Annotated in this window: 52 protein-coding genes, 1 pseudogene and 1 riboswitch (2 of these 54 cut by a window edge); of the genes and pseudogenes, 15 read left to right on the top strand and 38 right to left on the bottom strand. The window is 64.1% G+C overall.

Annotation, left to right across the window (positions count from 1 at the left end; genetic code table 11):
• Positions 1–716 carry the 3' portion of an MATE family efflux transporter gene (locus AC1IN8_RS08805; RefSeq protein WP_479758641.1) on the top strand. The gene continues 664 nt to the left of window position 1, outside the view, so 716 of the gene's 1380 nt are visible here — the last part of the coding sequence; its start codon lies off the left edge, out of view; it ends in the stop codon at positions 714–716.
• 121 nt (positions 717–837) lie between these two features.
• Entirely contained in the window at positions 838–1086 is a 249-nt protein-coding gene (locus tag AC1IN8_RS08800; protein WP_479758639.1) for a YciN family protein, read from the top strand.
• Positions 1087–1111: 25 nt separating this feature from the next.
• Here AC1IN8_RS08800 and AC1IN8_RS08795 read toward each other — a convergent pair whose 3' ends face one another.
• Positions 1112–2251 (bottom strand): GGDEF domain-containing protein, encoded by a 1140-nt coding sequence (locus AC1IN8_RS08795; protein WP_139438202.1) that lies wholly within the window; start codon positions 2249–2251, stop codon positions 1112–1114.
• A gap of 243 nt (positions 2252–2494) precedes the next feature.
• On the opposite strand from AC1IN8_RS08795, the gene AC1IN8_RS08790 reads away from it, so the two are divergent.
• Positions 2495–3892, top strand: a complete 1398-nt coding sequence (locus AC1IN8_RS08790) for a nucleobase:cation symporter-2 family protein (protein WP_139438201.1) — start codon at positions 2495–2497, stop codon at positions 3890–3892.
• A 98-nt stretch (positions 3893–3990) separates the two neighbouring features.
• Entirely contained in the window at positions 3991–4707 is a 717-nt protein-coding gene (locus AC1IN8_RS08785) for a lipoyl protein ligase domain-containing protein (protein WP_479758638.1), read from the top strand.
• A 98-nt stretch (positions 4708–4805) separates the two neighbouring features.
• Here the strand turns inward: AC1IN8_RS08785 and AC1IN8_RS08780 are convergent, their stop codons facing one another.
• Positions 4806–6188: an alanine/glycine:cation symporter family protein gene (locus AC1IN8_RS08780; RefSeq protein ID WP_139438197.1), complete on the bottom strand. Its 1383-nt coding sequence runs from the start codon at positions 6186–6188 to the stop codon at positions 4806–4808.
• Between the two features lie 251 nt (positions 6189–6439).
• A riboswitch (glycine riboswitch) is annotated at positions 6440–6555 on the bottom strand.
• A gap of 506 nt (positions 6556–7061) precedes the next feature.
• Here AC1IN8_RS08780 and AC1IN8_RS08775 point away from each other — a divergent pair.
• Positions 7062–8210, top strand: a complete 1149-nt coding sequence (locus tag AC1IN8_RS08775) for a type III PLP-dependent enzyme (RefSeq protein ID WP_202046888.1) — start codon at positions 7062–7064, stop codon at positions 8208–8210.
• Between the two features lie 75 nt (positions 8211–8285).
• Here AC1IN8_RS08775 and AC1IN8_RS08770 read toward each other — a convergent pair whose 3' ends face one another.
• The 3 genes from AC1IN8_RS08770 to yfcD all read right to left on the bottom strand — a co-directional run bounded on the left by AC1IN8_RS08770 (position 8286) and on the right by yfcD (position 10492).
• Positions 8286–9251, bottom strand: coding sequence for a calcium/sodium antiporter (locus AC1IN8_RS08770; RefSeq protein ID WP_202046889.1), 966 nt, complete (start codon positions 9249–9251; stop codon positions 8286–8288).
• 124 nt (positions 9252–9375) lie between these two features.
• Positions 9376–9849: a peroxiredoxin gene (locus AC1IN8_RS08765; RefSeq protein ID WP_139438192.1), complete on the bottom strand. Its 474-nt coding sequence runs from the start codon at positions 9847–9849 to the stop codon at positions 9376–9378.
• 112 nt (positions 9850–9961) lie between these two features.
• Positions 9962–10492, bottom strand: a complete 531-nt coding sequence (yfcD, locus tag AC1IN8_RS08760; RefSeq protein ID WP_319917206.1) for an NUDIX hydrolase YfcD — start codon at positions 10490–10492, stop codon at positions 9962–9964.
• A 177-nt stretch (positions 10493–10669) separates the two neighbouring features.
• Between yfcD and AC1IN8_RS08755 the strand changes: the two genes are divergently transcribed.
• The gene (locus AC1IN8_RS08755; protein ID WP_139438188.1) at positions 10670–10885 is read left to right on the top strand and encodes a DUF1107 family protein; all 216 of its coding nucleotides are present in this window, start codon (positions 10670–10672) and stop codon (positions 10883–10885) included.
• A 102-nt stretch (positions 10886–10987) separates the two neighbouring features.
• Here the strand turns inward: AC1IN8_RS08755 and AC1IN8_RS08750 are convergent, their stop codons facing one another.
• The 19 genes and pseudogenes from AC1IN8_RS08750 to AC1IN8_RS08660 all read right to left on the bottom strand — a co-directional run bounded on the left by AC1IN8_RS08750 (position 10988) and on the right by AC1IN8_RS08660 (position 29381).
• Positions 10988–11731, bottom strand: a complete 744-nt coding sequence (locus AC1IN8_RS08750) for an amino acid ABC transporter ATP-binding protein (protein WP_005328952.1) — start codon at positions 11729–11731, stop codon at positions 10988–10990.
• Positions 11732–11744: 13 nt separating this feature from the next.
• Positions 11745–12839 (bottom strand): amino acid ABC transporter permease, encoded by a 1095-nt coding sequence (locus AC1IN8_RS08745; protein WP_479758637.1) that lies wholly within the window; start codon positions 12837–12839, stop codon positions 11745–11747.
• A gap of 9 nt (positions 12840–12848) precedes the next feature.
• Positions 12849–14036: an amino acid ABC transporter permease gene (locus AC1IN8_RS08740; protein WP_241672805.1), complete on the bottom strand. Its 1188-nt coding sequence runs from the start codon at positions 14034–14036 to the stop codon at positions 12849–12851.
• A 67-nt stretch (positions 14037–14103) separates the two neighbouring features.
• Positions 14104–15123 (bottom strand): amino acid ABC transporter substrate-binding protein, encoded by a 1020-nt coding sequence (locus AC1IN8_RS08735; RefSeq protein ID WP_202046893.1) that lies wholly within the window; start codon positions 15121–15123, stop codon positions 14104–14106.
• 484 nt (positions 15124–15607) lie between these two features.
• Complete coding sequence (locus AC1IN8_RS08730) at positions 15608–15907, bottom strand: DUF2845 domain-containing protein (RefSeq protein ID WP_139438182.1); 300 nt, start codon at positions 15905–15907, stop codon at positions 15608–15610.
• On the bottom strand, positions 15904–16917 hold the full coding sequence (locus AC1IN8_RS08725) for an ABC transporter permease (RefSeq protein ID WP_479758636.1): 1014 nt from the start codon (positions 16915–16917) through the stop codon (positions 15904–15906). Before AC1IN8_RS08725 ends, AC1IN8_RS08730 begins: the two co-directional genes overlap by 4 nt.
• Positions 16918–16993: 76 nt before the next feature.
• The gene (locus tag AC1IN8_RS08720) at positions 16994–17875 is read right to left on the bottom strand and encodes an ABC transporter ATP-binding protein (protein ID WP_479758635.1); all 882 of its coding nucleotides are present in this window, start codon (positions 17873–17875) and stop codon (positions 16994–16996) included.
• A 145-nt stretch (positions 17876–18020) separates the two neighbouring features.
• Positions 18021–18632 carry a BamJ family beta-barrel-assembly machinery protein gene (bamJ, locus tag AC1IN8_RS08715; protein WP_005324672.1) on the bottom strand — a complete coding sequence of 204 codons (612 nt, stop codon included), beginning with the start codon at positions 18630–18632 and terminating at the stop codon, positions 18021–18023.
• Positions 18633–18813: 181 nt separating this feature from the next.
• Positions 18814–18930: pseudogene (locus AC1IN8_RS08710) on the bottom strand (copper homeostasis protein CutC); the annotation flags it as partial.
• Positions 18931–18969: 39 nt separating this feature from the next.
• Positions 18970–19695, bottom strand: a complete 726-nt coding sequence (locus tag AC1IN8_RS08705) for a copper homeostasis protein CutC (RefSeq protein ID WP_479758634.1) — start codon at positions 19693–19695, stop codon at positions 18970–18972.
• A gap of 41 nt (positions 19696–19736) precedes the next feature.
• Positions 19737–20639 (bottom strand): ROK family protein, encoded by a 903-nt coding sequence (locus AC1IN8_RS08700; protein ID WP_479758633.1) that lies wholly within the window; start codon positions 20637–20639, stop codon positions 19737–19739.
• Positions 20640–20749: 110 nt separating this feature from the next.
• The gene (locus AC1IN8_RS08695) at positions 20750–21256 is read right to left on the bottom strand and encodes a GNAT family N-acetyltransferase (RefSeq protein WP_319913194.1); all 507 of its coding nucleotides are present in this window, start codon (positions 21254–21256) and stop codon (positions 20750–20752) included.
• A complete protein-coding gene (locus AC1IN8_RS08690; protein ID WP_043131085.1) occupies positions 21244–22053 on the bottom strand; it encodes a M48 family metallopeptidase in 810 nt (269 codons plus the stop codon). The genes AC1IN8_RS08695 and AC1IN8_RS08690 overlap by 13 nt, the downstream gene beginning before the upstream one ends.
• 152 nt (positions 22054–22205) lie before the next feature.
• Positions 22206–23180: a PstS family phosphate ABC transporter substrate-binding protein gene (locus AC1IN8_RS08685; RefSeq protein ID WP_139438166.1), complete on the bottom strand. Its 975-nt coding sequence runs from the start codon at positions 23178–23180 to the stop codon at positions 22206–22208.
• A gap of 290 nt (positions 23181–23470) precedes the next feature.
• Positions 23471–24766, bottom strand: coding sequence for a phosphate regulon sensor histidine kinase PhoR (phoR, locus tag AC1IN8_RS08680; RefSeq protein WP_139438164.1), 1296 nt, complete (start codon positions 24764–24766; stop codon positions 23471–23473).
• Between the two features lie 8 nt (positions 24767–24774).
• Complete coding sequence (gene phoB, locus AC1IN8_RS08675) at positions 24775–25464, bottom strand: phosphate regulon transcriptional regulator PhoB (protein ID WP_041206225.1); 690 nt, start codon at positions 25462–25464, stop codon at positions 24775–24777.
• A gap of 102 nt (positions 25465–25566) precedes the next feature.
• Positions 25567–25977 carry a VOC family protein gene (locus AC1IN8_RS08670; RefSeq protein ID WP_479758632.1) on the bottom strand — a complete coding sequence of 137 codons (411 nt, stop codon included), beginning with the start codon at positions 25975–25977 and terminating at the stop codon, positions 25567–25569.
• Between the two features lie 134 nt (positions 25978–26111).
• Positions 26112–27392, bottom strand: coding sequence for a GGDEF domain-containing protein (locus AC1IN8_RS08665; RefSeq protein ID WP_479758631.1), 1281 nt, complete (start codon positions 27390–27392; stop codon positions 26112–26114).
• A 318-nt stretch (positions 27393–27710) separates the two neighbouring features.
• Positions 27711–29381 carry a sigma-54-dependent Fis family transcriptional regulator gene (locus AC1IN8_RS08660; RefSeq protein ID WP_479758630.1) on the bottom strand — a complete coding sequence of 557 codons (1671 nt, stop codon included), beginning with the start codon at positions 29379–29381 and terminating at the stop codon, positions 27711–27713.
• A gap of 298 nt (positions 29382–29679) precedes the next feature.
• Here AC1IN8_RS08660 and exaC point away from each other — a divergent pair, with 298 nt between their 5' ends.
• The gene (gene exaC, locus AC1IN8_RS08655) at positions 29680–31197 is read left to right on the top strand and encodes an acetaldehyde dehydrogenase ExaC (RefSeq protein WP_479758629.1); all 1518 of its coding nucleotides are present in this window, start codon (positions 29680–29682) and stop codon (positions 31195–31197) included.
• Positions 31198–31248: 51 nt separating this feature from the next.
• Here exaC and AC1IN8_RS08650 read toward each other — a convergent pair whose 3' ends face one another.
• Complete coding sequence (locus tag AC1IN8_RS08650) at positions 31249–32043, bottom strand: AraC family transcriptional regulator (RefSeq protein WP_479758628.1); 795 nt, start codon at positions 32041–32043, stop codon at positions 31249–31251.
• A gap of 96 nt (positions 32044–32139) precedes the next feature.
• Between AC1IN8_RS08650 and AC1IN8_RS08645 the strand changes: the two genes are divergently transcribed.
• Complete coding sequence (locus tag AC1IN8_RS08645) at positions 32140–33027, top strand: DMT family transporter (protein WP_479758627.1); 888 nt, start codon at positions 32140–32142, stop codon at positions 33025–33027.
• A 111-nt stretch (positions 33028–33138) separates the two neighbouring features.
• On the opposite strand, the gene AC1IN8_RS08640 is transcribed toward AC1IN8_RS08645, so the two are convergent.
• Genes AC1IN8_RS08640 through AC1IN8_RS08625 form a run of 4 tightly spaced genes read right to left on the bottom strand, consistent with a single transcriptional unit; the run spans position 33139 to position 38301 of the window.
• Positions 33139–33831, bottom strand: a complete 693-nt coding sequence (locus tag AC1IN8_RS08640) for a response regulator (protein ID WP_005324712.1) — start codon at positions 33829–33831, stop codon at positions 33139–33141.
• Positions 33832–33834: 3 nt separating this feature from the next.
• The gene (locus AC1IN8_RS08635) at positions 33835–35400 is read right to left on the bottom strand and encodes a sensor histidine kinase (RefSeq protein WP_319913188.1); all 1566 of its coding nucleotides are present in this window, start codon (positions 35398–35400) and stop codon (positions 33835–33837) included.
• Positions 35401–35417: 17 nt separating this feature from the next.
• Positions 35418–36968, bottom strand: coding sequence for an NAD-dependent malic enzyme (locus tag AC1IN8_RS08630; protein ID WP_479758625.1), 1551 nt, complete (start codon positions 36966–36968; stop codon positions 35418–35420).
• Positions 36969–36990: 22 nt separating this feature from the next.
• Positions 36991–38301, bottom strand: coding sequence for a 2-hydroxycarboxylate transporter family protein (locus AC1IN8_RS08625; protein WP_202046906.1), 1311 nt, complete (start codon positions 38299–38301; stop codon positions 36991–36993).
• A gap of 217 nt (positions 38302–38518) precedes the next feature.
• Between AC1IN8_RS08625 and slyA the strand changes: the two genes are divergently transcribed.
• From slyA to AC1IN8_RS08605, 4 genes are all read left to right on the top strand, one after another.
• A complete protein-coding gene (gene slyA / locus AC1IN8_RS08620; RefSeq protein ID WP_319913185.1) occupies positions 38519–38992 on the top strand; it encodes a transcriptional regulator SlyA in 474 nt (157 codons plus the stop codon).
• A gap of 1 nt (position 38993) precedes the next feature.
• Entirely contained in the window at positions 38994–40049 is a 1056-nt protein-coding gene (locus AC1IN8_RS08615) for an HlyD family secretion protein (RefSeq protein ID WP_202047145.1), read from the top strand.
• A 10-nt stretch (positions 40050–40059) separates the two neighbouring features.
• Complete coding sequence (locus tag AC1IN8_RS08610; RefSeq protein WP_247627039.1) at positions 40060–41088, top strand: DUF2955 domain-containing protein; 1029 nt, start codon at positions 40060–40062, stop codon at positions 41086–41088.
• Positions 41089–41268: 180 nt separating this feature from the next.
• Entirely contained in the window at positions 41269–41628 is a 360-nt protein-coding gene (locus AC1IN8_RS08605) for an MliC family protein (RefSeq protein ID WP_139436481.1), read from the top strand.
• A 42-nt stretch (positions 41629–41670) separates the two neighbouring features.
• On the opposite strand, the gene AC1IN8_RS08600 is transcribed toward AC1IN8_RS08605, so the two are convergent.
• From AC1IN8_RS08600 to nrdD, 4 genes are all read right to left on the bottom strand, one after another.
• Positions 41671–42054 carry an energy transducer TonB gene (locus AC1IN8_RS08600; RefSeq protein ID WP_139436483.1) on the bottom strand — a complete coding sequence of 128 codons (384 nt, stop codon included), beginning with the start codon at positions 42052–42054 and terminating at the stop codon, positions 41671–41673.
• A 153-nt stretch (positions 42055–42207) separates the two neighbouring features.
• Entirely contained in the window at positions 42208–42378 is a 171-nt protein-coding gene (locus AC1IN8_RS08595) for a YqaE/Pmp3 family membrane protein (protein WP_025327864.1), read from the bottom strand.
• Positions 42379–42725: 347 nt separating this feature from the next.
• Positions 42726–43241, bottom strand: a complete 516-nt coding sequence (nrdG, locus tag AC1IN8_RS08590) for an anaerobic ribonucleoside-triphosphate reductase-activating protein (RefSeq protein WP_479758623.1) — start codon at positions 43239–43241, stop codon at positions 42726–42728.
• Between the two features lie 129 nt (positions 43242–43370).
• Positions 43371–45488 (bottom strand): anaerobic ribonucleoside-triphosphate reductase, encoded by a 2118-nt coding sequence (gene nrdD, locus AC1IN8_RS08585; RefSeq protein WP_479758622.1) that lies wholly within the window; start codon positions 45486–45488, stop codon positions 43371–43373.
• A gap of 432 nt (positions 45489–45920) precedes the next feature.
• Here nrdD and AC1IN8_RS08580 point away from each other — a divergent pair, with 432 nt between their 5' ends.
• Positions 45921–46895 carry an ABC transporter substrate-binding protein gene (locus AC1IN8_RS08580; protein ID WP_479758758.1) on the top strand — a complete coding sequence of 325 codons (975 nt, stop codon included), beginning with the start codon at positions 45921–45923 and terminating at the stop codon, positions 46893–46895.
• A 59-nt stretch (positions 46896–46954) separates the two neighbouring features.
• Here the strand turns inward: AC1IN8_RS08580 and ligA are convergent, their stop codons facing one another.
• From ligA to AC1IN8_RS08565, 3 genes are all read right to left on the bottom strand, one after another.
• Positions 46955–48961: an NAD-dependent DNA ligase LigA gene (gene ligA / locus AC1IN8_RS08575; protein WP_479758621.1), complete on the bottom strand. Its 2007-nt coding sequence runs from the start codon at positions 48959–48961 to the stop codon at positions 46955–46957.
• A 99-nt stretch (positions 48962–49060) separates the two neighbouring features.
• Positions 49061–50188 carry a cell division protein ZipA gene (gene zipA / locus AC1IN8_RS08570; protein ID WP_265437275.1) on the bottom strand — a complete coding sequence of 376 codons (1128 nt, stop codon included), beginning with the start codon at positions 50186–50188 and terminating at the stop codon, positions 49061–49063.
• 15 nt (positions 50189–50203) lie between these two features.
• Positions 50204–53578 carry an AAA family ATPase gene (locus AC1IN8_RS08565; RefSeq protein ID WP_479758620.1) on the bottom strand — a complete coding sequence of 1125 codons (3375 nt, stop codon included), beginning with the start codon at positions 53576–53578 and terminating at the stop codon, positions 50204–50206.
• A 387-nt stretch (positions 53579–53965) separates the two neighbouring features.
• Between AC1IN8_RS08565 and cysZ the strand changes: the two genes are divergently transcribed.
• Together cysZ and AC1IN8_RS08555 are read left to right on the top strand one after the other, a co-directional pair.
• The gene (gene cysZ, locus AC1IN8_RS08560; protein ID WP_042649502.1) at positions 53966–54730 is read left to right on the top strand and encodes a sulfate transporter CysZ; all 765 of its coding nucleotides are present in this window, start codon (positions 53966–53968) and stop codon (positions 54728–54730) included.
• Positions 54731–54864: 134 nt separating this feature from the next.
• Positions 54865–55479 carry a trimeric intracellular cation channel family protein gene (locus AC1IN8_RS08555; protein WP_139751586.1) on the top strand — a complete coding sequence of 205 codons (615 nt, stop codon included), beginning with the start codon at positions 54865–54867 and terminating at the stop codon, positions 55477–55479.
• A 94-nt stretch (positions 55480–55573) separates the two neighbouring features.
• On the opposite strand, the gene AC1IN8_RS08550 is transcribed toward AC1IN8_RS08555, so the two are convergent.
• Together AC1IN8_RS08550 and mepK are read right to left on the bottom strand one after the other, a co-directional pair.
• Positions 55574–55825 (bottom strand): DUF3862 domain-containing protein, encoded by a 252-nt coding sequence (locus AC1IN8_RS08550; RefSeq protein ID WP_202046917.1) that lies wholly within the window; start codon positions 55823–55825, stop codon positions 55574–55576.
• A gap of 61 nt (positions 55826–55886) precedes the next feature.
• Positions 55887–56022, bottom strand: partial view of a peptidoglycan L,D-endopeptidase MepK gene (mepK, locus tag AC1IN8_RS08545; protein WP_139436499.1) — the 3' end only. The gene runs 410 nt beyond the window's last position; only the last 136 of its 546 coding nucleotides appear in the window; the start codon falls outside the window, past its right edge — the gene reads right to left on this strand; the stop codon is at positions 55887–55889.

Here is a 56022-nt window from a genome sequence, read left to right as displayed (position 1 = left end):
TGCGCAAGGAGCCCAGGCTGGTGCCGCGCCTGACGGACTGGCTCGCCGCCTTCCAGCGCAAGGAGGTGGTGCGCTTCACCCTGATCGCCCTGCCGCTGTTGTTGCACGACGGGCTCTGGGCCTTCGGCATGCTGCTCTACGGCTTCCTCTATGCCCATCTCGGCACGGATTCCCTCGCCATCATGACCACGCTGGGGACCCTCGAGAGCATCCTTATCTCCCTCTTCTTCGGGCTGGCGGTGGCCTGTTCCACCCTGCTCGGTCACCGGCTCGGGGCAGAAGAGTATGACGCCGCCTGGCAGCACTCCCAGCTGTTCCTGCTGCTCGCGCCGGTGGGTGCCCTGCTGGTCGGGATGGCGGTCTGGATGGTGCAGACCAACCTGCTGCAGTGGGTGGGCAACCTGCCCGCAGAGCTGATGGGAGAGGCGGGTCAGGTGCTCGGCATCCTCTGCATCGGCATGCTGCTCAAGGTGTTCAACATGGTGGGCATCGTCGGGGTGCTGCGCTCCGGCGGCGACGTGAACTACAGCATCTTCATCGACGTGGTCGGCATGTGGTGCATCGGCCTGCCGCTGGCCTGGGTGGCGGTCAGCCTGCTCGGCTGGCCCCTCGCCTGGGTGGTGGCCGTGGTGCTCTTGGAGGAGCTGTGCAAGGTGTTGCTGGTGCAGCGCCGCATTCGCCAGCGCCATTGGCTCAAGAACCTGGTGATGGGTTGATGCGCGGGCAAAATGCGGGGTCACATCAATGACAGAAAATCCCCTTTTGCAGTATGCTTTGCCCTCTTCAATCAGCGACGGGGCACCCCTGCCCCGTCAGTAGTCGTTTAAGGAGACGAGCATGCAACCCGAAAAAGAGCTGATCACCGAGACTGCCCTGCTGGAGATGGCCAACAAGATCATCCGGGACCACGAAGACTTCATCCACGGCATGCGTGCCGATGCGGTGGAGCAGAAGGGGGAGATCCTGGTGTTCAAGGGGGAGTTCTTCCTGGCCGAGGATGGCACCCCGACCGGCAAGACAATGGCGGTGTTCAACATGTTCAAGCTGCTGGCCCAGCAGTTGTCAGGCAAATATCGGCTGAACTGATAGCGCCCCAGACAAGATGCCGCCCTCAGGCGGCATCCGTCTTTGTGGACCCGGGCTTGCCCGGCGTCTTCGCCAGCTCGCCCACCACGCAGTTTCGCCCCGCCATCTTGGCCATGTAGAGGCACTCGTCGGCCCGGTTGAGCAGCTCCTCGACGCTCTCCCCGCGCAGGGACAGGGTCAGGCCTATGCTCACCGTCACCTCCAGCAGTTCATCCGATGTCGGACTCTTCACCAGACGCGCCTCCACCGCCACCCGCAGTCGCTCGGCGACCCGCTTCGCCTGGGCCAGCTCGGCGCAGTTGGGCAGCAGTATGGCAAACTCCTCCCCCCCGTAGCGACCGAGCACCATGCCGGGCTCCAGCTGCTCAGCCAGGGTCGCCGCCACCTCTTTCAGCACGGCGTCCCCCGCCAGATGGCCGAAGGTGTCGTTGATGCGCTTGAATCTGTCCAGATCCAGCAGCAGCACGGCAAAGGAAGCCTGCTTGCGGATCATGCTGACCCTGGCCTTCTCGAGCTGCTTCATCAGCAGGCGGCGGTTCATCATGCCGGTCAGCTCGTCCGTGGTGGACTCCCGATAGAGCTGCAGCAGCATGTTGAGCTGGCCGCACTGCACCCAGGCACTCGCCACCGTGAAGAGCCCCAGCAGCCAGACCTGGTTGAGGGTCTGCACGCTCAGGAGCGGCTGGCCCACCAGGAGCCAGTTGCCCGCCAGCATGGTGATCAGTATGCCCCCCGCCAGTTGCAGGCTGAGGGAGAGCGGTATGGGGAAGATGGCAAACAGGCTGATGAGTAGATAGGGGAAGGCCATGTAGCCCGCCTGCAGCTCCTGATCCGTCCCGAAGCTGTGCAGACAGATGAGGGAGAAGAGCATCATCACCGCCATCAGGTAGCCCAGCGCCAGCTTCATGCGCTCGCGCTTGAAGTGGATGAGATAGGAGAGGGGAATGAGGGGAGAGAGGGCCAGCAGGCAGAAGATCCTGACCTGAAACAGTTCGTCAAACTGGGTGGCGGGCAGGGTCAGCCAGTCCACCAGCGCCCAGGCAGGCAAGCCTACCATCAGCAGGCAGGTGAGCAGGCGCAGACGCACCGTCATAAAGCCCATGCGGGTCAGGGTGAAATCTTCGGAGTGGGCACGGGCACTCCAGAACTCCGACAGCTTCAGCATCCAGAGTCTCCATTTTACAACTGAGGGCTCATTCTACACCGTCCCTCCCTGGATGCATCAGCATGTCCCCCATTTATAACGAGAACTGCCTCACACAAATCGGCGGATCATAAACGCCGCGCGCAAACGTTTCAACCCATCGAAAAATAAACCGGTTATTGCTCCAATTAGCGCTGGTCAGCCCAGGTTCAGCCACTAGAATAGCGCCCAATTTTCTCCCCCTCCCCACACTCAGAGGTATTTATGGAACAGGCTGCCGCCGTGCGCGCGACTCCAGAGACCCACCCCCCCAGGCGAGCCCACAGCGAGCTCATCTATGGCATAGACGAGGTTCCGCCCCTGCCCCAGACCCTGTTCGCCGCCCTTCAGCACATGCTCGCCATGTTTGTCGCCATCATCACTCCGCCCCTCATCATCGCCAATGCCCTGGGCCTCCCGGCCGCCGACACCCGCTACATCGTCTCCATGTCCCTGGTCATGTCCGGCATCGCCTCCTTCATCCAGACCCGCCGCTTCGGCCCCCTCGGTTCGGGCCTGCTCTCGGTGCAGGGCACCAGCTTCAACTTCCTCGGCCCCATCATCGCCTCCGGCCTGGCCCTCAAGCAAGCCGCCATGCCCACGGAAGATCTGCTGGGCACCCTGTTCGGCACCATGCTGGCGGCCGCCCTCACCATAGTGGTGATGAGCCGCTTCCTGCATCTGGTCAAGCGCATCATCACCCCCCTGGTGACCGGCATAGTGGTGCTGCTCATCGGCCTGACCCTGATCAAGGTGGGCCTCATCAGCATGGGTGGCGGTTATGCCGCGCTCTCGGACGGCAGCTTCGCCAGCCACACCAACCTCTTCCTCTCCCTGCTGGTGCTCGGCCTCATCGTGTTGCTGCAGCGCAGTCGCAACCCCTGGCTGCGCCTCTCCGCCATCATGATCGCCATGCTGGCGGGCTACGCCGTCGCCCTGCTGCTGGGCAAGGTCAGCCCTCCCACCTTCGAAGGCCCCCTGGTGATGGTGCCCATCCCGCTCCACTACGGCATCGGCTTTGACTGGCAGCTGTTCGTGCCGCTCGCCATCATCTTCGTGGTGACGGCACTGGAAGCCATAGGCGACATGACAGCCACCTCGGACATCTCCGGCGAGCCGCTGGACGGGCCCGTCTACATGGCGCGGATCAAGGGGGGCGTGCTGGCCGATGGCGCCAACTCCATGCTGGCGGCGGTCTTCTCCACCTTCCCCATGTCCACCTTTGCCCAGAACAACGGCGTCATCCAGCTGACCGGGGTCGCCAGCCGCCATGTCGGCCTCTTCATCGCCGCCATGCTGGCCCTGCTCGGCCTCTTCCCGGCGGTGGCCAGCCTGGTGCAGCAGATCCCCGAGCCCGTGCTGGGGGGCGCCACCATCGTCATGTTCGGCACCATAGCCGCCGCCGGGGTGCGCATCATCTCCCGCGAGGAGCTCGACCGCCGCGCCCTGATGATACTGGCTGTGTCGCTCGCCATGGGGCTGGGTGTCGCCCAGGTGCCCGAGGTGCTGCAACACCTGCCGGAGCTGGCCAGAAGCGTGCTCTCCTACGGCGTCGCCACCGGCGGCCTCACCGCCATCGTCATGAACCTGCTGCTGCCCAAGCGCGGCGGCGCACAGGCCTGACGCGCTCCAGAGCGAACAGGTAAAGCCCCGCAGTGCGGGGCTTTACCTTGTTTGTCGCCCCGGGTACTGTGCTGGCAGCCTTTTTTGAGGATGCCGCCATGCCCTATCGCCTGCTCTCTCCCCTCCCCGATACCGCTTCACCCGCACAGATACTGGCGCAAGAGCAGATTTGGCTGCGGGAGTGCGCCCATGACGGCCAGCCCCGCGCCCACCTCTGGCAGGCCCCCCAATGCCTTATCGTCACCCGCAAGGACGTGCGCCTGCCCCACTATCAGGCGGCCTGCGAGCAGCTCGCCAGCGAAGGCTGGCCCGTCCATGTGCGGGACAGCGGCGGCACCGCCGTGCCCCACGGGGCCGGCATCCTCAACATGTCTATCTTGCTGCCACGTACCACCACGGATCTTGGCCACTACTACCATCTCCTGGGGGCGCCGCTGCTGGCCCTGCTGGGCGAATACGATCTAGAAGGAAACTATGACTTCGTGCCCGGATCCTTTTGCGACGGTCAGTACAATCTGGTGATCGGGGGCCGCAAGGTCACCGGCACAGCCCAGCGCTGGCTGGCGCCGGGGCAGGTTCACGGGGGCGCCGTGCTGGCCCAGGCCATGTTGCTGGTGGCCGGTGATGTGGACGAAGGCACCCGGATGGCGAGCCGCTTCTACGAGCTGGCGGGCGGGGAGCTGCGTTTCTTGCCCGGCACCTCCACCACGCTCGCGCGCGCCATCTGCTGGCAGGGTGACGAAACCGAACTGGTAGCAAGGGTGCGAGTGCGGCTGGCGCGACTGCTGACGGAGAGTCAGATGCCCTTACCCTGAGCCCCCGGAGGGAGAGGGGTGCCTCCTCCATGCGCCATTCATAAAAAAGCCACGACTCGGGTCGTGGCTTTGCTTTTCCGCATTGGTCGGGCACAGATTCAGGCGGTCTGCGGCTCGGGCTCGGACTCCGTATCGCTGTCCCGGTCCCGACTGAAGTAGGCCCGGGTCTCGGCGATCACCACGTGACGCAGGCCGATAAGGCCGATGAGGTTGGGTACCGCCATCAGGCCGTTGACGATGTCCGCCAGCAGCCAAATCAGATCCAGATGGAGGAAGGCGCCGCTCGCCACCAGCACCAGATAGACGATGCGATAGGGCTTGATCGCCTTCACCCCGAACAGGTACTCGGTGCAGCGCTCGCCGTAGTAGTTCCAGCCGAGGATGGTGGTAAAGGCGAAGAACAGGAGGCCGATGCTCACCAGATACTGGCCTATGTGGGCGTCCAGCCCCTGGGCAAAGGCCTGGCTGGTCATGGCGGCGCCACTCAAGTCACCGCTCCACACGCCTGTCACCACCAGGGTCAGGCCCGTCATGGTGCAGATGATGATGGTGTCGATGAAAGTGCCGGTCATGGAGACCAGCCCCTGCTCCACGCAGGAGTCCGTCTTGGCCGCCGCCGCGGCTATGGGGGCCGAGCCCAGCCCGGACTCGTTGGAGAAGACCCCCCGTGCCACCCCGGACTGGATCGCCAGCATGATGCCGGCCCCGACGAAGCCGCCGGTGGCCGCATGGCCGGTGAAGGCGCTCTCGATCACCAGCATGACGGCGTCGGGCAGGGCGCCGGCGTTGTTCACCAGCACGCCCAGACAGGCGAGTATGTAGAAGATGGCCATGAAGGGCACCACCTTGCTCGAGACGCTGGAGATGGACTGGATGCCCCCCAGGGTCACCAGGGCCACGATCAGGGTCAGCACCACCGCGGTCACTTCACGGGGCACCGAGAAGGAGAGGCTCATGGCATCACTGATGGCGTTGACCTGAGGGAAGGTGCCGATGCCGAAGAAGGCGACGCCGATGCCGAACAGGGCAAACAGCTTGGCCAGCGGCCTGGAGCCCAGCCCCTTCTCCAGATAGTACATGGGGCCGCCCGCCATCTGGCCATTGGCATCCTGCTCGCGGTATTTGACCGCCAGCAGGCACTCGGCGTACTTGGTGGCCATGCCGAACAGGGCTGCCATCCACATCCAGAACAGGGCGCCGGGGCCGCCGAGCTTGATGGCGGTGGCCACCCCGACAATGTTGCCTGTGCCTATGGTGGCGGAGAGGGCGGTGCACAGGGCGGCGAAGCTGGAGACATCCCCCTGCTTGCCCTGACCCTGATCCCGGCCAAAGACCAGCTTGAGGGCGAGCGGCAAGCGCACGACCTGAAGCAGACCCAGACGCAGGGTAAGGTAGATACCGGTCCCGACCAGCAGGATCAGCAGGGGTGGACCCCAGACAAAGCTATCGATGGCGGCGAGCGCCGATTGAATTGATGACATGCATCCTCCTTAAAAAACAACGATTAAGGAGGAGAAGGATGATCTTCCCATTAGGTGTCGCGATCGGCCAGAGGCGATCGGATGCGGGCCAAAAACGTGCTCACACTCTTACTGCGAGGCCGTGATCAAGGCTCATGCGCTGCTCGGAAGCCTCATGTATTCACATACACTCCGGTTCCTGCGCTGCTCTTTACCTTGCTGACGACCTCTCGTGACAGATCGTGAACAGTTCCAAGCTCAGGTACAACCATCCCATCCCCTCTGTCCTTTTGCCTGAGAGTTTCCGGCGCCAGCCAGCCCTTGCGGGTCGTCATGGTGCCTTGCTCCTTCGGCGCCCGATCTAACGGGTCTCTCCAGAGTATCGTCCAGTAGCAGTCCACACCGGTTGCCCGGTACCTGAAAGATTCACTTCTTCGGTGGATGGTCCCCCATCGCTCTCCTGCTACCTTCATCCGAACTAGTTTGGATTAGGAAGCGGGCATGTTAATCCAAAAAATGTGAGCTGTCTCCCACTCGGCCAGCCATGGCGCTGCTTTTTTCTGTCCAGGCCATGAGCGGAGCCATGTTAAATGTTCGTTAACTATCAATAGCTTATGAAGTCTTCTCTGCCAATGCTGCACACCGGCAGGGGCAGAGTGCCCCATATCAAGATGATGTTTCGTCTCGACCAGAAATACTTGCCAACATATCCAATCAAAATGCTTGCACACAAACTCAATAAGTCGATAATCCCGCGCATAACTAAGCACTTTGCAAGGGAGTTATGCATTGTGCCTGGTCGGTCCCTCCGGACCACTCGCCTGAGCCGGCCGTCGCCGGTTCAATCGCATATGGCTTGGGCATATCACGCCCCCTAAGGATGATCAAAAGAGAATGAACGAGACCCTGGTCGCACAAGATTACCGTCAGCTGGTTGAACAATTTGGCTCCCCCCTGCTGCTGCTCGACAAGGCAGCCGTCCGCAAACAGTATCGGGCCCTGGTGGCCGCCCTGCCCGATGTGCGCTTGCATTATGCACTCAAGCCCCTGCCCCATGAGGCTGTGGTCTCTGTCTTGAAGGAAGAGGGGGCCTGTTTCGATCTGGCCACCAATGGCGAAGTGGATCTGGTGCGCAGCCAAGGGGTTCGCCCGGGACGCTGCATTCACACCCATCCCATCAAGCGCGACAGCGACATCCGTTATGCGCTGGAATTCGGCTGCACCGTGTTCGTCTACGACAACCCGCTGGAGCTGGAGAAGTTCCTGCCCTACAAGGACGAGGTCAAACTGCTGCTGCGGGTCAGCTTCCCGAATCCCGAGACCAAGGTCGATCTCTCCAAGAAGTTCGGCTGCACTCCGGAGCAGGCGCTGCCGCTGCTGCAACTGGCCCAGGCCAAGGGGATCAAGGTGATGGGGCTGTCGTTCCACGTCGGCTCCCAGGTGCCCCACCCCCGTCGCCACGTGCAGGCCATCGACGCCTGCCGCGAGATCATGGAGCAGGCCTGGGATCTCGGCCTCAAGCCCTGGGTGCTGGACATCGGCGGCGGTTTCCCGGTCGATTATGAGGGCGGCGAGTTCGACATCGACGGCTTCTGCGCCCCGATCCGCGAGGCGCTGGCCAAGCTGCCCGCCACGGTGCAGAAGATTGCCGAGCCGGGCCGTTTCATCAGCGCGCCGGCCATGACGTCGGTCGCCAGCGTGATGGGCAAGGCCCACCGCGGCGACAAGATCTGGTACTACCTGGATGACGGCCTCTACGGCAGCTACAACGGTCAGCTCTATGATCACGTCACCTACCCGGTGAGCACCCCCTACGCCCAGGGCCCGCTGCACAATGCCGTGCTCTCCGGCCCCACCTGCGACAGCGTGGACGTGATCCGCGACGGCATCATGCTGCCGGATCTGGCCATCGGCGAGCTGGTCATAGGCAGGGTGATGGGTGCCTACACCTGGGCGTCGGCCTCCACCTTCAACTTCTTCCCCAAGGCGAGCATCCTCATCCTGGACAGCGCCCAGAAGCAGAAGCTGGTAGCAGTGGCCTGAACGGTTTGACCGCGCCGGCAACATAGAGAAGGGGAGCCATTGGCTCCCCTTCTTGTTTGTCTTGTCATGCCCTTATCAGAACTGGCTGGTCAGCAGCCAACCGGTATAGGCGACGAAGATGCAGAGCAAGATGCCCCCTTCCACCCTGTTGATGCGGCCCTGTCCCTTGCGGCCCAGGCACATCACCAGCAGCAGCAGGGTCAGCCCCATCATCAGGCTCCAGTCGCGGGAGAGCACCGCCGGGTCCACGTCCAGGGGCGCTATGCCGGCGGCGATGCCCACCACGGCCAGGGTGTTGAACAGGTTGGAGCCAAGCACGTTGCCGAGGGCCAAATCGTGCTCCTTCTTCTTGATGGCCATCAGGGAGGAGGCGAGCTCCGGCAGCGAGGTGCCCACCGCCACTATGGTCAGACCGATGACCAGGTCGCTGATGCCAAATGCCTGGGCTATGGTCACCGCGCCCCACACCAGCAGGCGGGAAGCGCCCACCAGGAGTACCAGGCCGACGATCAACCAGAAGATGGCCTTCTTGAGCGGCATGGCTTCGCTGTCGAGCTCCACGTTCACGTCTTCGTCCAAGGCGTCTCCCTTGCCCTTGATCCCGGTCCAGATGGACCAGCCCAGCAGTGCGATGAAGACGCCACCCAGAATGAGGGCGTCGCCACGCCCCAGGTGACCATCGATGAGCAAGGCACCGGTCAGCAGGGTGATGCCGAGCAGTATGGGGATCTCCTTGCGCACCACCTGGGAGGAGACGGCGATGGGGCTGATGAGGGCTGTCAGCCCGAGAATAAGGGCGATGTTGGTGATGTTGGAACCATAGGCGTTGCCGAGCGCCAGGCCCGGGTTACCCTGCATGGATGCCAGGGCCGAGACCACCATCTCGGGAGCCGAGGTACCAAAACCGATGATCACCATGCCGATCAGCAGCGGCGGCATGCCGGCATAACGGGCGGTGGCGGCGGCGCCGTCCACAAATTTATCCGCACTCCAGACCAGCAACGCCAGTCCGGCAATCAGGGCAACAAAAGCCAGGGTCATATTCTTCCATCTCGTCGACTGCAAACACGAGAGCCAGGCGGCTAGCCTGGCTCCATCCAAACGCGGCCTCAGTGTATCGAGCCGCCTTGCTATTTCAAGCTGAAATCAAACGACGATTAACAATTCACAAGGCGGCCAGCAGGCTCTGTGCATCCGACACCTCGAACTTGCCGGGAGCCTCCACGAACAGTTGCTCGACCACGCCATCATTGGCGATCAGGGCAAAGCGCTGGGCACGCAGGCCGCCGAAGGCGCCGGTCTCCTTGGCAAGGCCGAGGGCCCGGGTCCAGCTGCCGTCCCCATCCGCCAGCATGGTGATGGCGTCGGCATTCTGGGCCGCCTGCCACGCCCTCATCACGAAGGCATCGTTGACCGAGAGACAATAGAGGGCATCGACGCCCTTGGCCTTGAACTGATCCGCCAGCACCACATAGCCGGGCAAGTGGGCGTTGGAGCAGGTGGGGGTGAAGGCCCCCGGCACCGCGAACAGCACCACCTTCTTGCCCGCAAACAGGGCCTGGGTATCCTTCACCTGCTTGCCCTCGGCGGTGATGAAGGTAAATTCCCCTGCGGGCAGGGATTGACCGACCGTGATCATGATGACTCATCCTTCTGTGGTTCAAAGAGGCCCAGTCTACCCCAATCCACCCACAGGTGAACGGGTCCATCCGGGCGCAATAAAGATAACGCGCAACAAGCGTTTGCTGCCGCTAACCCTGGCCTGCTTGCGAGCGTCGCGCCTGCCAGGTGGCGATGGCGAGGAGGGAATCCGGCGTGAATTCATCGGCCCGCTCGGCTATCTCGGCCAGGCTCATCCAGTGCACCTCGCTCACCTCCTCCGCCTGGAGTTGCAGCGGCCCCTGATAATGGCAACTGAACAGACCACCCCAGACCCGATAGCCTCCCCCACTCGCCTCCCCCTCGGCGTAGAAGGTGCCGAAGTCGTGCAGGGGCACGTCGTGGATACCCAGCTCCTCGGCCAGCTCGCGCCGGGCGGAGGGCTCCATCGCCTCCCCAGTGGTCACCACGCCACCGGCGCAGGCATCCAGCATGCCGGGGCAAAAATCCTTGCTCGGAGTGCGCCGCTGCACCAGTACGCGCCCGGCCTCATCGAGCACCAGGATATAGCTGGCGCGATGGCGCAAATTCTCCTGACGCACCCGGGTGCGCTCGGCCACCCCGATCACCCTGTCCTGCTCGTCTACTACGTCCACCCACTCCACGTGCGGCACCTTGTCCATCCTGCGATGGCCGCAGTATATCGGGGCCGGGGCCGGGGGCTGCACTACTTTTTCAACGCCGGGAGCAGGGGGATGGCACGCCATAACAAGGATTCATACAAACCTTCATCAAGTGTCACATCAGTGTCATGGTGAGACGGCATAGTGTGCCCTGTCCAAACAACAGGGTCTCTTGCCATGAAGGTGTTCAAGCAGTTGTCTCCTCGTCGAATTGCCCGCTATATCAAAAGCTTCCATCACGGCAGCTTCATGGTAGAGGCACTGGGACGATTCGAGTTTCAGGGGGGAGTCATCGATGTGAAGACGCTGGACTGCCGTCAGGCGCTGAGCCTGGCCCGGCAGATCAATCTGGCCGTGCGCGATCTGCGCACCAGCACCCTGTTGCCGGGCTGACATACTCCTTTCCGTTTGTAGTCTGCTTTCATGCATGTCTTTGCCCGCCGCTCACCGAGCCGGCGGGCTATTTTCAATGGGGTTGGCCCCGTCTGACCCGCATCAGTGCTGCAGGATCTGGGAGAGAAACAGCTTGGTCCGCTCCGACTGGGGGTGGTCGAAGAACTGATCCGGCACGTTCTCCTCGATGATCTGGCCGCGGTCCATGAAGATCACCCGATCCGCCACCTGCTTGGCAAAGCCCATCTCGTGGGTGACGCAGAGCATGGTCATCCCCTCGTGGGCCAGCTCCACCATGACATCCAGCACCTCGCGCACCATCTCGGGGTCGAGCGCCGAGGTCGGCTCGTCAAACAGCATCACCTGGGGATTCATGCAGAGGCTGCGGGCGATGGCGACCCGTTGCTGCTGACCGCCGGAGAGCTGACCCGGGTACTTGAGGGCCTGCTCCGGGATCCTGACCCGGCGCAGGAAGGTCATGGCGATCTCCTCGGCCTCCTTGCGTGGCAACTGCTTGACCCAGATGGGGGCCAGGCAGCAGTTCTCCAGCACCGTCAGATGGGGGAAGAGGTTGAAGTGCTGGAACACCATGCCCACCTCCCGGCGTACCGTCTCTATGTTCTTGAGATCCGACGTCAGGGCCGTGCCCTTGACCAGGATGTCACCGCTCTGATGCTCCTCCAGCCGGTTGATGCAGCGGATCATGGTGGACTTGCCCGAGCCAGACGGCCCGCAGATGACGATCTTCTCCCCCCTGCCCACCTGAAGATTGATGTTGCGCAGCACATGAAACTCACCGTACCACTTGTTGACATCCTTGAGTTCTACCACAGCGTCCGTTTTCATCTCGAAACTACTCCTAATGCTTGTGACCGGTGTTGAGTTTGCGCTCCAGATAGATGGAGTAGCGGGACATGCCAAAACAGAACACCCAGAAGATCATGGCGATGAACACATAGGCCTCGGTGGAGAATCCCAGCCAGGCCGGATCCGCCAGCGCCACCTTGGAGATGGCCAGCAGATCGAACAGCCCTATGATCAGCACCAGGCTGGTGTCCTTGAACAGGGAGATAAAGGTGTTCACCAGGGAGGGAATGGTGATCTTGAGGGCCTGGGGCATGATGACCAGCCCCATCACCTTCCAGTAGGAGAGCCCCAGGGCTTCACCCGCCTCGTACTGCCCCTTGGGGATCGCCTGCAGCCCGCCCCTCACCACCTCGGCCACATAGGCCGCCTGGAACAGAATGATGCCGATGAGCGCCCTCAGCAGCTTGTCGAGCTCCACCTCGGTACTCATGAACAGCGGCAGCATGACGGAGGCCATGAAGAGCACTGTGATGAGCGGCACCGCCCGCCAGAACTCGATATAGACGGTGGAGAGGCTGGAGATGACCGGCATGTGGGAGCGGCGCCCCAATGCCAGCAGGATGCCGAACGGCAGGGCGACCACTATGCCCACCACCGCCAGCACCAGGGTCAGCATCAGGCCGCCCCAGCGGTTGGTTTCCACCACCTCGAGACCGGCACCGCCGTGGATCAGCACGAAGGCGATGACAGGGAACACCAGCAGGGTAAAGAGCGCCAGCCAGCCCTTGCGCGGGGTGCGCGGCCAGATCAGCAGCGCCAGCAGCACGGCCAGACCGGCGAAGGCCAGATTGATGCGCCAATACTGATCGACCGGGTAAAAGCCGTAGAGGTATTGCCCCAGACGGCTCTCGATAAAGACCCAGCAGGCCCCGCCCTGGGCGCAGTCGGCACGGCTGCTCCCCTGCCAGTTGGCGGAGAAGATAGCCCAGTCCAGCGCCGACCAGAGCAGTGGCAGCAGCAGATAGGCCAGCACCAGGGTCAGCAGGCCGTTCCACCAGTTGGGGAAGAGGTTCTGTCTGACCCAGGCGACCAGCCCCCGGCGATGATTGGGAGGCGGCAGCGCCTCCTGCAACTCGTTCACAAACATGACAGCTCCCTAGCGCTCGACCAGCGTCATCCTGCGGTTGTAGATGTTCATCAGGACTGAGGTGGTGATACTGATGATGAGATAAACCCCCATGGTCATGGCGATCACCTCGATGGCCTGCCCGGTCTGGTTGAGGGTGGTGCCCATGAACACAGAGACGAGATCCGGATAACCGATGGCGGTGGCCAGCGAGGAGTTCTTGGTGAGGTTCAGGTACTGGCTGGTCAGCGGGGGAATGATGACCCGCATCGCCTGGGGGATGACCACCAGCCGCAGCGTCTTGGTGGACGAGAGCCCGAGGGCGGAAGCGGCCTCGGTCTGCCCCTTGCTGATGGCCAGTATGCCGGATCGCACTATCTCGGCGATGAAGGCTGCCGTATAGATGGTGAGCGCCAGCAACAGGGCCGCGAGTTCCGGCAACACCGTCAAGCCCCCCCGGAAGTTGAAGCCCTGCAGTATGGGCACACTCCAGGAGAGCGGGCTGCCTGCCAGCAGGAAGGCGATGGCGGGGAGCAGGATCACCAGAGCGGCCGCACAGCGCCAGAACGGGAAGATCCTGCCGGTCAGCGCCTGACGGCGCCTTGCCCAGCGACTCAGTCCCCAGCTCAGGACGACAGCGACCAGCAGGGCCCAAAGCACATAGCCAAACCCCTCTTCAAACAAGGGTTTGGGCAGATAGAAGCCCCGTACGTTCAAGAAGGCGAGCCCTCCCAGCTCCACGCTCTCACGGGGAGACGGCAGGGTGCGCAGCACCGAGAAGTACCAGAAGAAGATCTGCAGCAGCAGCGGAATGTTGCGAAACGTCTCTATGTAGACGGTGGCTATCTTGGCTACCAGCCAGTTGCGGGACAGACGCGCTATCCCGAGCACGAAGCCGAGCAGGGTGGCAAACAGGATGCCGAGCACCGAGACCAGCAGGGTATTGAGCAGGCCGACCACGAAGGTGCGACCGAAGGTATAGGTCTCGTCGTAGGGGATCAGGCTCTGCAGGATGCCGAACCCGGCGGTGTTGCCCAGAAAATCGAAACCTGTGGTGATGCCACGGGTCGCCAGATTGGTCAGGGCATTGTTGATGATGTAGAACAGAAACGCGAGAACGGCCGCAATGGCCAGGCACTGGAAGATCTGCGCCCGCACCTTAGCGTCATACCACCAGCGGCCCTGTTCTTTCCTATGGTTTGATGCTTGTATCGCCATGAGGATGACTCCGACAAAGCCAGGGCAAGGGGGAAATGGGGGGCCAGGCCCCCCGACAGCTGTCTAGTTAGCGGATGGGCGGGGCATACATCAGGCCACCCTTGTTCCAGAGCGCGTTGATGCCGCGGTCGATCTTGAGGGGAGAGCCGGCGCCGACGTTGCGATCGAAGGACTCGCCGTAGTTGCCGACCTGCTTGACGATGTTGTAGGCCCACTTGTCATCCAGCCCCAGCACATTGCCCTTGGGCTCTTCCAGCCCCAGCAGGCGACGGATGTCCGGGTTGGTGGATTTGAGCATCTCGTCCACGTTGGCACTGGTCACACCGGCCTCTTCGGCGTTGAGCATGGCGTAGAGACTCCAGCGCACCACCTTGAACCACTGCTCGTCACCCTGGCGCACCGCCGGGCCCAGCGGCTCCTTGGAGATGACCTCGGGCAGCACCAGGGCATCTTCCGGCTTGGTCAGCTTGATCTTGAGGGAGTAGAGCTGGGATTGATCCGAGGTCAGCACGTCACAACGCCCCGCCTCGAAGCCCTTGACGGTCTGATCCGAGGTGTCGAACACCACAGGGGTATATTTCATGCCGCCGTTGGCGCGGAAGTAATCCGCCAGATTGAGCTCTGTGGTGGTGCCGGACTGGATGCAAACGGCTGCCCCGTCCAGCTCCTTGGCACTCTTGACCCCGAGGGACTTGTTGACCAGGAAGCCCTGACCATCGTAGTAGTTCACCCCGGCAAAGGTCAGGCCCAGCGAGCCGTCCCGGGTCAAAGTCCAGGTGGTATTGCGCGACAGCAGATCCACTTCACCGGATTGCAGGGCGGTGAAACGCTCCTTGGCGGTGAGGGAGACATACTTGACCTTGCCGGCATCCCCGAGCACGGCCGCGGCGACCGCGCGGCACACGTCCACGTCGAGCCCTGTCCAGGTGCCCTTGGCGTCCGGGTTGGAGAACCCGGGCAGGCCATCACCGACCCCGCACTGCACGAACCCCTTCTTCTTCACGGCATCCAGGGTACCCTCTGCCCAGACATTGGCTGCCGCCAGCGACAGCACTATCACCATACCTGCCTTGTGTATCTGCTTCATGTCACTCTTCCCTGTGGTTTGATTCGAATTGGCACCCAAACCGAGCAAGATGCCATCGTTTCCCTGCTTTTTTGCAGCTTATCCAGCGCTTCAAAAACCTGTCAATCGGTGCAACCCGGCACAACTGTGGTGCAACAGCACAAAATATTCGAACGATGTGATATGCACTCTCAGAATCAAAAGTAGACCCTTATTCACCAAATAGCCTGCTGTTAAAGGCCATTCCCACTGTGAGGATTATTTTCACAAAAAAATGGGACGCACCGGGATGGGGCAGAGAAATCGGACTCCAACTGACTCATCAGACTCACTTTTCTATCGGCAAGCCCCAACGCGGGGAGTCAGGGGCAAATATTGGGCTGCGTCGATATGGTGCCATGGCGGGGGGAGAACAGGCTCCAACACTCAATCTTCGGGTGGGAGACGAGGCAGGGACAAGGGGCCTCAAGATCGGGGCGCCGACCCGGGGTCGGCACTCAGTGGCTCAACCGCCGCGGGGGCCGTCTTCAATCTCGGTGATGACGCCGTTTTCGACGGTGACAAACTGCATGAATTCGCTCCTGCCGAAGTTGTAGGTCCAGCGCTCGGCATACTTGACCGTCATCCGCGCCCCGAAGCCGTTCTCCTCGTAGCGTGTCAGATCCTCCTTGAGCATCGGCTGACCACAGCGGATCAGCAGCTCGGCCGTGGTGTCCCCCTCGGTCAGCAGGGCGCTCTTGCAGCGCAGGGTGCCGGCATCCACCGGCAGCGTCGCCACCAGCAGCAACCACAGTATTGGTTTCATTTTGCGCTCCATTTGAACAATGCCGCCCCCAGCATGATACACACCAGGGCAAACACCATGACCTGGGCCAACATCCCCGCCACCGCCTGCCAGCCCGCCCCTTCCAGCATGACGGCGCGGGCCGCCTCGATGATCTGGCTGAGGGGTAGACGGGCTGCCACGGCCTGCAACCAGGGGGGAGATCCCTCCAGCGAAAACCAGACACCGGACAAGAACATCATGGGCAAGCTGATGAGATTGAGCAAACCGCTCGCCAGCTCCTCGTTCTGAATGCGGGCGGCGATGAGCAACCCGAGGGAGGCCATGGCGGTCCCGCCGACCAGGGCGATGAAGAGCAGCAGCCAGCCAGAGCCGAGCAGGGGCACATCCAGCAGCCAGTAAGCCACCAGGAAGACCAGCAGGCTCACCACCAGGGTGATCAGCACCCGCGACAGCAACTGGGCGCAGAGAAACTCGGCCGCCGACAGCGGGGTGGCGCGCAAGCGCTTGAGCACCCCGTTCTTGCGATAGCGCACGATGACGAAGCCAACCCCGAACAGGCCGGAGAACATCAGGTTCATGCCGATCACCCCGGGCAGCAACCAGTCGCCATAGCGGATGGCCCGGCCGCTCAGGACTTCTCGTTGCAAGGGCTCGCGCACCGCCTGTCGCAGCAGGTACTCGGCCATGGCCCCCTGGGGCGCATCCGGGTTGACCCAGTAGTGGCCACGCGCCGGTGACAGCAGCAAGTCCAGCTGATGGTGGCGCACCTTGAGGATCCCTCTCGCCTCATCGTCATAGGGGAGGAGCTTGAGCAGCGGGATATGGGCCAGGGGCTGATAGGCGGTCGTCAGCTCCCCTACCACCCCTATCTGCACCAGCGGTTTGGGGGGGCCCGAGAAGATGAGGGAGAAGCCAATCACCAGCAGGAGCGGAAAGAGCAGGTTCCAGACCAGGGCCGCCCTGTCGCGCACGAACTCCAGGGTGCGGGCGTAAAAGAGGGCGCCTATGCGCCTTAGGGATCCCGTCATCTTTCGCTCCTTGCACAGGCTGACTTCGGCGGCATGCCGGCAGGTGCCGCAGTTGGGCGCCGCCATGGGGCGGCGTTCATGCGCCGCTCCGGAGGCTGTGGCCGGTCAGGTGCAGGAAGAGATCCTCCAGGTTGGGGGAGCGCACCTGCATGCCGGTCAGCGGCACCCCCAGGCCCAGCAGCCGCGGCAGCAAGGCCGCCACGTCGGGGCAGTTCAGCTCCACCTGATCCCCGTGTGGCCGCAGCGGATAACCCAGGCTGGCGAGGGCCGGGTGATCCGAGAGGCGCACCAGCACACCGTCGAAGTGCCGCGCCAACAGGGCCGCCGGCGTGTCCAGGCTGAGCAGATGGCCGTGATCCACGATGGCGATGCGATCGCACAGTTGCTGGGCCTCGTCCATGTAGTGGGTGGTGAGCACCACCGTCTTGCCCTGGGCCTTGATCGCCTCGATCCGCTGCCAGAAGTGGTGACGGGCCTGGGGATCCAGCCCTGTGGTGGGTTCGTCCAGAAACAGCAGTTCGGGATCCCCGAGCAGGGCCAGGGCCAGCAGCAGGCGCTGACGCTGGCCACCGGAGAGCTTGCGGCTGTCCCTGTCGATGAACTCCCCAAGGGCGCACAGATCGATGAGCAGTTCCCGTGGCAGGGGGTTGGGATAAAGGCTGGCGAACAGGCGCAGGGTGTCGCGCACCGTCAGAAAATCCTGCAGCGCCGTGTGCTGGAACTGAATGCCGATGCGGGAGCGATAATCGGGGTCGCGGGGGGCGCCATGAAACAGGATCTGGCCGCTGTCCGGGGTGAGGATCCCCTCGAGCAGCTCTATGGTGGTGGTCTTGCCCGCCCCGTTCGGGCCGAGCAGGCCGAAACAGCTCCCGGCGGGAATGGCAAAGCTGAGTCCGTCCACCGCCCTGACACCGGGAAAGTGCTTGATGAGATCGACGACTTCGATGATGGCAGCCATGGCCTGTCTCCCTGGGTGGCCGAGAGTGCGACGTCCTGACTATATCCAAATCTCCCGAGAAGGCCATGGCTCATCCACCAGGGCGTGGCGGCGCGCAAAAACAAACGGCGACCCAGGGGTCGCCGTTTGCATCACGCCAGCCGGATCACAGGATGTCCAGCAGCTCCACTTCGAAGACCAGAGCAGAGTAAGGCGGGATGGAGCCGGCGCCACGGGCACCGTAAGCCAGATCCTGCGGAATGTAGAGCTTCCACTTGGAGCCAACCGGCATCATCTGCAGCGCTTCCACCCAGCCGGCGATGACGCCGGTGACCGGGAATTCGGCAGGCTGGCCGCGAGCGACCGAGCTGTCGAACACGCCACCGTGGGTGAAGGTACCGTGGTAGTGCACACGCACGGACTGACCGGCCACCGGCACGGCGCCGTTGCCTTCTACCATGACTTCGTATTGCAGACCGGAGTCGGTCACTTTCACGTCGGCGCGCTTGGCGTTGTCGGCCAGGAAGGCTTCGCCATCGGCGGCGGCGGCCTTGGCAACGGCTTCCTGCTCTTCCTGCATGCGGGCGGTAATGACCTGGAAGGCATCATTGATATCGTCACGGCTGACCGCGAACTCCAGGCCGTTCAGGGCATCTGCCAGACCTTGTTGCAGGGCAGGGATATCCAGACCGGCGAAGGCTTGCTGCGCCAGCTGATCACCCATGTTGCGGCCGATGCCATAGCTGGCCTTCTGTTCGATAGAGTCGTATTGGGACATTGAGATGTTGCTCCGGGTCCTGAGGGTAAAAGAGACGGGATAATATCAGACTTTTTGGCGAGGTGCTGCCGGCTGCCATCCTGATTTCCCCGCCCGTGGGAGAGACTTCACATCCCCCTCATCCCCGACCCTTCTCCCGCGAGGGGAGAAGGGAGAGGAGACGGCCCAACCACAGGCTGGCTCAGGCGCGATCCAGCAAAGCCCTCACCGCAGCCACCTTGGCGCCGTCGGTGATATTGACCCGGCCGTCGTCCGAGGTGCCCATGTTCACACACATGAGAGGCACCATGCCGCCGCGCGGCACCTATCAGGCCTTGTCCAGCAAAGCCCGCACCGCTCAGGCCTTGTCCAGCAAAGCCCGCACCGCAGCCACCTTGGCGCCGTCGGTGATATTGACCCGGCCATCGTCCGAGGTGCCCATGTTCACTCCGTGGGGCACCATGCCACCGCGCCAGCCCATGCCGGACATGTGCACCTCGCTCACCCCGGTAAACTCGAGTATGGTGCGCACGTTGTCGGCATTGACCCCGGCGCCGGGCATCAGGCTGGCGCGGCCCGACAGGGTCTGCTGCATCGCCTGCAGTGTCTCCAGACCCGCCAGGGCGGTCGGGGCATGGCCGGAGCTCAGGATCCGCTCACAGCCAGCCGCCACTATGGTCTCCAGATCGGCGCGCCAGTTGGAGCTGAGATCGATGGCGCGATGGAAGGTGACACCCAGGGGACCGGCCGCCTCGACCAGCTGTTGCAACTGGGCGGCAGGCACCCTGCCCCCCTCGTCGAGCAGACCCACCACCACCCCTTGCAGACCCGCAGAGCGCGCCGCCGCGATATCCAGCAGCATGAGCTCGAACTCGGCGGCACTGAAGCAGAAATCCCCGGCACGGGGGCGGATCATGGCGTAAACCGGCACGCTGGCGTGGCGGGCAGCAAGCTGCATGAAACCATAGGAGGGGGTGAGACCCCCCAGCCCCAGCGCAGAGCAGAGCTCGATGCGATCCGCTCCGGCTTGCTGGGCGGTGAACAGGGATTCCAGGTTGTCGATGCAGATTTCAAGACGGGTCATGATGACTCCTTATCCAGGGAGATCAGACCCAGTGCCTGATCTCATAAATTGAGCAGGGCGGCGCCACGCACGCCCCCGGCGCCGCCGAAGCGGGCCTGGCGGATAGCCGGCAGGGCGACGCCGGGCAGCAGGTGGCCGGGCAGACGCCTGGGCAGCTCTTCATAGAGGGCGGGCAGCCCGCTGAGGCCGCCCCCCAGCACCACCACCTCGGGGTCTATCACCGAGATGGCGGTGGCGAGCCCGGCGGCCAGGATCTCCAGCCAGCAGTCGATGGCCGAGAGCGCCGCAGGTTCCCGGGCCTCGGCACGGGCGACTATCTGGTGGCCGCTGGCGCGCTCGCCGCGGAAGTGGTGATAGAGCCGCTCCAGGCCGGTGCCCGAGGCGTAGGTTTCGAAACAGACCAGGCGGCCGCAGCCGCAGCGGGGACGGGGCAGGTCGGGGTATTTCATCAATATGGTGGCCGGCAGCGGGTAATGGCCTATCTCCCCCGCCAGCCAGTTGCGACCCTGGATGAGCTTGCCCGCCAGGTAAACTGCGCCACCTATGCCGGTGCCAATGGTCACCCCCAGCGCACTCTCGGCCGCGGCGGCGGCACCCTGGTGCACTTCGGACCAGAGGAAGCAGTTGGCGTCGTTGTCGACGCTGACGGTGCGCGCCAGTCGTGCGGTCAGATCCGCGCCCAGATGACGACCGTGAATGGCGGGCAAGTTTGCAGCCACTATGCTCCCATCCAGTCGATTGATGATGCCGGGAAACCCGATGCCGACGGCGCCTTTCGCACCGAAGCGGGCGTCCGCCGCCTCGACCCGCGTCAGGATCAGTTGCAACAGCCCCTCGTAATCATTGCCGGGGGTGCTCATGCGCTCTTCGTGACAGAGGTTCAGACCACCGTCATACACCGCGAAGGCAATCTTGGTACCACCAATATCAAATCCGTAATACATGCCACACTCCCTTGCCGGTGAACCGGGTCACCTCAGTCTGTCCAGATGGGGCACATTGTATTAATTCGCAAAAAAAATAAAGTAACCATGGGCGAAAAACGGGAGCCAGCTCAAAGCAAACGGAACATTTGTCGCTGAAGACAGGGTTGTCCCAGGCTCGTCAGGGTGCGCTCCTGGCCGTCAAACACGAAGCCGCGGCGCAGGTAGAACCCCTCGCCGATGTGATTGCCATCGAGCAGCCAGAGCCTGACGCACTCGCAACCGGCCCGGCGCATCTGCACCGCCACCGCCTGCCACAACCGCTTGCCATGGCCCCGACGCCAGTGATCCGGGTGCAGATAGAGCGCCCGGATGCGCGCCGTCATCATCCCCTCCTCATGGGCTGGGTGCCAATAGAGCAGGCCGATGACGACCTCGTCCTGGCAGAGCAGCATGGGAACGGGGGCCGGCTCAGCGAGCCGGCGGCGCCAGATCTGCAGATGCTCGGTGACCGCCAGCTGGGCCAGCAGATCCTCACCGAGCACGCCGCCATAGGCCGCCAGCCAGCTGGCCCGCTGCATCACCGTCATGGCGGCGGCATCGGCGGGACGGGCCAGCCGCAGGCTTATGCCTTGCACTTGGGCTCCAGCCCTGCGGCTCGCGCCTGCTGATACAGAGGCTGCACTTCGGCCTGCTGGGCCTGCAGTTCGGCGATGCGATTCTCGTCGCTCGGGTGGGTAGAAAGCAGTTGCGGCGGCGCCTTGCCACCGGCGGCGGCACTCATGTTCTGCCACAGGGGGATGGCCTCGGCCGGGTTGAAACCGGCGCGGGCCATCAGCTCCAGGCCGAGTCTGTCGGCCTCGCTCTCCTGGGTCCTGCCATAGGGCAGGGTGATCCCCACCTGGACCCCGAGCCCGAGCGCCGCCATGGTGGCGCCGCCCCCCTGGCTGCTGCCGATGGCGGCATCGGCCACCGCCAGCCCTATGCCGGTCAACTGATCCCGGGAGAGGCGTTCGTTGGAGTGCTGTGCCAGCACGTGGGTCAGCTCGTGGCCGATGACGGTGGCGAGCTGATCCTGATTCTTGGCGACCTTGAGCAGGCCGCTGTAGACGCCGATCTTGCCCCCCGGCAGGGCGAAGGCGTTGACCTCCTTGGAGTCAAACACCACCACCTCCCAGCTGGTGATGCCATAGCTGGCAGGCACCTGAGCGGTGACCGCCTTGGCCACGCAGGAGACATAGGCATTCACCCTGGCATCCTTGCTCACCTTCTCCTGCTTCTTCATCTGCTCGAAGGAGTCGGCCCCCAGCTGGTTCATCTGCTGGGGGGAGAAGAGCAGCATCTGGCTGCGGCCGGTCGGCGACTGGGCACAACCGGCCAGCAGGGCGCTGCACAAGGCTGCCAGGCCGAATTTGGACAGGGAAGATGCACGCATGAGAGGGTCCTTTACCGTGAAGTTGCCCTATTCTCGGGAATGCCGCCCTCCGGTGCAAGCCAGGCGCCACCCCATGCGACCAAAAAGATCCCGTGGCGCCAAAATAAAAACGAGCCCGTGCGGGCTCGTTTGTTTGCGGTGCAGAAGCGGGATTACATGATGCCCAGCTTCTTCAGATCGGCTTCGGCGATCTTGGCAGGAACCGGTACATAACCATCCTTGGCGACTATGGTCTGGCCCGCCTTGGAGAGCATCATCTTCACAAACTCCTGCTCCATCGGGGAGAGCGGCTTGTTCGGAGCCTTGTTCACGTAAACGTACAGGAAGCGGGAGAGTGGGTACTTGCCGGTCAAGGCGTTGTCTGCGGTCGCTTCGACGAAGGTCGTGCCGTCCTTGGAGAGCGGTACGGCGCGCACGCCGGAGGTGACGTAGCCGATGCCGGAGTAGCCGATGCTGTTCAGGGAAGCGGAGACGGATTGCACCACGGAGGCGGAGCCCGGCTGCTCGTTCACGCCGCTCTTGAAGTCACCGTTGCACAGGGCGTGCTCCTTGAAGTAACCGTAGGTGCCGGAGACGGAGTTGCGACCGAACAGCTGCAGATCCTTGCTGGACCAGTTGCCATCCAGACCCAGATCGGACCATTTGGTGGCGGCCTTGGCTTCGCCGCACTTGAGGGTGCTGGAGAAGATGGAGTCAACCTGCTGCATGGTCAGCCCCTTGATGGGGTTGTCCTTGTTCACGAACACCGCCAGGGCATCGACCGCGACGCGGATGGCAGTCGGCTTGTAGCCGTAGCGTTTCTCGAACGCCTCTTCCTCACCTGCCTTCATGGCACGGCTCATGGGACCAAACTGGGCGACGCCCTCGGTCAGGGCAGTCGGGGCTGTGGAAGAACCGGCGGCCTGGATCTGCACGTTGACGTTGGGGTAGACACGCTTAAATTCTTCGGCCCACAGGGTCATCATGTTGGCCAGGGTGTCCGAGCCCACGGAGGACAGGTTGCCCGAGATGCCACTGGTCGGGGCGTAATCCGGCAGATCTTTATCCACACCGGCAGCCAGGGCGCTGACGGAAAACAGGGTTGCTGCGGTGAATCCGATTACACCAGCCAGTTTGTTGAGTTTCATCCAATCTCTCCAAAGTTACAGAAGGCAATTGCCAATACATGGCGCCGATTAACACTGTCTTGCGGTGGTCAACCCGACTGCATCAGTCAGATTGTTGAGTTCTATTCCGTCCCCTCTTTCCCAAGGTGACGCTGGGTCTGTTCTTAAGACGGCGCCAGTATCTGACCTGGCAGTGACAAATTTATGGAATTTATATGACACTTTGATGACATGGGCCGGGCGCGGCACAAATGCCAAGGGGGCCGCTCTCGCCGCCCCCTTTCTTATTGCTAACCCTTTGTCAAAAAAGACTATTTAACCACCACCATACGGCCGGGAATGAGGAAGCTGAAACGGCTGCCCTGGCCGACCCGGCTCTCTATCTCGAGCTGTGCATCGTGATGGCTCAGGGCATGCTTGACGATGGCGAGGCCAAGGCCTGAGCCGCCGGTGTGGCGGGATCTGGCCTTGTCGACCCGATAGAAGCGCTCGGTGAGCCGCGCCAGGTGTTCCGGGGCTATCCCCTCCCCCTCGTCCTGCACCACAAAGAGCGCCATGGCCCCCTGCTTGCGCCACTCCACCGTGATCTTGCGACCGGCCGGGGTGTAGTGAATGGCGTTGTAGACCAGGTTGGAGACGGCGCTGCGCAGCTGGTCCCTGTCTCCCTTCACGAACAGATTGGACTGCACCAGAAACTCTATCTGATGGGCACTCTCTCCCGACAGGGCCCGGGCCTCCTGCTCCAGCAGCCCCAGCATGGCGGGCATGTCCACCAGATGGGAGAGATCCACGGTCGGGGCCGCCTCGATGCGCGACAGGGTGAGCAGCTGATTGACCAGGTTGTCCATGCGGATGGTCTGCTCCATCATCACCTTGTGCGCCTTGGCCCACATGGCGGGGGGTGGCGGCTCCTCGGTCATCTCCAGATAGCCCTTGAGCACGGTGAGCGGGGTGCGCAGCTCGTGGGAGACGTTGGAGACGAAGTGCTTGCGGGTCTTCTCCAGGCTGCGCAGCCGGGTCACGTCCCGCACCACCAGCATGGCCTGATCCTCGGCATAGGGCATGATGCGAAACTCGAGAAACTTCTCCTCGTTGATGGGGGAGCTCATCTCGAACGGCTCGTCATACTGCCCCTTGCCGAGGTAGGCGACGAAACCGGGGTGACGGATGAGGTTGCCGATGTGCTGGCCGGCATCCTCGGGCCAGCGAAAGCCGAGCAGTTGCTCCGCCAGCCGGTTGCACCAGAGGATGCTGCCGTCGGTGCGAAACACCACGGCGGCATCGGGCAGGGCCTCAGCCCCTTCCCGAAACCGGCGGATGAGGCCCGCCAGCTCGCGGCGCCTTGCACGGTGGCGCTGCTGCAACTTGTAGATGCCATTGAAGATGTATTCCCAACTGCCGCTGCCATGGGGCGGCACCAGGCTGCGATCGTGCCACAGCCAGTCCGACAGCCGCTTCTGGAAGCGGTAGTGCCAGCCCAGGTGCAGCACGGTCGCCACCAGCAGGCAGAGGGAGAGGTGTTCTATCAACCAACCTACCAAGACGAAGGGGGCGTAGAAGAACGCCATTCGCCACAACTGTCGCCGCCAGGCGTAAGGTTGCAACATGTTATCCCCTAGAGACGGGTTGAGAAGCGGTATCCGGCTCCACGCACCGTCTGGATCAATCTGTCGTGCCCGGTCTCTTCAATGGCCTTGCGCAGGCGACGGATGTGCACGTCCACCGTCCTGTCTTCTACATAGACATTGGTGCCCCAGACATTGTTCAGCAGTTGCTCGCGGCTATAGACCCGCTCGGGATGGGTCATGAAGAAGTGCAGCAGCTTGAACTCGGTCGGCCCCATGTCCAGCGCCTTCTCCTCGGCGCTGACCCTGTGGGAGACAGGATCCAGCTTGAGCCCTTGCACCTCGATCACCTCGTCCACCGAGGTGGGGGAGACCCGGCGCATCACGGCGTGCAAGCGGGCGGTCAGCTCCTTGGGAGAGAACGGCTTGGTGATGTAGTCGTCGGCACCCGCTTCCAGCCCGCGCACCTTGTCCTCCTCCTCGCCACGGGCGGTCAGCATCACCACGGGGATCTGGCGGGTCACCTCGTCCTGCTTGAGCTGCTTGATGAACTGGATGCCGCTGCCACCTGGCATCATCCAGTCCAGTACGATGAGCTCGGGGTAAGGTTCACGCACCTTCGCCAGTCCATCGGCATAATCTTCTGCCTCAACCGTCTCATATCCTTTTTGCTCGAGCACGAAGCAGAGCATCTCGCGGATTGGTGCCTCGTCCTCGACCACCAGAATTCGCTTAGCCATATCCCTTCTCTCTCCTCTGTGAAGATGGGTGCGCCAATTATTAGAACTTTCTGTGACACTTTTATGACTTTATGACAGGCCGGATGATAAACGTTTTCAGATTCAACTGGCAGCAGCGAGTTGCAGCAGGTCCCAGCGGTTGCCACTGATGTCCTCGAACACCACCACTGTGCCGTAGGGCTCCTGGCGGGGCTGTTCACAAAAATGGACACCGTACGCCTGCATGCGCTGATAATCCCCCCAGAAGTCGTCGGTCTCGAGGAACAGGAAGACCCGGCCTCCTCCCTGCCGCCCGATGGCGGCCTGCTGTTCGGGGCTGGCCGCACGGGCCAGCAGCAGGGCAGAACCGGGAGCGACTTGCGGAGCGACCCGCACCCAGCGCTTGCCCGGTTTGCCCGGCTCGTCGAGGGGCGTGTCTTCGAGCAGCGCGAACCCCAGCCCCTGGGTGAAGAAGGCGATGGCCTCGTCATAATCGGCCACCAGCAGGGCCAAGGCGCCCAGGTGTTGTGACATGGAGATACTCCTCGATGGATGAGTGAAGGGGGCCAAGCCCCGGCCGGGGCGCATCATAACGGCTGCAAGGCCTGTGCTCCAGCCGCAATCACCTGCGCGAAGGCAAGGTACTGCGCGGTTGGCAGGCCTGCGCCCTAGCCCACCTCGACCCGGTTGCGACCCCGCTCCTTGGCCTGATAGAGCGCCTCGTCCGCCCGTTTGAGGGTCAGCTCAAGGGAGTCCCCGCGCCGCTCCGCCACTCCGAAGGAGGCGGTGATCCTGAGTCCCAGGGGCCACTCCCTGTAGGCCTCCAGCGCCCCCCTCAGCCGCTCGGCCAGCCTCTCGGCCCTCGCCTGCTCATGGTGCAGGCAGACCAGCACGAACTCCTCTCCCCCCCAGCGCACCAGGCGGCACAGGCTGTCACAGTGGCGCAGCAGCTCGCTCACCATGTGCTTGAGCACCTCGTCCCCCATGGGGTGGCCGTGGGTGTCGTTGACCCCCTTGAAGTGATCGATGTCGATGTAGATGAAGGAGAGCGGCATCTCCCCCAGCTCGCTCAAGAGCTTCTCGCCACCGAGCCGGTTGAGGGCCCCGGTCAGGGGATCGTAGCGGGCCTCCTCCTCGGTGCGGCGGTACTGCTCGCACAGGCTCTGGCTGAGCGCCTCCGCCGCCAGCCGCGCCTCGCGGGCCTTGCGCAGCTTGTCTCCCATCAGCAGGTACTGGGTCAGAAACAGCAGTATTCCGTATACCAGCCAGCCCAGCAGCAGCTGGCGGTAGAAGTCCCCCGGCTTGCCCCAGCGGCCATAGAACTCCAGCTTATCCAGGATCAACCTGTAGTCCCCGGGCTGCATCCTGTCGTCGGTGGCAAGCTCGATGGCATAGACATGGTGCAGATCCGTTCCCTGCTGCGCCAGCGGTATCTTGTACTGCTGCACCCACCAGGAGCTGGGGGCGAACACCTTGAGGGGGATGTCCTGGATGCGGCCGTAATCATCGGGACGAAAGAGTACCTCGTTGAACTTGTGGGAAGTCTCGTCCCCGGCTATCGAGTAGGCGGGATCATAGTTGCGCAGATAGAGGCGCCAGCTCTGCGGTTCGCCCCCCTCCACCCTCAGCTTGACCCGCACGCCGCTGAAGTGGGAGAGATCCAGCCCCCACTCGGGGGCTGACAGGGTCAGGATCAGCTCACAGAAGGGGGAGCTGTGGCCCGCGCGCAGCTTGCAGTCGATGGCCGGCTTGTCGCCCCCGGCGATCAGCCTGGTGACCGATTGGCCCCCATGGGCGCGGTCATCCTGGGCCCTGGCGGCTATGCTGGCCTGACCCAGTATGTCCAGCCGCTGCTCTGGCCCGAACTCGAACACCAGGATGGCCAGCAGGCTGCCGAGCAGCAGGCTCCAGAACAACATATTGGTCACGCGGGAATAGGATGGGGTCATGGCGATCACACCTGAAAAAGAGCTTTTACTCTACACCTTGGAATTCCGCACCGTTCTGATCCAGATCCAAGGTTATTACACACGCCCTCGTGGGCGCAGGGGCATTGGTCGGCTCAGCCCGCGCGCAGGGCGTCGCCTGTCATCCGCCGGGCTGAATCCTGTCGGCATTGCACCGCAAGAGGCGGACGCCAGCTCCTGGGGAAGCGGGTTCCCGATGTCATCATTCCTTTCACCACTGAGCGCTCCATGCCATGGAAAAATAAAGAAAAATCATCGCAGAGCCCCAGTCTACACAAGCAAGCGGTACGGCAACACCCCCTAGCCCTCTTCCCGCAGCGCCCGATAGAGGGTGGTGCGGCTGATGCCGAGGCGGCGTGCCGCCTCGCTCACGTTGCCACCACACTCCGTCAGGGTCTGCTGCACCCGCAGCCGGCTCTGCTCGCGCAAGGTGGTGGCACCCCGGGGAGCCGGCATGGCGGCCACTTCGGGCAGGTGCAGGTGGGCGGGGTCAATCCAGCCCTGCCCTTCCGCCAGCACGCAGGCCACCTCCAGCGCCTGCTTGAGCTGGCGCACGTTGCCGGGCAGCGGATGGGCCAGCAACTGTTGCTCCGCCTGCGGCGTCAGTTGCAGGGCCAGGTCCATCTCGGCGAGCAGGCGCCGAATCAAGCCCAGACGCTCGCCCTGGGGCCAGGCCCGCAGCGGCGCAAGCTGCTGGCGCCAGCCGCAGATGCGGTAGTAGAGATCTTCGCGGAAGGTACCGGCCGCCACCATGGCCGCCAGATCCCGGTGGCTGGCGCTCACCAGCCAGAAGTCCACCGGCTCAGGTCTGTGGCTGCCCACCGGGGTGACGGTGCGCTCCTGCAGCACCCGCAGCAGCCGGGTCTGGGCCGGGAGCGGCAGCTCGCCGATCTCGTCCAGCATCAGGATGCCCCCATGGGCGGCGCGCAGATAACCCTGGCTGCCCTGGCTGCGGGCGCCGCTGAAGGCCCCGCCCACGTAGCCAAACAGCTCGGCCTCCACCAGATCGGCGGGCAGGGCGCCGCAGTTGACGCACACCAGGGGCTTGTCCCGTCGGCTCGACCCTCGGTGCAGGACACGCACCAGGTGCTCCTTGCCGCTGCCGGTCTCCCCCTCGATGAGCAGGGAGATGCCCCGCTCCAGCATCTTGAGGGGCACCCCGGCGGTGGCGGGCGGCGTTGCCGGCAGGGACTGGGTTTCGGTTTTAATCACCACGGGATCGGGCACCAGCCGCAATCCGCGCCGATCCCGCAGCAGCTGCTTGCCGTCAAACGGGTGCTGGCCTAGCCAGAGCCGTCCGGCCCGGTTGGCCCCGAGCAGCTCGCCTCCCTCCCCCAGCAGCAGGCGGGCGGACCAGAGACTCTGGGGATCGAGATCCACCAGCCAGCCCGGCTGGCGCGCCAAGAGTGCGTTCTCGAGCGTCATGGCCAGGAGCCGCACCGTGCCCAGCATGTCGCCATCGTGGTGGGCCGCATCGGTGGAGATGTCGAGCACGCCGAGCAGTTGCCCGTCCGGCCCGAGCAGGGGGCAGGCGCTGCAACTGAGGAAGCTGTGCTGGGCGAAGAAGTGCTGGGCCCCCAGTACCTGCACCTCGCTCTGCTCGGCCAGCGCGGTGCCGATGGCGTTGGTGCCCTTGCTCGCCTCCCCCCAGCGGGCGCCGCTGCGCAAGAAGATCCGCTCGGCGTGGCGGGCGAAGCCGTCGTCCCCGCTGGCGGCCAGAATGGCCCCCTCACCGTCACACAACAACAGGCGACAGGGCCTGCCCGCCAGCAACTGGGCAAACAGCGGCAACACGAAGCGCTGGAAGCAGGTGATAAGGGTTCTGTGCTGCTCCTGGCGGGCCGACAGTTCCCCCTGGGGCAACAAATCCAGCTCGGCGCTCTGCTGACGGAGCAGGCCCTGATGCAGGCAGCGCTGCCAGGAGCGCTGGATCGGGCTGGGACTGGGACTGGATTGAGGTAACTCGCTCATCACGCCTCCTGCTCATACAGAACATGAATAGGGCCGGGGCTAGATTGGGGTAACTCGCTCATCACGCCTCCTGTTCACAAAGGGCACAGTGTCACGGCCACTGTCCAGAAACGGCACAGTCTCATCGGCACCGCCGCGGTCACTGGTTAATCAAGATACGCCGCCACACCCCGTTTGATAACGTTTTTGTAACTTTTAGCCCTCTGGTCAGACCCTCTGGCACGGCCCTTGCGATACGGAGAAGCAACCGGACTGCCCGCCAGGCCGGTCAGGACCACACACACATAAGGATGATGAGATGATTTATACCGCTCCCGGTCAGGCAGGTGCCCTGGTCAGCTTCAAGTCCCGTTACGACAACTTCATCGGTGGCGACTGGGTGGCGCCGCGCGCCGGCCGCTATTTCGAGAACGTCTCGCCGGTGGATGGCCGGGTGTTCTGCGAGGTGGCCAGATCCGACGCCGCCGACATCGAGCTGGCGCTGGACGCCGCCCACAAGGCGTTCGCCAGCTGGAGCAAGACCAGCGTCACCGAGCGCAGCAACCTGCTGCTGCGCATCGCCGATCGCATCGAGCAGAACATCGAGGTGCTCGCCGTCGCCGAGACCTGGGAGAACGGCAAGGCGGTGCGCGAGACCCTGGCCGCCGACCTGCCGCTGGTGGTGGATCACTTCCGCTACTTCGCCGGCTGCATCCGCGCCCAGGAGGGCTCGGCCGCCGAGCTGGATCAGCACACCGTCAGCTACCACTTCAAGGAGCCCATCGGGGTGGTCGGCCAGATCATCCCCTGGAACTTCCCCCTGCTGATGGCGGCCTGGAAGCTGGCCCCGGTGCTGGCGGCGGGCTGCTGCAGCGTGCTCAAGCCCGCCGAGCAGACCCCGGTCACCATCATGCTGATGATGGATCTCATCAAGGACATACTGCCCCCCGGCGTGGTCAACGTGGTCAACGGCTTCGGCGCCGAGGCGGGCCAGGCGCTCGCCACCAGCGACCGGATCCAGAAGCTTGCCTTCACCGGTTCGACGGAAGTGGGCGCCCATATACTGCGCTGCGCCGCCGACAAGCTGATCCCCTCCACCGTGGAGCTGGGCGGCAAGTCCCCCAACATCTACTTCGCCGATGTGATGCAGCACGAGAGCAGCTACATCGACAAGGCGGTGGAAGGGATGCTGATGACCTTCTTCAACCAGGGGGAAGTGTGCACCTGCCCCTCCCGCGCCCTGGTGCAAGAAAGTATTTATGACGACTTTATGGACCGTGTGCTGGCCCGTGCCCGCACCATAGTGCAGGGCAACCCCCTGGACACCGCCACCCAGGTCGGCGCCCAGGCGTCCCGCGAGCAGTTCGACAAGATCCTGAGCTACATGGAGATCGGTCGCGGCGAGGGGGCCAGGATGCTGATCGGCGGCGGCCCGGCCACTGTGAATGGCCTGGAGGGGGGCTTCTACATCCAGCCCACCATCTTCTCGGGCCAGAACAAGATGCGGGTGTTCCAGGAGGAGATCTTCGGGCCGGCCCTCGGGGTCACCACCTTCAAGGACGAGGCGGATGCCCTGGCCATCGCCAACGATACCCAGTACGGGCTGGGGGCGGGCCTGTGGACTCGGGACAGCAACCTGGCCTGGCGCATGGGGCGCGGCATCCAGGCCGGCCGGGTCTGGGTCAACTGCTACCACGCCTACCCGGCCCACGCGGCCTTCGGCGGCTACAAGAAGTCAGGGATAGGCCGCGAGACCCACAAGATGATGCTGGACCACTACCAGAACACCAAGAACCTGCTGGTGAGCCACGACATCAACCCCCTCGGCTTCTTCTAAGCCCATCCCGTGATCCACAAGGGCGCCTGCGGGCGCCCTTTTTCATGCAGCTCAGGCCACAGGTTGGCCCAGCTGCTGGCGATAACGCTGGGGGGCGCACCCCTGCTCCCGCTGGAACATGGCGATGAAGGCCGAGGTGGAGGTGTAACCGAGGCGCCAGGCTATCTCCTGCACCGGCATCTCCCCCCGCAGCCAGTCCAGCGCCTTCACCAGCCGCAGCCGGGTGCGCCACTGGCCGAGGCTCATGCCGAGCTCCTTCTGGCAGCGCCGCGCCAGGGTGCGCTCCGTGGTGTGCAACACCCTGGCCCACTCGGCCAAGGTGCGGTTGTCCTCGGGGGCCGCGTGCAGGGCGGCCAGCAGCGGTGCCAGCAGGCGGTCCCGACTCTGGGGCAGGTAGCTTGGCTGGCAGCGGGTGCGGGCCAGCTTCTCGATGAAGAGCTCCCCCTGGCGAGCGTCCCACTCGTCTTCCAGATGGCCGACCCGGCGCTGGGTAAAGTCCTCCAGCAGGGCACGCAGCAAGGGAGTCAACGCCAGCAGCTGGGGTTCCCTTGGCAGGCGCGGCGCCAGCGCGTGGCTCACGTAGATGGAGGTGTAGTCCAGGGTCTGCTCGTTGAAGGCGCTGTGGGGCAGGTTGGCCGGCACCCAGATGAGGTAGTCGGCCGGCGCCACCAGCCGCTCTCCCCCGACCTCCACCACCATGACCCCCAGGCTGATGAGGCTGAGCTGGCCCCAGGGGTGGGCGTGCTCGGCGCAGGCGTTGCCCCCCTGGATCTGGCTGTAGCGAAAATAGAGGGGGTTGGGGTCGGCCAGCAGGCGATCCTGCTCGGCCAGGGTGAGGCTGCCCATGAAGATTGTCCCAAAGCGGTTATGACATGTCTTATTTACGCTACTTGCATCGTTCAAGACAAGGCTAGACTCTCGTCATCATATCAAGGAGTGCCTATGCCCTTTCTCTTTCCCCTGTTCGCCATCCTGATCTGGGCCGCCAATACCGTGGTCTCCAAGGCCGCCGCCGGTGTGCTGGATCCCGCCGCCATCTCCTTCTACCGCTGGGTGATCGCCGCCCTGGCGCTCTCCCCCTTCTGCCTGCCGCTGCTGTGGCGCCGCCGGCGCGATCTCCGCCCCTGGCTCGGCAAGCTGCTGGTGCTGGCGGCCCTTGGCATGGTGCTCTACCAGTGCCTGGCCTACTACGCCGCCCACAGCACCTCGGCCACCAACATGGGGGTCATCGGCTCCCTCATCCCGCTGCTGACCCTGCTGCAGAGCGCCCTCTTCTTCGGCCAGCGCCCGGGCAAGCAGGCGCTGCTCGGTATGAGCCTCTCCCTGTTCGGGGTGCTCTGGCTGCTCGGCAAGGGCAACCCCCTCGCCCTGCTGCACGACGGCATCAATCCGGGGGATGGCCTCATGCTGCTCGGCTCCGCCAGCTATGCGCTCTATGGCCTGCTGATCCGCCGCTGGCAACTGCCGTTCGGCCCCTGGCTCAACCTCTATCTGCAGATCCTGCTGGCGGTGCTGCTGCTGATCCCGGTCGCCCTGAGTGCGGACTCCCTGGCGGTGCCCGCCGAAGGCTGGGGTCTGGTGCTGTTCGCCGGGCTCGCCTCCTCCCTGCTGGCGGCCTACTGCTGGATGCGCGGCCTGGCCAGCCTGGGGGCGGAGCGCACCTCTGTGTTCATGAACCTGATGCCCCTGTGCACGGCGCTGATCGCCGTCATCTCCCTGGGTGAGCCCATCCACGGCTATCACCTGCTGGGCGGCGGCCTGATCCTGACCGGCGTCATGATCTCCCAGTTCAAGCCAAGGCTTCGCCGCCCTCTGCCCGAAGGGGCATAAGCGTGCGAACGCCGCTCTGGCGAGATGAAAGAAGGGAGCCTCAGGCTCCCTTCTTATCTGCGTCGCTTGCGCTGCATTTATTGTCTGCACGGCTATCCGCCTGCGCCGGCCTCAGCTGCTGCGGCGCCAGTGGTAGCGGCGCTCGGGGCGGCCGCGCTGGCCGTAGTTGAGATCCACGTCCAGCTTGTCTTCGGACTCCAGAAACTCCAGGTAGCGGCGCGCCGTGGTGCGACTAAGCGACAACCGCAGCGCCACCGTGTCGGTGGAGAAGGCGGTGTCCGGCTCCCCCGCCAGCAGCTCCAGCACCTGGCGCAAGGTGATGGCGTCTATGCCCTTGGGGGTGTCGCGCACCTCCCTCGGCTGAATGCGCCCCTTGCCCATCAGGCGGTCGAGATCGCTCTGCTCCAGCAAGCCGCGCTCGCACAGACGGCGATGCAGGGTCAGGATCTCGTCCAGGCTCTGCTGGATGCGAAACAGCCGCAGCGGCTTGATGATGTAGTCCTGCACCCCGAGATTCAGGGCCTGCTGTATGGTCTCCACGTCGCAGGAGGCGGTCACCATGACCACCAGCACCTCCCGGTTGTGGCTGCGCAGCCGGTTCACCCACTCCAGGCCCGAGCCGTCTGGCAGGGAGATGTCCACCACCAGCAACTGGGGTTCGGTGGCACGCATCATGAGATCGGCCTGGGCCAGGCTCTCGGCCCGCCCCAGCAGGGAGTAGCCCGGGGTCGAGGAGATAAGCTCGGCCAGGATGGCGCCGATCCGCTCGTCGTCCTCGATAACAAGAGTGAAGATTGGCTTCATGACTCACACCAATTGGTTTTTATTCAAATAGATACCGAACAAGGTGGTCTGTTCGGCGGTGCGGCGCCATTCTATCACACCCCCACGGCGGGCCACCGTCTTCTTGACCAGGAAGAGGCCGACCCCGTGATCCCCGGTCTGGCGGCTGACCCCATAGTCGAACAGGTGATCCGCCAGCGCCTCGTCCACCCCCTCGCCACTGTCCTCCACCTCGATCACCAGCCGACGCCCGAAGTCATCCACCGAGATGAGCACCCGGGGGGCGCACCGCTGGCGGTTCGCCCAGGCGGCCCTGATGCCGTTGTCCAGCAGGTTGCCAATGCAGGTGATGAGATCCGCCGACACCTCGGCCGGGTACTCCCCGAGCGCCGAGCCGGGATCCAGCACCAGCTCGACCCCGAGCTCCCGCGCCCGGCTGAACTTGCCGAGAATGAGACCGGCCACCGGCTTGTTCTCGATGGAGCGCAGCAGATCCTGCAGCATGGTCTGGCAGGCCTCGTTCTCCTGCTGGATGAGCTCTACCGCCTGATCCACATGACCGAGCTGCAGCAGGCCGGAGAGGCTGCTCAGCTTGTTGGCAAACTCGTGGGTCTGAATGCGCAGCATCTCGGCATACTGGCGCAGGTGGGTCACCTGCATGCCGAGGCTGCCGGTGCCGTCCGGCCGGCTGAAGATCAGCATGCGCCCCGGCTCGCGGCCGCCGAGCTCCTGCCAGTGGCCGACGAAGGCCTCCCCCTGCACGGTGAAGTTCACCCCTCCCTCCTGCTCCAGGGCGGGCAGCAGGCCGGGGGCCAGCTCGGCCAGGGAGTGGCCCAACAGGGCGTGGCGACCGGTGCCCGGCAGCCGCAACTGGTAGAAGGCCGCGCTGTTGAGCATCTTGATGCGATGGTTGCCATCGAGGGCCACTATCCCCTCCGAGATGCTCTCCAGCACCAGATCCTGCTGGGCGAAGCGGTTGACTATGGTCTCCGGCTCCAGATCCAGCAGGGTGCGCCGCAGCCGGTGCTGCAACCAGAACGCCAGCAGCAGACCGCAGCCCAGCACGGCGCCGATGGCGCTGATGAGCAGGGCGATCCGCTCCAGATAGATGCCCTCCACCGTGCGCATCAGGTAGCCCACCGCCACCGCCCCTATAGCGCGCCCGTCCGCCCCTATCACAGGCGAGAAGCAGCGGATGGCCGGGCCGAGCGTGCCCGCGTCCCTGGAGCAGTAACTGCGCCGCTCGTGGATCGCCGGCCAGATGTCCTCGCCACGGAAGGTCGCGCCGACCAGCTCGGGGGAGGGGTGGCTCAGGCGGCGGGCATGCTCGTCGGTCACCACCATGTAGGCGGCATCGGTGCGGCTGCAGATCCCCTGCACATAGTCCCGCAGGCCGGGATCCCTGCCCTGCTGCAGGGCCTGCACCACCCGGCCGTCCGCCGCCAGCACCCGGGCCAGATCGCTCCCCTTCTCCTCCAGGTTGCTCTCCAGCAGGTGGCGGATGAAGAGGGCGAGCAGGCCCCCCAGGATCAGGATCAGCAGCAGTGACAGCCCGAGGGAGAGGGTGACCAGTTGGTGGCGCAGTTTCATCGATTCACCTTGCAACGTCAGGAGGCGGACCAATAGTGCGGGCGCCACCAGGTCTGGTCAATGAGCGGCGCGGGATCACCGTCAAAATCCGCCAGCCCCTCCTCGCGGGCGGTCAGGGCCACGGCCCTGGCGACGGCGCGGGCCACCTCCCCCACCTCCTCTATGGGGGGCAGCAGTCGCCCCTCTGCCAGCGCACAGGCGCCCACCGCCCGCACCGCCGCCTGCAGCATGCCATCGCTGATGCGCCGCGCCTTGACCGCGCAGGCCCCGAGGCCAATGCCCGGGAACACATAGACGTTGTTGCACTGGGAGACCACCCGCAGCTCCCCCGCCACCTCGACCGGGGCGAAGGGGCTGCCGGTGGCGAGCAGGGCGCGCCCTTCGGTCGCCCGCCACACCTGCCCCGGGGTCGCCTCGGCGCTGCGGGTCGGGTTGGAGAGGGGCAGTATCACAGGGCGCTCGCACGCCTCCCCCATGGCCGTCAGTACCGCCTCGTCGAACAGGCCGCCCTGGCCGCTCACCCCGATCAGCACCCCGGGGCGCAACCGGGCGATGAGCTCGGGCAGGGAGGTGCATGCCTCCTCTGCCGGGCGGGCGAAGGGCTGCTGGGAGGGGGTCAGGTTGGCCCTGTCCAGGCAGACCAGGCCATCCTGATCGAACAGCTGCACCCGCTGCGGGCTGCCCGCCAGCCGGGCCAGCATGGCGGCGATGCCGCAGCCCGCCGAGCCAGCGCCGACGATGAGCACAGGGGTATCGGCGAGCGTGCTGCCCGCCTGTTGCAAGCCTGCCAGCACGCAGGCGGAGGCGACCGCCGCCGTGCCCTGGATGTCGTCGTTGAACATGCAGAGCTCGTCCCGGTAGCGGGCCAGGAGGTTGGCGGCATGCTTGCCGGCGAAGTCCTCGAACTGCAGCACCACCTGGGGCCAGCGTGTGCGAATGGCCGCCACCACCTTGTCCATGAAGCTGTAGTAGGTCTCGCCGTCGATGCGCGGGGCCTGCCAGCCGAGGTAGGAGTCATCCTCCAGCAGGGCCGGGTTGTTGGTGCCCACGTCCACGCACAGGGGCAGGGTGCGCGCCGGGTTGATACCACCGGCGGCGCTGTAGAGCGCCAGCTTGCCGATGCAGATCCCCATGCCGCCGATGCCGAGATCGCCGAGCCCCAGCACCCGCTCCCCGTCGGAGATGACGATGACGTCCACCTCCTGCTCCACCGCGGCGAAGATGGCGTCCAGCTCGTCCCTGTCGTGCCAGGAGAGGTAGAGACCGTGGCTGCGCAGGTAGAGATCGCTGTGGCGCTGGCAGGCCTCCCCCACCACTGGGGTGTAGATGATGGGCAAGAGCTCCGGCAGGTGGTGGCGCACCAGATCGTAAAACAGCACAGGGTTGTCCTCCTGCAACTGGCGCAGCAGCAGGTGCTGGTCGAAGGGGCTCTGCATGGCGGAGACCAGGCGGTAGATGCGGCGGCGCTGCTGTGAGAGGGACTCCTCCTTGTGGGGCATGCGCCCCATCAGGCCCTGACGCTTGCGTTCGGCATAGGGCAGGCTGGTGCCCATCATGATGTCGTTCATGTCGTTTTCCTGTATCCGGTCGTCACGCGAGCAGAGAGATGAGGGCGGTGGCCAGGATCAGCATCACGGCCCCGCCGAGGCGAGAGGAGATCTGGGCGAAGGGCATCAGCTTCATGCGCTGGGCTGCCGACAGCACGGCCACGTCACCTGTGCCCCCCATGTTGGCCATGCACAGGCCGCCGGTGATGGCCGCCTCTATGGGATAAAAACCTATCATGCGCCCCACCAGGGCCGCCCCCAGGGCGCCGCCCACCACTGTGGTCAGCACCATGATGAAGTAGTTGACCGAGAAGGCGCCGATGAGCTCGGGGATGCTGGTGTAGGCCACCCCTATGCCCACCAGCAGGGAGGGGGTGAGGTTGCTCACCACGAACTGGTACCAGTCGGCGGCCGCCTGCTCGTAGCGGCGCGGCAATACACCGCTCACCTTGATGAAGGCCACAGCCAGTATCATCAGGGCGAAGGGGTGCATGGGGATGAAGTTGCCGAGCAAGGAGCCCAGCACGAACATGCTGGAGCTGATGAAGAGGCCGAGCCCCAGGCTCTGCAGGGTCGGGGCCTCGGCCTGCTCGTCGGCGACGCTCTGGCTGTTTTCCTTGACCATCAGCTTGCCGTTGCCGGTCAGGGAGGGGTAGCGGCGACCGAGGCGCGCCAGCAGGGAGCCCACCAGTATGGCCAGGGTGTTGGCGATCACCACGGCGGGCACCATGCGCGACAACAGGTCGGCGCTGGACATCTGCAAGGGGCCGGAGAGGATCTCCACCAGCGGCACTGCGCCGGCGCCCATGCCGCCCCCCATGATGGGCAGGCCGATGAGCAGCACCGCATTCTTGAAGCCGTACCCCATCAGGGAGCCGACCAGGCCGACGCTCAGCAGCGCCAGCGCCACGCCTCCCAGGATCACCGGCAGGTAGCGCATGGCGGCGTTTTTCAGCAGGGCGCCGCTCATGCCGAACACCGAGCCGGTCACCAGGCTGGCGATGAAGAAGTTCAAAAAGCCCCCCTCCTTCATGAAGCGGGTGATCACCTCACCCGCCTCGGCCGGCAGTATCCTGTACTCGAACAGGGCGGCGCCGCCGAAGATGGCGAGTATGGTGCCGCCCCCCAGGTACTCCCGTATCGGGGGGATCCGCTCGCCCAGCTCGCTCAGCAGGGTGCCGAGCACGAACATCAGCGCCAGGGCACCGACCATGCCGAGTGGCAATGAGCCGTTCCAGCCTGCGTAGAGGACGCAGGTGGCGAGCCCGAGGAAGATCATCATGGGCATGCCGGCGATCTGCTGGTCGCCCCAGGCGCCCTTCATCTGTACTTCGGAGGTAGAGAGGTTTTTCATTGTTATGCTCCAGCTTGTGGTGTGGCGCCACTCTACGTATCCCCTCCTCTGCTGTCGGTTAGCGGCCCTGCAAAGCCATATAAAAACATTGAAACCTTAAGCACCATTGCCCTCCCCGCGTCCCCGGCCCCGAGACTGAATGTGAGCTGAATCACGCTTTACTTAGCCTGCTAAATAAATATAATGCTTAGCAGGCTAAGTATATGAGGTGTCTGCCATGAAAAAGGATCTGGAGATGTTGCGCGAGCTCTCCCTCGCCGAGCGAGTCGGACGATTGCACCGACTGTGGCGCACCGTGGCCGATATCGAGCTGGCCCCCTTGGGGTTGACCCATCCGCGCTGGACCGCGCTCTGGAAGCTGAGTCGCCTCGGCGGCCACCTCAGCCAGAAGACCCTGGCCGAGGCGCTGGAGATAGAGCTGCCCTCCCTGATGCGCACCCTGGGTCAGCTGGAAGAGCAGGGACTGGTGGAGCGCCACTGCTGCAGCCAGGACAAGCGCGCCCGCATCGTCACCCTGACCCCGGCCGGCAAGGCGCTGCTCGACCAGATCGAGGATCGCATCATGGAGATACGCCGGGAGCTGCTCACCGGCATCAGCCAGCAGGAGCTGGCCCAGTTTGAAGAGATAGTGCACCGGATCTCCGCCAACGCCCTCGGCAAGATCGGTGCCCAGCATGAAGAGAGAGAATAAGATGACCCCGGATCAACAATTCAAGCGCTGGATCAAGTGGGCCATGGCCTGCTTCGTCCTGGTGTTCGGCTACTTCCTGCTGGCCGACATCAAGATGCCCCTCACCCCCCAGGCCATGGCCACCCGGGTCGTCACCAAGATGGCGCCCCAGGTCAGCGGCAAGGTGGTCGAAGTGGCAGTGGTGAACAACCAGCACGTCAAACAGGGGGATCTGCTGTTCGTGCTGGATCCGGCCCCCTTCGAGCTCGCGGTCGAGCAGGCCAGACTCGCCCTGGATCAGGCCGAGCAACAGAATCGCCAGCTGGATGCGACCCTGAACGCCGCCGCCGCCGACTTCAGCTCGCTGCAGACCCAGACCGCCCAGAAACAGCGGGAGGCCGAGCGCATCGATACCCTCTATCGCCGCCACATGGTGTCTGAGCAGCAGAAAGATGACGCCGACAGCGCCGCCCGCACCGCCCGTGCCAACCTGCTGGCCAGCCAGGCCCGCATGGAGCAGGCTCGCGTCAACCGCGGCCTGGCCGGTGACGACAACCTGCTGCTGCGCCAGGCGCGCAACCGCCTCGCCCAGGCCGAGCTGAACCTCACCTACAGCCAGGTCCATGCGAGCCAGGATGGCATCATCACCAACCTGCAGCTCAAGCCGGGCAGCGTGGCCACGGCGGGCGCTCCCCTGCTGGCCTTGGTCTCGGAGCAGGTGGACGTGATCGCCGATTTTCGCGAGAAGAGCCTGCGTCACATCACCCCGGAAAGCCGCGCGCTGGTCGCCTTCGACGGCGAGCCAGGCCGCCTCTATCCGGCCCGGGTCGCCAGCCTGGACGCCGGGGTCAGCGCCGGCCAGTTCGACGCCAACGGCCTCTTGGCCAACCCCATCGAGTCCGACCGCTGGGTGCGGGATGCCCAGCGACTGCGTCTGCACCTGACCCTGGATCAGCTGCCCGCCCATCTGCCGGCCGGGGCCCGCGCCACTGTCCAGCTGCTGCCGGACAACGCCCTCAGCGCGTTCTTTGCCCGCGGCCAGATCCGCCTGCTCAGCCTGCTGCACTACATCTACTGAGATGACGACCATGAACCTGTGGCACAGACCCCTCACCGCCAACGAGCTGCGCCAGTGTCTGCGCATCGCCTTCGGCTGCACCCTGGGGTTTGTACTGTGCAAGATCTTCGGCTGGAGCAACGGGGTCTTCTTCACCGTCACCCCTGTGCTGCTGCTCGGCATGATCCCCGTGATGAACGGCCACGCCGCCCGCCAGCTCATCGCCTCGGCCGCCATGTGCGGGCTGGAGGTCGGCCTGCTGGGCGGCCTGTTCGGCAGTCATCCCGGGCTGATGACCCCCCTCGTCTTCCTGCTGTTCCTCTACCGTTTCGCCGCCATGTCCCGGGGCAGCCTCTTCCTGTTCGGCGCCAACGGCGTGCTCAGCCTCAGCATCATGCTGCACTTTGCCAGCTATCCCGGGACAGATCTGAACGATCTCATCTTCAGCAACCTCTGGGCCAGCATCCTGTCGGTGCTCATCGCCTACCTGATGACGGCCCTGATCCCGGACGTGGAGCCCCGGCCTGCCCCCGCCCCCTCTCCCAAGGCGCCACACCGGATGCGCCACGAGGCCCTGCTCGGCGCCAGCATCGCCACCCTGTCGTTCCTGGTCTTCCAGCTGTTCGATCTGCGCGACTCCATGTCCGCCCAGGCGACCACCCTGCTGGTGCTCTTCCCCATGCACTGGGACGGGGCCCTGAGCTACGCCCGCAAGCGCGCCATGGGCACCCTGCTGGGGGTGAGTTTCGGCATCCTGGGGCAGCTGGTGCTCTACGACTGGTCCGGTCTACTCCTGCTGGTCACCCCCCTGCTCTGGCTCGGAGCCATGCTGTTCAGCCATGCCCATGTGAAGGAGGCGAGCGGCTCCGGGGTCGGCTTCGGCGCCCTCACCACCCTCGGCATACTGTTTGGCCAGTACCTGACCCCGGGCAACGATCTGGTGTTCAGCGCCCTCTACCGGGTGAGCAGCATCCTCTTTGCCATCGTCGCCACCCTGCTGGCCTGCTACCTCATTCACCGTCTGCTCAACCGTTTCGAGGCGACCCGTTTCGGTTATTGATCCCCTTTCCAATGGCCAAGGATGTGCTGTCTTTCGCCCCGCAACCCTGCGGGGCGTTTTTTTGCCCGCCGGTTGCACCGGGTGACGGACGCATCCCGACGCACGGCTCCCACCATGAGGTTGCACTCATCCCCCAGCCTGTTAGGCTCAACCCCATATGACACCGACAAAGGATGCGACATGAAACACGCCAAGCTCTTTCTACTGGGGATGGGGGGTATGATCCTGCTCGGCGGCTGCGATCTGGGGGCCGGCAAGCTGGGGGTGACAGGGGGCGATCCCGTCACCTATCTGTGCGAGCAGAACCAGAAGGTGCAGGTGCGCTACTTCTCCCTCTCGGACGAGAGCCTGAACTTCGTCAAGCTCGCCCTGCCCGATGGCAAGGATTACACCCTGCCCCAGGCGGTCTCCGCCTCCGGCGCCCGCTACACCGACGATCACGAGGTGGTCTGGTGGAACAAGGGGAAGGAAGGCTTCGTGGAGATGCGCGATGACGCCGGGGAGTGGCAGAGCCGCTACAACGACTGCAAGGAGCAATAAGCCCCGCAGTGACAAAGACCCCGGCCAAGGCCGGGGTCTTTGTCATCTCACTTCGACGTCATATCGGACCACAACCCGTACCGGGATGGCTTGCGGATTCTGCTCGGACACCCGATAACGCACCTGCGCCAGCCCTGAGATGGCGATGAGATCCAGCACGCCGGGGGGCTCGGACTCCAGCACCTCGGGACTGAACAGATCGCCATTGGAATCGATGAGGTAACGAAGGGTCACGCAGCCCTTCACCGGCCTCTCCTTCGGCAATCCACCGACCGGATTGAAGTCGCCTATCTGCCCCACCTGAACCCAGTATCTGGGCAGATCTTCCCAGACGATATCCACCGGAGGCTGATTCAGCTTCGCGGTGGGGCTGGCGCAGCCCCCCAGCATCAGGGCGACCCCCAGCAACACTAGCTTCAAACCCATTCAACTCTCCTTGTACTGTGACCGCTCGGCTCCTTGAACGGCCAACCAGTGTCTGGCAGTGAGGCTCATTCGGGAAGTCCCCATCTGGCGAGGCACTCTCGCGGGCAATAAAAAGGCCAACCCTGGGGTTGGCCTTTCTCGCAAGGGGATGACTCAGGCGCGCTTGTCGCTGACCACCAGCCAGAGCGCGTGGACCATGCCGGGCAGGCCGCCGAGCAGGGTCAGCACTATGTTGATGAAGAAGTGCAAGCTGAGCCCCACCTGGATAAAGGCACAGACCGGCGGCAGGAAGATGGCCAGCAGGATCTTGAGCAAATTGTTCATCTCATGGTTCCTCATGAAAGATGTCATGTGATTCGGATGGGCTAACCATAAACAGCCTTGCCCACAACTGCAAACCACAGCGAACAGCTTTCGCGCCTTTCTCGCCCGGGATTGAGCCAGGGTTCAGCTGACAGTGGCTGGCGCACACCTAGCCCCAGGGAAGCGCAATGATCAGGCCAGCAGCTGGCAGGGGATCCGGCTCTTATGCTCCCGCTCCCGCCAGGCGTTGAGGTCGTGGATGATCTGGTTGCTGCTATTGTCACCCCAGTAGCTGGCAAGGGATCCGGCTCTTATGCTCTCGCTCCCGCCAGGCGTTGAGGTCGTGGATGATCTGGTTGCTGCTATTGTCACCCCAGTAGCTGGCAGGGGATCCGGCTCTTATGCTCTCGCTCCCGCCAGGCGTTGAGGTCGTGAATGATCTGGTTGCTGCTGCCGCGCCAGAGCAGGCCGGGGTCCGCCAGCCCTTTTTCGAACTTGCCGTCCACCAGCACATCCAGCAGGGCGACCAGCTCGCACTGGGCCGGAGTGAGCTCGCTTAAGCGATAACCGGTCCAGCACCAGATGTCCTTGCCGGGGCACTCTGCCCGCACCCGTTTCACCAGCGCCAGCACCTGGGGCAGGTTGGCCGGGTGCAGTGGATCGCCGCCCGAGAGCGACAGACCTCGCCGCTTGATACGCGAATCCTTGAGATCGCCAATGATGCGATCGCTCATCGCCTCATCGAACGGCTTGCCGCCATCGAGGCGCCAGGTGCTCTGGTTGTAGCAGCCGGGGCACTGGTGTTCGCAGCCCGACACAAACAGGGTGGCCCGGGTGCCTGGGCCGTTCACCACATCGACCGGGTAGTATTGGTGGTAGTGCATCTTCTCTCTCTATTGCGGCCCCTCATCCCCAGCCCTTCTCCCGCGAGGGGAGAAGGGAGCAAAGCGGCGCCAACAGCACCTCGGATGGTTCCCTCTCCCTTTGGGAGAGGGCTAGGGTGAGGGCTCGGCCTACATATGTTTCACGCGGCGCTTCACCTCTTCCTGCTTGCCCGCATTGAAGGGGCGTGCATCCGGGCTGCCGAGGTAGCCGCACACCCGGCGGGTCACCGACACCTTGGCGGGGTCGTGGTTGCCGCAGCGCGGGCAGGTGAAGCCCTTGGAGGTGCACTCGAACTCGCCGGTAAAGCCGCAGTCGTAGCACTCGTCTATGGGGGTGTTGGTGCCGTAGTAGGGCACCTTGTCATAGCTGTAGTCCCAGACGTTTTCGAGCGCCTCCAGGTTGTGCTGGATGTTGGGGTACTCGCCGTAGCAGATGAAGCCGCCGCTGGCGATGGGCGGATAGGGCGCCTCGAAGTCCAGCTTGTCGTAAGGGTTCACCTGCTTCTCCACGTCGAGGTGGAAGCTGTTGGTGTAGTAGCCCTTGTCGGTCACCCCGGCCACCACACCGAACTCCTTGGCGTCGATGCGGCAGAAGCGGGTACAGAGATTCTCGCTCGGGGTGGAGTAGAGGCTGAAGCCGTAGCCTGTCTCCTCCTTCCACTCGTCGGTGGCCGCCTTGAGGCGGGCGATGATGGCGATGGCCTTCTGGCGCAGGGTCTCGCTGTCGAACAGATGAGTCTGCGTGCCGAACAGGGCGTTGATGGTCTCGTGTACCCCGATGTAGCCGAGCGAGATGGAGGCGCGGCCATGTTTGAAGATCTCGCTGACGTTGTCGTCCGCCTTGAGGCGCACGCCGCAGGCCCCTTCCATATAGAGGATGGGGGCGACCCGCGCCTTGACGCCGTCCAGTCGCTTGATGCGGTACATGAGCGCCGTCTTGGCCACCCGCAGTGCCGCATCCAGCTTGTCCCAGAAATCCGCCTCGTCACGGGATTTGAGCGCGATGCGCGGCAGGTTGAGGCTCACCACCCCTATGTTGTTGCGCCCTTCATGAATGAGCTCGCCATTCTCCTCGTAGGCGCCGAGGAAGGAGCGGCAGCCCATGGGGGTCTTGAAGGAGCCGGTCACCTGCACCACCTGGTCATGGTTGAGGATGTCCGGATACATCCGCTTGGAGGCACACTCCAGCGCCAGCTGCTTGATGTCGTAGTTGGGATCTCCCAACTTGTGGTTGAGGCCATCCTTGATGGCGAACACCAGTTTCGGGAAGACGGCGGTCTTCTTGTTCTTGCCAAGGCCGGCGATGCGGTTGCCGAGGATGGCGCGCTGGATGAGGCGCGACTCCCAACTGTCGCCGAGGCCGAAGCCGAAGGTGACGAACGGCGTCTGGCCGTTGGCGGTGTGCAGGGTGTTGACCTCGTACTCCAGGGACTGGAAGGCGTCGTAGCACTCCTTCTCGGTGCGAGCCATGGCGTAGGCGTCCACGTCGCTGATGCCCCACTCCTCGGCCACTTCCCGGTGTTTCTGCCAGCTGATGGTCACATAGGGAGCCAGCACCTCGTCGATGCGGTTGATGGTGGTGCCGCCGTAGATGTGGCTCGCCACCTGGGCGATGATCTGGGCGGTCACGGCGGTGGCCGTGCTGATGGATTTGGGGGTGTCTATCTCCGCATTGCCCATCTTGAAGCCGTGGGTCAGCATCCCCTGCAAGTCGATCAGCATGCAGTTGAACATGGGGAAGAAGGGGGAGTAGTCGAGATCGTGGAAGTGCAGATCGCCGCTCTCGTGGGCCTGCACCACCTCGCGGGGCAGCATGTGGCTGATGGCGTAGTGCTTGGCGACTATGCCCGCCAGCAGGTCGCGCTGGGTCGGGATCACCTTGGAGTCCTTGTTGGCGTTCTCGTTGAGCAGGGCCGCGTTGGTCTGCTCCACCAGGCCACGGATCTCCTGGGCCAGCCGGCCGCGGGCCTCGCGGGCCTGATCCCGGTCGTGACGGTACTCGATGTAGGCGCGGGCGATGGCCTTGTCGTCGGACGCCATCAGATGGTTCTCGACCCGGTTCTGGATCTCGTGGATATCCACCTCGCCCCGCCCTTCCAGCTCCTGGCTGACCGCGCCTGAGATGCGCAGTGCCAGCGCCGGATTGGCCTGATTGACCGCTTCCGCCGCCCGGCTCACCGCCTCGGCGATCAGCTGGCCATTGAATGGTGCGCGACATCCATCACGTTTGATCACTACCGGTTTCATCGATTTTCCCCGCATTAAAGGCCTGGCAGCCACCCTGGGCTCACCCTTGTTGAGTCCCCTTCTCCACACCCTATCCCCGGCGCACATGCATTCAGCCGGGGCCTGAGAGGCCCGGGCTGACGCTGAGAGGGAGACGACTTATGCACAGCTTGATAACACTATATATGGGTATTTTTTTTATGCTAACCCCTATATGTGGTAGCTATTAGGCCCCAAAGCGATGACCCGTTTCTTGATCCAGGACAGGTTTTGGAAGGAGTGGCGCAGTTCACAGTCAGCGTCAAAAGAGGCCATTTGTGCGCATCCCAGACGGGGTGCGGGCTGGCGCCCGATGGAGAGCCCCGGGGGAGGATGGCACCATCTGACAACAATTGACCGAGGCAACCAACAGCCGGAACGCACATAATGGGTGCAGTGTCCTGCCAATGGAAAATGAACGTGACCAAGGTGTGGCTCCTGTTAGCCCTATTCCCGCTCCAGCTGCTGGCCGCCGAGATCCTGGTGATCAGCAGCTACCATCAGGCCAATCTGTGGGATCAGAGCTACAGCGCCGGCCTGAAGACGCACCTCAAGGGCGAGCACCACATCAGCCACCTCTACCTGGATACCAAGCGTCAGCCTCAGCAGACCCGGGAGCAGCTCGTCAGCCAGGGGATGGCGGCCTATCAAGCACGCAAGCCGGCCCTGGTGGTGCTCGGGGATGACAACGCCATCAACGCCCTCGCCCGCCCCATCGCCGCCCTGGGCACCCCAGTGGTGTTTCTCGGCATGAACGAAAACCCGCGCCCCAAGGGGCTGGTCGGGCACCCTCTGATCACCGGCGTGCTGGAACGCCCCCTGCTCAAGCGCAACATCAGCGAGATGAGCCAGCTGATGGGCGGCATCGGCAAGGCGCTGGTGCTGTTTGACGAGAGCGAGGTGTCGCGCACCGCCATCGAGGAGGAGTTCAAGGGGCGCAGCGAGCTGCGGGTCGGCCAGACCCGGGTGAGCAGCCGGCAATTCAACGACTACAGGCGCTGGCAGGAGGCGGTGCTCGCCAGCCGGCAGAACGGCTATGAGGCTCTCTTCCTCGGCCTCTATCACACCCTCACCGACGAACAGGGGCTGCATGTGAGCGAGCAGCAGGTGCTGGCCTGGACCAGCGCCCACAGCCCCGTGCCCCTGTTCGGTTTCTGGGAGTTTGCGGTGGGGCCGGGCCGCACCATAGGCGGCCTGGTGCTCGATGGTCGCACCCAGGGGGAGAAGGCGGCAGAGCTCGCCAACGCCATACTGGCGGGTACGGCGCCACAGGCCCTCTCCCCCCGCGCCGCCCAGCGCGGTGAATACCTGTTCAGCAAGAGCGAGCTGGCACGCTGGCAGCTTGAGGCCCCATCAAGATGGCAGGGGCGGGTGAGCTATGTCGACTGAGCCCGAAAACGACAGACCCGGCCAGCTGGCCGGGTCTGTTTTATTGCGCCCCTGTCAACTCAGGGCTGGATCGCCGCCTGCAACTCTTCTTCGGTCCAGATGGTGATGCCGAGCTCCTGCGCCTTGGCGAGCTTGGAGCCTGCGGCTTCCCCCGCCACCAGCACATCTGTCTTGGCCGACACAGATCCCGCCACCTTGGCCCCCAGGGCCTGCAGCGCCGCCTTGGCATCGTTGCGGGACAAGGTGGTGAGGGTACCGGTCAGCACGAAGGTCTTGCCGGCGAAGGGCTGCTGCGCAGCCTCCCTCTTCTCGATGGCCGGCCAGTGGATGCCGGCGGCCAGCAGGGCGTCGAGCACCTCTATGTTGTGGGGCTGGCGCAGGAAGTAGTAGACGTGCTTGGCTACTATGTCCCCCACGTCGGCCACCTCGAGCAGCTGCTCCACCGAGGCGGCGCGCAGGGCATCCAGGGTGAGGAAGTGGTTGGCCAGGTTCAGCGCGGTCGCCTCTCCCACCTCGCGAATGCCCAAGGCAAACAGGAAGCGCGGCAGGGTGGTGCTGCGGGCCTTGTCGATGGCGGCCACCAGATTGAGGGCAGATTTTTGCCCCATCCGCTCGAGACCGGCCAGCTGGATGGCGTTGAGGCTAAACAGATCCGCCGGGGTCTTCACCAGCCCCTTGTCCACCAGCTGCTCCACTATCTTGTCACCCAGGCCGTCCACGTCCATGGCGCGCCGCGCCGCGAAGTGCTTGATCGCCTCCTTGCGCTGCGCCTCGCAGAACAGGCCGCCGGAGCAGCGGGTCACCGCCTCCCCTTCCAGTCGCTCCACCGCCGAGCCGCACACCGGGCACTGGGTGGGGAAGAGGATCTCGCGGGCATCCGCAGGGCGCTGGGCCTCCACCACGGCGACGATCTGCGGGATCACATCCCCCGCCCGGCGCACTATCACGGTATCGCCGATCATGACGCCAAGGCGCGCTATCTCGTCGGCATTGTGCAGGGTGGCGTTGGAGACGGTGACACCGCCGACGAACACCGGCTTGAGCTTGGCCACCGGGGTTACGGCGCCAGTACGGCCCACCTGGAACTCGACGTTCTCAAGCTCCGTCATCTCCTCTTCTGCCGGGAACTTGTGGGCCGTGGCCCAGCGCGGGGCCCGGGCCACGAAACCGAGCTCCTGTTGCAGCGCTATGTCGTCCACCTTGTAGACCACGCCGTCGATCTCGTAGGGCAGCTCGCTGCGGCGGGCCAGGATGTCGTCGTGGAACGCCTGGCAACCGGCGGCGCCTTCTTTCAGCTTCACCTCGGGACTGAGCGGCAGCCCCCAAGCCTTGAGCTGGTTGAGGCGAGCGAAGTGGGAGTTCCCCAGCTCGTCGCCGCCAATGCCCACGCCATAGGCGTAGAAGCTCAGGGGACGGCTGGCGGTGATGCGGGAATCGAGCTGGCGCAGGCTGCCGGCGGCAGCGTTGCGCGGGTTGACGAACACCTTCTCCCCTGCGGCCAGCGCCCTGGCATTCATCGCCTCGAAACCGGCCTTGGGCATAAAGACTTCGCCACGCACCTCCAGTCGCGCAGGCCAACCAGTACCCCGCAGGACAAGCGGAATGGCCTTGATGGTGCGCACGTTCTCGGTGATCTCCTCCCCCGTGGCGCCATCGCCCCGGGTGGCCGCCTGCACCAGCTGGCCGTCCACATAGAGCAGGCTGACCGCCAGACCGTCCAGCTTGGGCTCGCAGCAGAAGGTGAAGTTCAGCTCGCGCTTGAGGCGATCGCGCATGCGCTGCTCGAAGGCCTGCAGCTCTTCGGCGCTGAAGACGTTGTCCAGGCTCAGCATGGGGATCTCGTGACGCACCTGGCTGAAGGCCGAGAGCGGCTGGCCGCCGACCCGCACGCTGGGGGAGGCCGGGGTTTTCAGCTCGGGGTGCTCGGTCTCGAGCGCGATCAGCTCGCGCATCAGGCGATCGTATTCGGCGTCCGGTACCGTGGGGTTGTCCAGCACATAGTACTGATGGCCATATTCGGTGAGCAGTTCACACAGTTGACGGTGGCGGGAGAGGATGTCGCTCATGAAGAAGTCTCGAAGTGTGATGGAACAATCAGTCTGGGGCAGAAATGAAAATGCGGCACCTGGGTACCGCACTTTTCATGGCTGAGGCCACATGGCGCATCAGTCGCGGCTGGCCTCGTAGGCGGCCAGCTCATGGCGATAACGGGCAATGTCGTCGTCGCTGAGCGGGCTGCGCGAGGCATCGGTCAGCATGGCATCGAGATCGCTTGCCAGCTGATCCGCCGCCTGCAGCATGTGCTCGAACGCAAAGGCCGCATTGCTGCGCAGGGGCAGCTGCATGAAGAGGGACACACCCGGGGTGCTGAACTGCTCCATGCGGTAGGGGTTGAAGGTACCCGGCTTGACCATGTTGATCATGGAGAAGAGCACTTCACCCTTGCCGTTGAGATCCTCGTGACGGTGGAAGATGTCCATCTCGCCAAACTTGAAGCCCAGCGCCAGCAGGGAGGAGAGCAGGGTCGCCCCTTGCAGATCGTGACCAGGACGGGCCATCAGGTTGATGACATAGACATCCTGCCAGATCTTCTCGACCGGCGGCAGCTCCTGGACGGGCTCGGCCACCTGGACCGGCTCTTCGTAGGCGGGCTCGTCATCATAATCGGGCTCTTCGTACGCAGGCGCAGGCTGGGCATAGCGGGCTTGCTGTTGCGGCGCGGGCTCGCGGGCACCGAAGGTCGGCGCCTGGGCGTAAGCAGGCTCCACCAGCGGCTCGTCGTCCAGTGGCTGCATCATGGGTTCGCGCTGGGGGCGGGAGCGGTGCACCGGGGTGCGGCGGATCACCTGGGCAGGCTTGCGTACCGGCGCGGCAGGCACCTCTTCGACAGGCTCGGCGCTCGGCTCCTCATACTCGTCTTCTTCTTCATAGACGGGGGGCGGCGTCACCGGACGGGGGGCAGGCTTGCGCACCACAGGCGGCGGCAGCTCGTCATCCTCGTCCTCATCGAAGGCGGGCACTGTGGCGGCACGGCGGGGTTCCGGCTGATGGGCCTCGTCGTTGCGCAGCTTGGGCTCGGCACGACGGCCACCGCTGACCACGCGCACCTGACCGATGCCATCGCTGTCAAACGCATCGCTGTCACGATCCCGTGACTTGGATTCCATCCGACCCAGGGGTTTTTCCTTGATCGGTGCCTGACGGTTCTTTCTGTTGCTCCACAACCCGTGAATGAGCAATGCCGCGATGGCAATACCGCCCAGGGCAACCAAGATGTAACGCAATTCCTGCATTAGCTGCTTCTCTTTCTAGTTTTGCTCAGCCAAAGCGACGGCTTCACCGATGTCAACCGACACGATGCGAGAAACCCCGGGCTCTTGCATCGTGACGCCTATCAGCTGCTCGGCCATCTCCATGGAGACCTTATTATGACTGATGTAAACGAACTGTACTGTGCTCGACATCTCTTTGACAAGAGAACAGAAGCGACCCACGTTCACTTCATCGAGCGGTGCATCCACCTCATCCAGCAGACAGAAGGGTGCTGGATTGAGTCTGAAGATGGCAAAAACCAGCGCAAGGGCGGTTAACGCCTTCTCCCCCCCGGAAAGCAGGGCAATGGTAGCATTCTTCTTGCCCGGAGGTCTTGCCATGATGCTCACTCCGGCTTCCAAAAGATCGTCCGAGGTCAGCTCAAGCCAGGCACTGCCCCCCCCGAACACTTTCGGGAACAGGGATTTTAAATCTTCGTTGACCTTATCGAAAGTGTCGCGGAAGCGTATTTGTGTTTCTTTATCAATTCTTTTAATGGCTTGGCTCAGGGTTTCCAGCGCCTGCTCCAGATCCTGGCACTGGTTTTCCAGGTAGCTTGCCCGGGTTTTCGCCTCTTCATACTCCTCCAGCGCCGCCAGGTTGATGGCGCCAAGTGCCTCCACCTGTGTCTCCAGGGTCTGGATCTCCTGGCGCAGCTTGCCGCGATCGGCGGCGATCAGCACCGCCTGATCGAGATCCACCAGACGCACGCCCAGCTCTTCGAACTGCTCGTGCAGCCCCTGTCGACGGGTGAGGTTGCGCTCCCGCTCCAGCCTGAGCTGGGCGAGCTTCTCCTGCAGGGCCACCAGCTGCTTGTGGTCGGCGCTTCTGGCCTGCTCCAGCTCGGTCAGCTGACGCTCCAGCTCGGCGAGCCGCTGATGGCAGGCGAGCTGCTGCGCCTCCAGGTTGCGTTGCTCCGCCAGCAGGGGCGAGATGTCCTGCACCGCCTGGGCGTCCGGCCCCTTGAGCTCGGCCAGTTCCAGCCCGAGCCGGGCCAGCTCCTGCTCGCGCAGGGCGATGAGCTGCGCCAGATTTTGCTGCGCCAGTTGCCAGCGCTGGCAGCTTGCCTGCTGCTGCTCCCGGCGCGCACGCGCCTCCTCCAGCGCCCGCTCGGCACTGGCGACCCCCTCCTGGGCCAGCAAGAGTGCCTCCGCCAGCGGCTCCCCCTGCTCCTGCAGCTCGGCAAGGTGCGCCTCTTCCAGCTCGAGCTGCTGCTGGACCGCAGTCAGCCGCTCGGCCTCCTCGGCCTGCTCCTTGTCCAGCCGGGTCAACTCTTCCCCCAGCTGGCCGAGGCGCAGCAGCCGCTCCTGACGCTGACCCTGCTGCAGGCTCCAGGCTTCCCGCAGTTGCTGCCATTTCTGCTCCTGCTCGCGCAGGGTGCGCTGGCTCGCCTCAAGGGCGCTGTGCAAATGGGCACGGTCGGCATCGGCGGCCTTCAACTGGGCATCGAGCTGAACCAGCGCCTGCTCCCCAGCGGCCAGTTCGGTGTGTAACCGCTCACGTTCACCGAGCAGCGCCAGGGTGCCGAGGGCGCCGCCCTGGCCGAGATCGGCCCAGTTCGGGCCAAACCAGTCCCCCGCCGGGGTCAGCACAGACTCACCGGCCAGGAGGGATGACTGGCGGGCCAGGGCCGCCTCCCTGTCATCGGCCAGCCAGATGACGTTGAGGAAGGCGGGGATGTGATCCCCCTCGAGCCGGGCCGCCAGGGTGCCGGGCACCGCAGGGTGAGCCGGGCCAATCCAGAGCCCGCCCTGCTCGAGGTTGCACTGGTCCCCCGGCTGGGCGGTGAGCCAGCGCCCGAGCACCTTGTCCAGCGCCTGGGCCCACTCGGGAGCGACCTGCAGCCGATCCGCCAGGGTCGCGCCCTGCATCTGCTCCCCCAAAATCTGATCAAGGGTTGTGAGGCGGGCGCCGAGCTCGCGCAACAGGCCGCCCTGCCGATCCCGCTGTCCCTTGAGGGCCTCGTGGCTGGCCACGCCGGCCTGCCACGCCTGTTCCAACGCCTCGTGGCGGGCACGAGAGAGTGCCAGCGCATCCGACAGGGCATCCAGCGCGGGCTGCAGGCTCTCACCTTCCCCGCCGAGGGGGCCGGCCTGTTCATCCTCCAGCTTGAGTCGCGCCAGCCGGGTCTTGGCCTGCAGCTCCTGCAGGCCGCTTCGCTGGGCACGGGTCTGGTTGAGCCTGCCCTGTGCCTGGCCGAGCTGCTGCTGCCACTGCTGCTGGTGTTGGCGGGCCAGCTCAAGCCGCTCGCCAGCCGCGAGGCGAACGGCCTGCTGATCGGCAAGTAACTGCTCACACTGCTCGAGGCGAGCCGACTCCACCTCCCCCTGGAGGACACCCTCGGCCTGCTGATCCTGCTGGCTGGCCAGCTGGGCCTTGATGCCGTCGATGCGCTCGCCGAGAGCCTGACGCCGCACCTGCCAGTCGCGACCGAGCTCGGTCTGGTGAAGCTGCTGCTGTTCGAGACGGGCGATGGCCTGGCCGCCGAGGAAGATCTGCTGCTGACGACTCGCCTGCTCGGCCTGGGCCTCCTGGCGGGCCACCGACAGGGTGACGTGGCGCCCTTCGCCCGCGGTGCGCTTGGCATCGAGCGCCGCCAGCGCCTGCTCTGCCTGGGCCAGCTCGTTCTTGGCCTCGCCGAGGCGGGTCTCCAGCGCCCACAGCTCGGAGCCGATGAGCTCGGCCCTTGCGGCGCGACTGCGGCTCTTGAGCTGCTTGTAGCGCTCGGCGGTTTCGGCCTGGGATTTGAGGTGCTCGAGGCGGGAACCCAGCTCGCCACGAATGTCGCCGAGGCGCTCCAGGTTCTCCTGGGTGTGACGGATGCGCTGCTCTGTCTCCCGGCGCCGCTCCTTGTAGCGGGAGACCCCGGCGGCCTCTTCCATGAAGAGCTTGAGGTCCGCCGGGCGCGACTCCACCAGCCGGCTGACGGTGCCCTGCTCTATGATGGCGTAGCTGCGCGGGCCCAGGCCGGTGCCGAGGAAGAGATCGGTCACATCCTTGCGACGGCACTTCTGGCCGTTGATCTGGTAGTGGTTGGAGCCGTCACGCAGCACCTCGCGGCGCACCGAGATCTCGGTATAACGGCCAAATTCACCGGGCACCCGGTTGTGGGGATTGTCGAACACCAGCTCCACCGAGGCGCGGCCGTGGGGGCTGCGGTTGATGGAGCCGTTGAAGATGACGTCCGTCATGTTCTCCCCGCGCAGGTGGCGGGCCGAGCTCTCCCCCAGCACCCAGCGCACGGCGTCGATGACATTGGATTTGCCACAGCCGTTGGGGCCCACCACGGCGGTCATGTCGGCCGACAGTTCGATGCGGGTCGGCTCGACGAACGACTTGAAGCCGGCGAGTTTGATCAGTTTCAGACGCATGGCGACCCGTGTCAGTGGCAAAATGAAGAGGCGGCGGGCGGGCTGTCAGCCCACGAATATCATCCGACGTCCGGCCTGACCGGACGGGATATCGGGAATAGTTCGCGACTTTACCAGATCCGGACCCGGCCTTGTTGGTCGTGCGCAGGTAGTCAGCCCACGAATATCATCCAGCATCCGGCCTGACTGGACGGGATATCGGGAATAGTTCGCGACTTTACCAGATCCGAACCCGGCCTTGTTGGGACTACGTAGGCAGCCAGCACACCCATATCATCCGACGTCCGGCCTGACCGGACGGGATTTCGGGAATAGTTCGCGACTTTACCAAATTGGAGGCTTGTTTGTAATATGCTGGCACCCTACCCATTCATTGATGGATCTCAGATGAGCCAATCTCCTCACATGGTCAAAGATTCGGTCAGCGGTGCAGACTACTTCCTGCGCGGCTTCTCCCTCATTCGCCAGCCGGGGATCCGCACCTTCGTGCTGATCCCCCTGCTGGTCAACTTCGTGCTGTTTGCCGGCGCCTTCTATGCCCTGCTGCTGCAACTCGACGGCCTGTTCGCCTGGCTCCATCAGCAGATCCCGAGCTGGCTCTCCTGGCTCGACTACCTGCTGTGGCCCATCGCCCTCATCACCATACTGGTGGTGTTCTCCTTCATCTTCAGCTCGGTGATCAACTGGATAGCGGCCCCCTTCAACGGCCTGCTGGCGGAGAAGGTGGAACAGATCCTCACCGGCGAGGCGGTGAGCGACACCGGCATGCTGGACGTGGTCAAGGACGTGCCGCGCACCTTCAGCCGCGAGTGGACCAAGCTGAAGTACTACCTGCCCAAGGCCATCGGCTGCCTGATCCTGTTCCTCATCCCGGTGGTGGGCCAGACCCTGGCACCCGTGCTCTGGTTCCTGTTCAGCGCCTGGATGATGGCGATCCAGTATGTGGACTACCCGTTCGACAACCACAAGATCGACTTCATCACCATGCGCGATGCCTTGAAGCAGCGCCGCGGCAAGTGCCTGAGCTTCGGTGCCCTGGTCACCCTCTTCTCCGCCATTCCCGTGGTCAATCTGTTCGTGATGCCGGTCGCCATCTGTGGCGCCACCGCCATGTGGGTGGATCAGTATCGCAGCGAGCAGCTTCGCCGCTGAGCCGAGCACTCATAACCAAAAACGGGGGCATAAGCCCCCTTTTCATTACTTAATCTAATGCAAACATGAGAGTGCTTGTCGTGCCAGACCAGGCTTGTTAGGATGCGGGCCTTTCTCGCACCCTGGGATAACTCATGTTACATGCACTCTTCTTGCTCGGCCTGGTGGCCGAAGGGATGACTGGCGCGCTGGCGGCGGGTCGGCGGCGGATGGATCTGTTTGGTGTCGTCATCATCGCCTCGGCGACGGCCATAGGGGGAGGTACCATCCGGGATGTGCTGCTGGGCCACTACCCCCTGCTCTGGGTGGAGCACCCCGAATATGTGCTGCTGGTGGCGGGGGCGGCCATGGTGGGCGTCATCTCGGCCCCGCTGATGCGCTATCTCGGCAAGCTGTTCCTGGCCCTCGATGCCCTGGGGCTGGTGGTCTTCTCCATCTTTGGCGCCGCCCGGGCGCTCGAGATGGGCCACGGGGCCGGCATCGCCTGCATCATGGCGGTGGTAACAGGCGTCTTTGGCGGCGTGCTGCGGGATCTCCTGTGCCAGCGCATCCCGCTGGTGTTCAAGCGTGAGCTCTACGCCGCCGTCTCCCTGGTGACAGCCGCCCTCTACTGCTTCGCGCTGGATCAGGGCCTGCCCAATGACTGGGCCGCCTTCGGGGCCATCGGCATCGGCTTCGTGCTGCGACTGCTGGCGGTGCGCTTCAAGTGGGGACTCCCCACCTTCAATTACCAGTACGCCACCCACTGAGCGCGCCAGTTTCTGGCCGGATCGGCTGGATTGCACGCAACAAAAAAGCGCCGGATGGCGCTTTTTTGTTGCTGATGACAGTGAAAAGACTGACTCAGTTGATCCCTTCCGAACTGAAGAAGGTGGCCTTGTCGGCGATGAAACGGATCTTGATATTCTTGCCCTCACCGCCCCAGATACAGCTGGTGGTGCCGAGCGCATCGTCGCAACGCTCCGCCTTGCCGAGGATGGCGCTCGCCTCGGCATAGGTGATCCCCATCTTCAGCTTGTCGTAGTTTTCCCGGTTCAGCTTGCTGCACCCGGCCAGCAGCAGGGCGATCAGCCCGCCAAGCAAAATATGCTTCATCTGTCTCTCCTCTGGATAGTGTCCAGAGCCTAGCAGCTCAAGGCCACCCTGTGCCAACCCGTTACCAGCTGCGCACCGGGCCGGTATCCAGGTGGACGAAGTTGTCGGAGGGGTAGTAACCCACGCCGCCGACCTTGAGGTTCAGGGCCGCCTTGCGCAGGTGCGCCAGCTGCACGCCGGGGATGCGCACATCCACC

The sequence above is a fragment of the Aeromonas sp. 130281 genome (assembly GCF_056642115.1).
The sequence above is the reverse complement of the archived record's forward strand: the minus strand, read 5'-3'. Positions and strand labels throughout refer to the sequence as shown.

Bases quoted from the DNA above. Each gene is read 5' to 3' on its own strand.
- AC1IN8_RS08800 (WP_479758639.1), top strand. From the start codon at position 838: ATGCAACCCGAAAAAGAGCTGATCACCGAGACTGCCCTGCTGGAGATG.
- AC1IN8_RS08795 (WP_139438202.1), bottom strand. From the start codon at position 2,251: ATGCTGAAGCTGTCGGAGTTCTGGAGTGCCCGTGCCCACTCCGAAGAT.
- AC1IN8_RS08790 (WP_139438201.1), top strand. From the start codon at position 2,495: ATGGAACAGGCTGCCGCCGTGCGCGCGACTCCAGAGACCCACCCCCCC.
- AC1IN8_RS08785 (WP_479758638.1), top strand. From the start codon at position 3,991: ATGCCCTATCGCCTGCTCTCTCCCCTCCCCGATACCGCTTCACCCGCA.
- AC1IN8_RS08780 (WP_139438197.1), bottom strand. From the start codon at position 6,188: ATGTCATCAATTCAATCGGCGCTCGCCGCCATCGATAGCTTTGTCTGG.
- AC1IN8_RS08775 (WP_202046888.1), top strand. From the start codon at position 7,062: ATGAACGAGACCCTGGTCGCACAAGATTACCGTCAGCTGGTTGAACAA.
- AC1IN8_RS08770 (WP_202046889.1), bottom strand. From the start codon at position 9,251: ATGACCCTGGCTTTTGTTGCCCTGATTGCCGGACTGGCGTTGCTGGTC.
- AC1IN8_RS08765 (WP_139438192.1), bottom strand. From the start codon at position 9,849: ATGATCACGGTCGGTCAATCCCTGCCCGCAGGGGAATTTACCTTCATC.
- yfcD (WP_319917206.1), bottom strand. From the start codon at position 10,492: ATGGACAAGGTGCCGCACGTGGAGTGGGTGGACGTAGTAGACGAGCAG.
- AC1IN8_RS08755 (WP_139438188.1), top strand. From the start codon at position 10,670: ATGAAGGTGTTCAAGCAGTTGTCTCCTCGTCGAATTGCCCGCTATATC.
- AC1IN8_RS08750 (WP_005328952.1), bottom strand. From the start codon at position 11,731: ATGAAAACGGACGCTGTGGTAGAACTCAAGGATGTCAACAAGTGGTAC.
- AC1IN8_RS08745 (WP_479758637.1), bottom strand. From the start codon at position 12,839: ATGTTTGTGAACGAGTTGCAGGAGGCGCTGCCGCCTCCCAATCATCGC.
- AC1IN8_RS08740 (WP_241672805.1), bottom strand. From the start codon at position 14,036: ATGGCGATACAAGCATCAAACCATAGGAAAGAACAGGGCCGCTGGTGG.
- AC1IN8_RS08735 (WP_202046893.1), bottom strand. From the start codon at position 15,123: ATGAAGCAGATACACAAGGCAGGTATGGTGATAGTGCTGTCGCTGGCG.
- AC1IN8_RS08730 (WP_139438182.1), bottom strand. From the start codon at position 15,907: ATGAAACCAATACTGTGGTTGCTGCTGGTGGCGACGCTGCCGGTGGAT.
- AC1IN8_RS08725 (WP_479758636.1), bottom strand. From the start codon at position 16,917: ATGACGGGATCCCTAAGGCGCATAGGCGCCCTCTTTTACGCCCGCACC.
- AC1IN8_RS08720 (WP_479758635.1), bottom strand. From the start codon at position 17,875: ATGGCTGCCATCATCGAAGTCGTCGATCTCATCAAGCACTTTCCCGGT.
- bamJ (WP_005324672.1), bottom strand. From the start codon at position 18,632: ATGTCCCAATACGACTCTATCGAACAGAAGGCCAGCTATGGCATCGGC.
- AC1IN8_RS08705 (WP_479758634.1), bottom strand. From the start codon at position 19,695: ATGACCCGTCTTGAAATCTGCATCGACAACCTGGAATCCCTGTTCACC.
- AC1IN8_RS08700 (WP_479758633.1), bottom strand. From the start codon at position 20,639: ATGTATTACGGATTTGATATTGGTGGTACCAAGATTGCCTTCGCGGTG.
- AC1IN8_RS08690 (WP_043131085.1), bottom strand. From the start codon at position 22,053: ATGCGTGCATCTTCCCTGTCCAAATTCGGCCTGGCAGCCTTGTGCAGC.
- AC1IN8_RS08685 (WP_139438166.1), bottom strand. From the start codon at position 23,180: ATGAAACTCAACAAACTGGCTGGTGTAATCGGATTCACCGCAGCAACC.
- phoR (WP_139438164.1), bottom strand. From the start codon at position 24,766: ATGTTGCAACCTTACGCCTGGCGGCGACAGTTGTGGCGAATGGCGTTC.
- phoB (WP_041206225.1), bottom strand. From the start codon at position 25,464: ATGGCTAAGCGAATTCTGGTGGTCGAGGACGAGGCACCAATCCGCGAG.
- AC1IN8_RS08670 (WP_479758632.1), bottom strand. From the start codon at position 25,977: ATGTCACAACACCTGGGCGCCTTGGCCCTGCTGGTGGCCGATTATGAC.
- AC1IN8_RS08665 (WP_479758631.1), bottom strand. From the start codon at position 27,392: ATGACCCCATCCTATTCCCGCGTGACCAATATGTTGTTCTGGAGCCTG.
- AC1IN8_RS08660 (WP_479758630.1), bottom strand. From the start codon at position 29,381: ATGAGCGAGTTACCTCAATCCAGTCCCAGTCCCAGCCCGATCCAGCGC.
- exaC (WP_479758629.1), top strand. From the start codon at position 29,680: ATGATTTATACCGCTCCCGGTCAGGCAGGTGCCCTGGTCAGCTTCAAG.
- AC1IN8_RS08650 (WP_479758628.1), bottom strand. From the start codon at position 32,043: ATGGGCAGCCTCACCCTGGCCGAGCAGGATCGCCTGCTGGCCGACCCC.
- AC1IN8_RS08645 (WP_479758627.1), top strand. From the start codon at position 32,140: ATGCCCTTTCTCTTTCCCCTGTTCGCCATCCTGATCTGGGCCGCCAAT.
- AC1IN8_RS08640 (WP_005324712.1), bottom strand. From the start codon at position 33,831: ATGAAGCCAATCTTCACTCTTGTTATCGAGGACGACGAGCGGATCGGC.
- AC1IN8_RS08635 (WP_319913188.1), bottom strand. From the start codon at position 35,400: ATGAAACTGCGCCACCAACTGGTCACCCTCTCCCTCGGGCTGTCACTG.
- AC1IN8_RS08630 (WP_479758625.1), bottom strand. From the start codon at position 36,968: ATGAACGACATCATGATGGGCACCAGCCTGCCCTATGCCGAACGCAAG.
- AC1IN8_RS08625 (WP_202046906.1), bottom strand. From the start codon at position 38,301: ATGAAAAACCTCTCTACCTCCGAAGTACAGATGAAGGGCGCCTGGGGC.
- slyA (WP_319913185.1), top strand. From the start codon at position 38,519: ATGAAAAAGGATCTGGAGATGTTGCGCGAGCTCTCCCTCGCCGAGCGA.
- AC1IN8_RS08615 (WP_202047145.1), top strand. From the start codon at position 38,994: ATGACCCCGGATCAACAATTCAAGCGCTGGATCAAGTGGGCCATGGCC.
- AC1IN8_RS08610 (WP_247627039.1), top strand. From the start codon at position 40,060: ATGAACCTGTGGCACAGACCCCTCACCGCCAACGAGCTGCGCCAGTGT.
- AC1IN8_RS08605 (WP_139436481.1), top strand. From the start codon at position 41,269: ATGAAACACGCCAAGCTCTTTCTACTGGGGATGGGGGGTATGATCCTG.
- AC1IN8_RS08600 (WP_139436483.1), bottom strand. From the start codon at position 42,054: ATGGGTTTGAAGCTAGTGTTGCTGGGGGTCGCCCTGATGCTGGGGGGC.
- AC1IN8_RS08595 (WP_025327864.1), bottom strand. From the start codon at position 42,378: ATGAACAATTTGCTCAAGATCCTGCTGGCCATCTTCCTGCCGCCGGTC.
- nrdG (WP_479758623.1), bottom strand. From the start codon at position 43,241: ATGCACTACCACCAATACTACCCGGTCGATGTGGTGAACGGCCCAGGC.
- nrdD (WP_479758622.1), bottom strand. From the start codon at position 45,488: ATGAAACCGGTAGTGATCAAACGTGATGGATGTCGCGCACCATTCAAT.
- AC1IN8_RS08580 (WP_479758758.1), top strand. From the start codon at position 45,921: ATGAACGTGACCAAGGTGTGGCTCCTGTTAGCCCTATTCCCGCTCCAG.
- ligA (WP_479758621.1), bottom strand. From the start codon at position 48,961: ATGAGCGACATCCTCTCCCGCCACCGTCAACTGTGTGAACTGCTCACC.
- zipA (WP_265437275.1), bottom strand. From the start codon at position 50,188: ATGCAGGAATTGCGTTACATCTTGGTTGCCCTGGGCGGTATTGCCATC.
- AC1IN8_RS08565 (WP_479758620.1), bottom strand. From the start codon at position 53,578: ATGCGTCTGAAACTGATCAAACTCGCCGGCTTCAAGTCGTTCGTCGAG.
- cysZ (WP_042649502.1), top strand. From the start codon at position 53,966: ATGAGCCAATCTCCTCACATGGTCAAAGATTCGGTCAGCGGTGCAGAC.
- AC1IN8_RS08555 (WP_139751586.1), top strand. From the start codon at position 54,865: ATGTTACATGCACTCTTCTTGCTCGGCCTGGTGGCCGAAGGGATGACT.
- AC1IN8_RS08550 (WP_202046917.1), bottom strand. From the start codon at position 55,825: ATGAAGCATATTTTGCTTGGCGGGCTGATCGCCCTGCTGCTGGCCGGG.